At 62.7% G+C, this 55,354-nt stretch carries 60 protein-coding genes; 35 read left to right on the forward strand and 25 right to left on the reverse strand.

Annotated features, from left to right (window positions below; all coding sequences use genetic code 11):
- The 7 genes from ACTJK4_RS12605 to ACTJK4_RS12635 all read left to right on the forward strand — a co-directional run.
- The coding region (locus tag ACTJK4_RS12605) for a hypothetical protein (RefSeq protein ID WP_440818048.1) at positions 1–460 on the forward strand (460 nt) is incomplete at its 5' end.
- 929 nt (positions 461–1,389) lie between these two features.
- Entirely contained in the window at positions 1,390–1,731 is a 342-nt protein-coding gene (locus ACTJK4_RS12610; RefSeq protein ID WP_440818049.1) for a hypothetical protein, read from the forward strand.
- A 192-nt stretch (positions 1,732–1,923) separates the two neighbouring features.
- Positions 1,924–2,472 (forward strand): hypothetical protein, encoded by a 549-nt coding sequence (locus tag ACTJK4_RS12615; protein WP_440818050.1) that lies wholly within the window; start codon positions 1,924–1,926, stop codon positions 2,470–2,472.
- Between the two features lie 124 nt (positions 2,473–2,596).
- Positions 2,597–3,250, forward strand: a complete 654-nt coding sequence (locus tag ACTJK4_RS12620; protein WP_440818051.1) for a hypothetical protein — start codon at positions 2,597–2,599, stop codon at positions 3,248–3,250.
- A 104-nt stretch (positions 3,251–3,354) separates the two neighbouring features.
- Positions 3,355–3,978, forward strand: coding sequence for a hypothetical protein (locus tag ACTJK4_RS12625; protein ID WP_440818052.1), 624 nt, complete (start codon positions 3,355–3,357; stop codon positions 3,976–3,978).
- Between the two features lie 125 nt (positions 3,979–4,103).
- Positions 4,104–4,490 (forward strand): hypothetical protein, encoded by a 387-nt coding sequence (locus ACTJK4_RS12630; RefSeq protein WP_440818053.1) that lies wholly within the window; start codon positions 4,104–4,106, stop codon positions 4,488–4,490.
- A 273-nt stretch (positions 4,491–4,763) separates the two neighbouring features.
- On the forward strand, positions 4,764–5,381 hold the full coding sequence (locus ACTJK4_RS12635; RefSeq protein ID WP_440818054.1) for a hypothetical protein: 618 nt from the start codon (positions 4,764–4,766) through the stop codon (positions 5,379–5,381).
- 109 nt (positions 5,382–5,490) lie between these two features.
- Here the strand turns inward: ACTJK4_RS12635 and ACTJK4_RS12640 are convergent, their stop codons facing one another.
- Entirely contained in the window at positions 5,491–6,057 is a 567-nt protein-coding gene (locus ACTJK4_RS12640) for a BRO-N domain-containing protein (protein WP_440818055.1), read from the reverse strand.
- Positions 6,058–7,110: 1,053 nt separating this feature from the next.
- Between ACTJK4_RS12640 and ACTJK4_RS12645 the strand changes: the two genes are divergently transcribed.
- The 6 genes from ACTJK4_RS12645 (at position 7,111) to ACTJK4_RS12670 (ending at position 10,520) form a co-directional block, all read left to right on the forward strand.
- Complete coding sequence (locus ACTJK4_RS12645; RefSeq protein ID WP_440818056.1) at positions 7,111–7,599, forward strand: hypothetical protein; 489 nt, start codon at positions 7,111–7,113, stop codon at positions 7,597–7,599.
- A 32-nt stretch (positions 7,600–7,631) separates the two neighbouring features.
- The gene (locus ACTJK4_RS12650; RefSeq protein WP_440818057.1) at positions 7,632–8,072 is read left to right on the forward strand and encodes a DUF4279 domain-containing protein; all 441 of its coding nucleotides are present in this window, start codon (positions 7,632–7,634) and stop codon (positions 8,070–8,072) included.
- A 109-nt stretch (positions 8,073–8,181) separates the two neighbouring features.
- On the forward strand, positions 8,182–8,631 hold the full coding sequence (locus tag ACTJK4_RS12655) for a T6SS immunity protein Tdi1 domain-containing protein (protein WP_440818058.1): 450 nt from the start codon (positions 8,182–8,184) through the stop codon (positions 8,629–8,631).
- 507 nt (positions 8,632–9,138) lie between these two features.
- A complete protein-coding gene (locus ACTJK4_RS12660) occupies positions 9,139–9,453 on the forward strand; it encodes a hypothetical protein (protein WP_440818059.1) in 315 nt (104 codons plus the stop codon).
- 154 nt (positions 9,454–9,607) lie between these two features.
- Positions 9,608–9,904 carry a hypothetical protein gene (locus ACTJK4_RS12665; RefSeq protein ID WP_440818060.1) on the forward strand — a complete coding sequence of 99 codons (297 nt, stop codon included), beginning with the start codon at positions 9,608–9,610 and terminating at the stop codon, positions 9,902–9,904.
- Positions 9,905–9,995: 91 nt separating this feature from the next.
- Positions 9,996–10,520 (forward strand): DUF2199 domain-containing protein, encoded by a 525-nt coding sequence (locus ACTJK4_RS12670; RefSeq protein WP_440818061.1) that lies wholly within the window; start codon positions 9,996–9,998, stop codon positions 10,518–10,520.
- Between the two features lie 530 nt (positions 10,521–11,050).
- Here ACTJK4_RS12670 and ACTJK4_RS12675 read toward each other — a convergent pair.
- A complete protein-coding gene (locus tag ACTJK4_RS12675; protein WP_440818062.1) occupies positions 11,051–11,452 on the reverse strand; it encodes a type II toxin-antitoxin system HicB family antitoxin in 402 nt (133 codons plus the stop codon).
- 167 nt (positions 11,453–11,619) lie between these two features.
- Here ACTJK4_RS12675 and ACTJK4_RS12680 point away from each other — a divergent pair, with 167 nt between their 5' ends.
- The gene (locus ACTJK4_RS12680; RefSeq protein ID WP_440818063.1) at positions 11,620–11,925 is read left to right on the forward strand and encodes a hypothetical protein; all 306 of its coding nucleotides are present in this window, start codon (positions 11,620–11,622) and stop codon (positions 11,923–11,925) included.
- A gap of 52 nt (positions 11,926–11,977) precedes the next feature.
- On the opposite strand, the gene ACTJK4_RS12685 is transcribed toward ACTJK4_RS12680, so the two are convergent.
- The 6 genes from ACTJK4_RS12685 to ACTJK4_RS12710 form a co-directional block, all read right to left on the reverse strand.
- Positions 11,978–12,442 (reverse strand): OmpA family protein, encoded by a 465-nt coding sequence (locus ACTJK4_RS12685; RefSeq protein ID WP_440818064.1) that lies wholly within the window; start codon positions 12,440–12,442, stop codon positions 11,978–11,980.
- A 45-nt stretch (positions 12,443–12,487) separates the two neighbouring features.
- Complete coding sequence (locus ACTJK4_RS12690) at positions 12,488–13,300, reverse strand: hypothetical protein (protein ID WP_440818065.1); 813 nt, start codon at positions 13,298–13,300, stop codon at positions 12,488–12,490.
- A 57-nt stretch (positions 13,301–13,357) separates the two neighbouring features.
- The gene (locus ACTJK4_RS12695; protein ID WP_440818066.1) at positions 13,358–14,293 is read right to left on the reverse strand and encodes an SOS response-associated peptidase family protein; all 936 of its coding nucleotides are present in this window, start codon (positions 14,291–14,293) and stop codon (positions 13,358–13,360) included.
- A 123-nt stretch (positions 14,294–14,416) separates the two neighbouring features.
- Entirely contained in the window at positions 14,417–14,662 is a 246-nt protein-coding gene (locus tag ACTJK4_RS12700; RefSeq protein ID WP_440818067.1) for a hypothetical protein, read from the reverse strand.
- A 232-nt stretch (positions 14,663–14,894) separates the two neighbouring features.
- The gene (locus ACTJK4_RS12705; RefSeq protein WP_440818068.1) at positions 14,895–15,188 is read right to left on the reverse strand and encodes a hypothetical protein; all 294 of its coding nucleotides are present in this window, start codon (positions 15,186–15,188) and stop codon (positions 14,895–14,897) included.
- A 10-nt stretch (positions 15,189–15,198) separates the two neighbouring features.
- Positions 15,199–15,537, reverse strand: coding sequence for a hypothetical protein (locus ACTJK4_RS12710; protein WP_440818069.1), 339 nt, complete (start codon positions 15,535–15,537; stop codon positions 15,199–15,201).
- A 301-nt stretch (positions 15,538–15,838) separates the two neighbouring features.
- Here ACTJK4_RS12710 and ACTJK4_RS12715 point away from each other — a divergent pair, with 301 nt between their 5' ends.
- Positions 15,839–16,375, forward strand: a complete 537-nt coding sequence (locus ACTJK4_RS12715) for a PadR family transcriptional regulator (protein WP_440818070.1) — start codon at positions 15,839–15,841, stop codon at positions 16,373–16,375.
- Between the two features lie 3 nt (positions 16,376–16,378).
- Here ACTJK4_RS12715 and ACTJK4_RS12720 read toward each other — a convergent pair whose 3' ends face one another.
- The 7 genes from ACTJK4_RS12720 to ACTJK4_RS12750 form a co-directional block, all read right to left on the reverse strand.
- Positions 16,379–17,383: an NAD(P)H-dependent flavin oxidoreductase gene (locus tag ACTJK4_RS12720; RefSeq protein WP_045205821.1), complete on the reverse strand. Its 1,005-nt coding sequence runs from the start codon at positions 17,381–17,383 to the stop codon at positions 16,379–16,381.
- A gap of 52 nt (positions 17,384–17,435) precedes the next feature.
- On the reverse strand, positions 17,436–17,879 hold the full coding sequence (locus ACTJK4_RS12725; RefSeq protein ID WP_232039005.1) for a nuclear transport factor 2 family protein: 444 nt from the start codon (positions 17,877–17,879) through the stop codon (positions 17,436–17,438).
- 115 nt (positions 17,880–17,994) lie between these two features.
- Positions 17,995–18,462 carry a universal stress protein gene (locus ACTJK4_RS12730; RefSeq protein WP_012430774.1) on the reverse strand — a complete coding sequence of 156 codons (468 nt, stop codon included), beginning with the start codon at positions 18,460–18,462 and terminating at the stop codon, positions 17,995–17,997.
- Between the two features lie 91 nt (positions 18,463–18,553).
- On the reverse strand, positions 18,554–19,453 hold the full coding sequence (locus ACTJK4_RS12735) for a LysR family transcriptional regulator (RefSeq protein WP_260803329.1): 900 nt from the start codon (positions 19,451–19,453) through the stop codon (positions 18,554–18,556).
- A 26-nt stretch (positions 19,454–19,479) separates the two neighbouring features.
- Positions 19,480–19,800 (reverse strand): AtuA-related protein, encoded by a 321-nt coding sequence (locus ACTJK4_RS12740; RefSeq protein ID WP_092971024.1) that lies wholly within the window; start codon positions 19,798–19,800, stop codon positions 19,480–19,482.
- Position 19,801: 1 nt separating this feature from the next.
- The gene (locus ACTJK4_RS12745; RefSeq protein ID WP_440818071.1) at positions 19,802–21,157 is read right to left on the reverse strand and encodes an acyclic terpene utilization AtuA family protein; all 1,356 of its coding nucleotides are present in this window, start codon (positions 21,155–21,157) and stop codon (positions 19,802–19,804) included.
- Between the two features lie 4 nt (positions 21,158–21,161).
- Positions 21,162–22,460 (reverse strand): CitMHS family transporter, encoded by a 1,299-nt coding sequence (locus ACTJK4_RS12750; protein ID WP_260803326.1) that lies wholly within the window; start codon positions 22,458–22,460, stop codon positions 21,162–21,164.
- A gap of 199 nt (positions 22,461–22,659) precedes the next feature.
- Between ACTJK4_RS12750 and ACTJK4_RS12755 the strand changes: the two genes are divergently transcribed.
- Both ACTJK4_RS12755 and ACTJK4_RS12760 read left to right on the forward strand, forming a co-directional pair.
- Positions 22,660–23,208 (forward strand): RBBP9/YdeN family alpha/beta hydrolase, encoded by a 549-nt coding sequence (locus tag ACTJK4_RS12755; RefSeq protein WP_316871901.1) that lies wholly within the window; start codon positions 22,660–22,662, stop codon positions 23,206–23,208.
- A gap of 56 nt (positions 23,209–23,264) precedes the next feature.
- Entirely contained in the window at positions 23,265–25,631 is a 2,367-nt protein-coding gene (locus ACTJK4_RS12760) for a heavy metal translocating P-type ATPase (protein ID WP_440818072.1), read from the forward strand.
- A 30-nt stretch (positions 25,632–25,661) separates the two neighbouring features.
- Here ACTJK4_RS12760 and ACTJK4_RS12765 read toward each other — a convergent pair whose 3' ends face one another.
- The 4 genes from ACTJK4_RS12765 to leuA form a co-directional block, all read right to left on the reverse strand.
- Entirely contained in the window at positions 25,662–27,287 is a 1,626-nt protein-coding gene (locus ACTJK4_RS12765) for a mucoidy inhibitor MuiA family protein (protein WP_440818073.1), read from the reverse strand.
- Positions 27,288–27,374: 87 nt separating this feature from the next.
- Positions 27,375–27,851: a Cd(II)/Pb(II)-responsive transcriptional regulator gene (gene cadR / locus ACTJK4_RS12770; protein ID WP_232039013.1), complete on the reverse strand. Its 477-nt coding sequence runs from the start codon at positions 27,849–27,851 to the stop codon at positions 27,375–27,377.
- Between the two features lie 17 nt (positions 27,852–27,868).
- A complete protein-coding gene (locus ACTJK4_RS12775; RefSeq protein ID WP_232039014.1) occupies positions 27,869–28,255 on the reverse strand; it encodes a four-helix bundle copper-binding protein in 387 nt (128 codons plus the stop codon).
- Positions 28,256–28,382: 127 nt separating this feature from the next.
- Entirely contained in the window at positions 28,383–30,095 is a 1,713-nt protein-coding gene (leuA, locus tag ACTJK4_RS12780; protein WP_440818074.1) for a 2-isopropylmalate synthase, read from the reverse strand.
- 627 nt (positions 30,096–30,722) lie between these two features.
- On the opposite strand from leuA, the gene ACTJK4_RS12785 reads away from it, so the two are divergent.
- From ACTJK4_RS12785 to ACTJK4_RS12805, 5 genes are all read left to right on the forward strand, one after another.
- The gene (locus tag ACTJK4_RS12785) at positions 30,723–31,181 is read left to right on the forward strand and encodes a (2Fe-2S)-binding protein (RefSeq protein ID WP_004631388.1); all 459 of its coding nucleotides are present in this window, start codon (positions 30,723–30,725) and stop codon (positions 31,179–31,181) included.
- A gap of 20 nt (positions 31,182–31,201) precedes the next feature.
- Entirely contained in the window at positions 31,202–33,445 is a 2,244-nt protein-coding gene (locus ACTJK4_RS12790) for a molybdopterin cofactor-binding domain-containing protein (RefSeq protein WP_440818075.1), read from the forward strand.
- 142 nt (positions 33,446–33,587) lie between these two features.
- Complete coding sequence (locus ACTJK4_RS12795; protein ID WP_009240025.1) at positions 33,588–34,022, forward strand: organic hydroperoxide resistance protein; 435 nt, start codon at positions 33,588–33,590, stop codon at positions 34,020–34,022.
- Positions 34,022–34,618, forward strand: a complete 597-nt coding sequence (locus tag ACTJK4_RS12800; protein WP_440818076.1) for a nucleotidyltransferase family protein — start codon at positions 34,022–34,024, stop codon at positions 34,616–34,618. Before ACTJK4_RS12795 ends, ACTJK4_RS12800 begins: the two co-directional genes overlap by 1 nt.
- Positions 34,619–35,662: 1,044 nt before the next feature.
- Complete coding sequence (locus ACTJK4_RS12805) at positions 35,663–35,866, forward strand: hypothetical protein (protein WP_009277078.1); 204 nt, start codon at positions 35,663–35,665, stop codon at positions 35,864–35,866.
- 66 nt (positions 35,867–35,932) lie between these two features.
- On the opposite strand, the gene ACTJK4_RS12810 is transcribed toward ACTJK4_RS12805, so the two are convergent.
- Together ACTJK4_RS12810 and ACTJK4_RS12815 are read right to left on the reverse strand one after the other, a co-directional pair.
- Positions 35,933–38,602 carry an EAL domain-containing protein gene (locus tag ACTJK4_RS12810; RefSeq protein ID WP_440818077.1) on the reverse strand — a complete coding sequence of 890 codons (2,670 nt, stop codon included), beginning with the start codon at positions 38,600–38,602 and terminating at the stop codon, positions 35,933–35,935.
- 138 nt (positions 38,603–38,740) lie between these two features.
- Positions 38,741–39,100 carry a hypothetical protein gene (locus tag ACTJK4_RS12815; protein WP_440818078.1) on the reverse strand — a complete coding sequence of 120 codons (360 nt, stop codon included), beginning with the start codon at positions 39,098–39,100 and terminating at the stop codon, positions 38,741–38,743.
- A 467-nt stretch (positions 39,101–39,567) separates the two neighbouring features.
- On the opposite strand from ACTJK4_RS12815, the gene ACTJK4_RS12820 reads away from it, so the two are divergent.
- The 3 genes from ACTJK4_RS12820 to ACTJK4_RS12830 all read left to right on the forward strand — a co-directional run bounded on the left by ACTJK4_RS12820 (position 39,568) and on the right by ACTJK4_RS12830 (position 42,019).
- Positions 39,568–39,858, forward strand: a complete 291-nt coding sequence (locus ACTJK4_RS12820) for an H-NS histone family protein (RefSeq protein WP_009240021.1) — start codon at positions 39,568–39,570, stop codon at positions 39,856–39,858.
- 110 nt (positions 39,859–39,968) lie between these two features.
- Positions 39,969–40,697 carry a GntR family transcriptional regulator gene (locus tag ACTJK4_RS12825; protein ID WP_433868281.1) on the forward strand — a complete coding sequence of 243 codons (729 nt, stop codon included), beginning with the start codon at positions 39,969–39,971 and terminating at the stop codon, positions 40,695–40,697.
- Positions 40,698–40,957: 260 nt separating this feature from the next.
- Positions 40,958–42,019 carry a porin gene (locus tag ACTJK4_RS12830; RefSeq protein WP_045203518.1) on the forward strand — a complete coding sequence of 354 codons (1,062 nt, stop codon included), beginning with the start codon at positions 40,958–40,960 and terminating at the stop codon, positions 42,017–42,019.
- A 124-nt stretch (positions 42,020–42,143) separates the two neighbouring features.
- On the opposite strand, the gene ACTJK4_RS12835 is transcribed toward ACTJK4_RS12830, so the two are convergent.
- From ACTJK4_RS12835 to flgA, 4 genes are all read right to left on the reverse strand, one after another.
- Positions 42,144–42,860 (reverse strand): LuxR C-terminal-related transcriptional regulator, encoded by a 717-nt coding sequence (locus tag ACTJK4_RS12835; protein WP_082076022.1) that lies wholly within the window; start codon positions 42,858–42,860, stop codon positions 42,144–42,146.
- Between the two features lie 457 nt (positions 42,861–43,317).
- Positions 43,318–43,779: a flagella synthesis protein FlgN gene (locus ACTJK4_RS12840; protein WP_004631399.1), complete on the reverse strand. Its 462-nt coding sequence runs from the start codon at positions 43,777–43,779 to the stop codon at positions 43,318–43,320.
- Between the two features lie 139 nt (positions 43,780–43,918).
- Entirely contained in the window at positions 43,919–44,239 is a 321-nt protein-coding gene (flgM, locus tag ACTJK4_RS12845; protein WP_092971051.1) for a flagellar biosynthesis anti-sigma factor FlgM, read from the reverse strand.
- Positions 44,240–44,361: 122 nt separating this feature from the next.
- On the reverse strand, positions 44,362–45,219 hold the full coding sequence (gene flgA / locus ACTJK4_RS12850) for a flagellar basal body P-ring formation chaperone FlgA (RefSeq protein WP_232039024.1): 858 nt from the start codon (positions 45,217–45,219) through the stop codon (positions 44,362–44,364).
- Positions 45,220–45,641: 422 nt separating this feature from the next.
- Between flgA and flgB the strand changes: the two genes are divergently transcribed.
- The 10 genes from flgB to flgK all read left to right on the forward strand — a co-directional run bounded on the left by flgB (position 45,642) and on the right by flgK (position 55,328).
- Positions 45,642–46,097 carry a flagellar basal body rod protein FlgB gene (gene flgB, locus ACTJK4_RS12855; protein ID WP_045203514.1) on the forward strand — a complete coding sequence of 152 codons (456 nt, stop codon included), beginning with the start codon at positions 45,642–45,644 and terminating at the stop codon, positions 46,095–46,097.
- A 209-nt stretch (positions 46,098–46,306) separates the two neighbouring features.
- On the forward strand, positions 46,307–46,714 hold the full coding sequence (gene flgC / locus ACTJK4_RS12860; RefSeq protein ID WP_024977566.1) for a flagellar basal body rod protein FlgC: 408 nt from the start codon (positions 46,307–46,309) through the stop codon (positions 46,712–46,714).
- A gap of 27 nt (positions 46,715–46,741) precedes the next feature.
- Positions 46,742–47,398 carry a flagellar hook assembly protein FlgD gene (locus ACTJK4_RS12865; RefSeq protein ID WP_440818079.1) on the forward strand — a complete coding sequence of 219 codons (657 nt, stop codon included), beginning with the start codon at positions 46,742–46,744 and terminating at the stop codon, positions 47,396–47,398.
- A 37-nt stretch (positions 47,399–47,435) separates the two neighbouring features.
- A complete protein-coding gene (gene flgE / locus ACTJK4_RS12870; protein WP_440077864.1) occupies positions 47,436–48,644 on the forward strand; it encodes a flagellar hook protein FlgE in 1,209 nt (402 codons plus the stop codon).
- Between the two features lie 45 nt (positions 48,645–48,689).
- Entirely contained in the window at positions 48,690–49,427 is a 738-nt protein-coding gene (flgF, locus tag ACTJK4_RS12875; RefSeq protein WP_232039027.1) for a flagellar basal-body rod protein FlgF, read from the forward strand.
- A gap of 40 nt (positions 49,428–49,467) precedes the next feature.
- Positions 49,468–50,250 carry a flagellar basal-body rod protein FlgG gene (flgG, locus tag ACTJK4_RS12880; protein WP_009240010.1) on the forward strand — a complete coding sequence of 261 codons (783 nt, stop codon included), beginning with the start codon at positions 49,468–49,470 and terminating at the stop codon, positions 50,248–50,250.
- Positions 50,251–50,282: 32 nt separating this feature from the next.
- Positions 50,283–51,035, forward strand: a complete 753-nt coding sequence (locus ACTJK4_RS12885; RefSeq protein WP_232039028.1) for a flagellar basal body L-ring protein FlgH — start codon at positions 50,283–50,285, stop codon at positions 51,033–51,035.
- A gap of 10 nt (positions 51,036–51,045) precedes the next feature.
- Positions 51,046–52,164 carry a flagellar basal body P-ring protein FlgI gene (locus tag ACTJK4_RS12890; protein ID WP_440818080.1) on the forward strand — a complete coding sequence of 373 codons (1,119 nt, stop codon included), beginning with the start codon at positions 51,046–51,048 and terminating at the stop codon, positions 52,162–52,164.
- Positions 52,165–52,180: 16 nt separating this feature from the next.
- Positions 52,181–53,275 carry a flagellar assembly peptidoglycan hydrolase FlgJ gene (gene flgJ, locus ACTJK4_RS12895; protein WP_414562778.1) on the forward strand — a complete coding sequence of 365 codons (1,095 nt, stop codon included), beginning with the start codon at positions 52,181–52,183 and terminating at the stop codon, positions 53,273–53,275.
- Positions 53,276–53,390: 115 nt separating this feature from the next.
- Complete coding sequence (gene flgK, locus ACTJK4_RS12900; RefSeq protein WP_260803309.1) at positions 53,391–55,328, forward strand: flagellar hook-associated protein FlgK; 1,938 nt, start codon at positions 53,391–53,393, stop codon at positions 55,326–55,328.
- Positions 55,329–55,354 lie beyond the last annotated feature (26 nt).

Raw genomic sequence — 55,354 nt, forward strand, 5'->3', positions numbered from 1 at the left:
ATTGCGCGAGACCTCTATCGTGAATTTTCCGCCTGTACTGAATTTGTCAAAGGTCGGCGAATATCCTGCCGGGGCCAAGGCCGGCGGTGGATTCGTTTGGGACGCCGTCCTTGAATATCGGGTGTGGTGTCATCCGGAACGTGGTGCGCCAGACGAGGCGGATGGGTCGGATTACTACTACGCTTTCGGTAGTTATGAAGACGCGGAAGCGTTTTTTCGCACAAGCGTCGGCGCGGAAGAGCCGCTGGCCCTCGTTCTGCAACGAGAATATATCGACGAGCCCGAACCTGGAAAGTACGTACATGTTCGTGAGGAGCGCATCACCGAGTGGCCGGTCGCCTTTCTACGGAGACCGAAGCGTGACCCACACACTATTCCTGCTTTCCTTGCGGAGGATGCCCCTGCGAACCGCCTCGATATCATTCGCGGCCTTGCCCCGAGAAGCGGCCGTACTGGATAGCCTCTGGGTGCTGGAGCTGTAACCATCCGCGCTAGTCGAACTGCCTCATAGTCGGCGCGAATGGTTGTTTCGTAGAAGTTTGACTGGCCACTACCGGCCACAACCGGCCATTGATGATTGGTCGCGATAGCGGACGTCCCAGGCGATTTCCCGGCGTCCATCTAATAACTGTTAGCACTCAGTTTCCATTAGAAAAATGGCTCGCTTGCTATTCAAATTGAATTGCGGCACGATGCCCGCCAGATAGAAATTTCCCCACTTCAAAATTCTTCTGCGCCCCAAAGTGATGCCATCGAATCCGAGCGCTTGTCCTCATTGCGGTGAATCTATTCATTACTTTCGCCGCCTCCTCATGCCTGCTCGCATTTGCTGCCCCGCATGCGGCGGCCTATGTTTCGTGAAAATTCCGAGAAGATTTTTAATTGGCGTCACGACACTTTTGATTGCTATTGTTATATTGCTCGCATGGGCCGCGCGCTACAATCATATGGTTTTATTTTCAGCGCTATTTGTTTTATTTTTTTCTGTATGCTTTATTAGTCAGTCCACCGGGAAGCTAATCCCTCGGAAAGCCGTAACTATTTCCACAACGACTCAGGGATTTCGCGGCGCGTGGAGCCTGGGCTTCAAAATAGCCGTAACAATTTTAGTCATCCTCACTGGATTGCTTATCTTCAGTGCAAGATAATGCGCAAAATAGCTCGACGGCAAAATCTGCCCAACAATCCACTTAGGCGAACCTGCCGAACACCCACCTCAGCTTCCTCCGCCGCTTGGGTGTGGCAGTCCACTTACCTAGTTTCTGACTGTCCGCTTTCCATTGCGGCTAGTGCCGCTGCGAGTCGACAGCAACCGGTGGATAGCGAAACCTCCATCGTCCGTTTCCGGCCAGTAGCGGACGCTCGGCGCCCCGATATGAGTCATGGGAGGTGAACGTGACCAACCCAAAAAGGCGCCAGGTAGCGAAGCGCCAGGCCCACAACCACGGCAATGGAATAGCCGAGCGCACCTGCCTGAAGATGTACTGCGACAAGAACGCAGCCAAGCATCGAGAAGAAAATCTGCCAAAGCCGTGGGAATCGAAACAACTTTGGCTCAATTTCTGGCGCGCCGATTGCACCCAGAAAGAATCCGGCGGAGCCGAGAAAGAGCACGTTTCGAAGGGCGTATCCGTACACCAGCCCCCCAAACAGAATGAAGATATTTGCGAACCCAAACGTCAACAACGAGACGAGTATCGCGAAGTGCTTCCAGCCTGCCATATCACCTAAGGCTCCATGTTTGAGTACTGCACCCCACTTCGCAAGTGTGGCATCCGCCACGGTCCGATGCTACGGTGAAGCCGATCGCGCGCGTCTCGGCCGCACTCTCCCACACAGCGCTGCATTGAGGCTTCAGGAGGAGGTCTAGTGTCAACTCACGTTTTGGCTTCCGCCATCAAGTGGCTCGTTTGGGTCGTGGGCATGGCTTTGGTGATGGGCTGGGTATCTCGCAGCCGCTCCCGTGCGCGCCCGCCATATCAAGCAGGCGTTCTCGTTCAACCAACTTCAATCCTTATTATCGGGGTTGTGTCTGCCGTCTTCTTTTTTGGCCTTGCGGTCGTCTCCATTACAGTAGGAAAGAACAGCACAAGCACTCTCGGAACGACGCTGCTCTTTTGCGCATTTGCCATCGCTTCGATGCCCTTGATTTTGGGCTTCTACTTGAGCCGCCACCGTGTTTCCCACTCCGGCATGGACTACGGGGAAATGTTCGGGGCGCGCCGCACCTTTGCTTGGTCTGAAGTGAGGACCGTGCGCTACTCGCGAGACATGGGGTGGTTCAAACTTGAGCTCGGCTCCGGATATGTCGCGCGCATTTCGACCATGTTGATGGGCCTGCCCGAGTTTGCCCGCCTGGTGCTCGTACACGTCCCGCGCGAAAGGTGCTCAGATGAAGCATATGCGCTTCTTCAAGGCGCGCGTGGCGGCAAGCTCCCGAACCTAATCGGCGGCGGGGGGCGGCGTGCTTAGGCTTAAGCGGTCAATCGAAACGGACACCTTAGCTTCCAGCGGACCCGCGGAGCACTCACCTTGATTTCCCTCCTCAAACTCTTACGCGCAGCAATCCACTGAGCTAGCGTGTTAGGACTCTCAAGTGCAGCCACTCGCGACCAATTTCATTATCTGGCAGCTTCTGCGACCAAAGATTTCTTGTGCGCTGAGCGTGCTCCCAATCGGCCTCATGTTTTCAGCATTCATCCCGCTTCTTCTATTGGTCGAACCACTGGAGCGGGCCATGGGGATACCGCACGGTGCTCCCATAAAGGAACAGGCTAATGGTTGGCTTTGGGTAACGCTGTTCCTGGCGACGATGGTGGTACTCATGTTGGCTGGAGCCACGCTTGGCTGGTTAGCAAATGCACTTATCGCACGAGTCGTCTTTCGCTGGCCCGCGAAGATGGTACGCGACGCGTTTCTTCATTCTCAGGTTCCCAACACATGGTATCGGGAAGCCGAGGCAAAGGCGGAGGCGAACGCCGTTACATCGAGACGAATGGACGCATGGGCCACTACAAGACAGAAAGGGAAGTGGCACTTCGTAGTGGTTCGCGGCTTATTGGGCTGGGGCTCACCAATGTTCTTCGGAATGTCAGTTGTTCCGGTGTTTCTCCATCGGGTGCAACCGTCGCTTGGCTACTTCGTATCGCAGCTTCTAATTTGGGCGACAGGGGGTGCCTTGTTCGGTTTTGTCATTTGGCATTTCTCCGAACGGCAGTTTCAAAAGCACCACCGTGAAACAGAGGCCTAATGTCCGGCTGTTTTAACAGTGGCAACCTCGGTTCAAAGGTCGAGCGGTCAACGCCCGCTTTCGGCCAGAAGCGGACGTCCCGGAATCCCACATGGCATGGAGGTATGTTGAACAAAATCATACGCGTCGCAAGCACGTTGGTTCTAACCGTCGTGTTAGCGGCATGCGATAACGCCAGCTCACCATTGAGATGGATAGAAGATGTACGCCTGCCCGACGGTCGGATTGTCACGTTGACCCGCTATCAGGAATTCAAGGGGCCGCACGAGTGGGGCAATACCCCGACCGTGAGCGACTACTGGTTCGAGTTCAAGCATCCAGACACGGGGCAGGTTGTCCGCTGGCAAAGCGACCGGGATTTAGATCCGCTGGCTTTGTTCATGGATGCAAAGGTACCCATGCTTTTGGTTAGGCCAAATTTTGACGGTGTGGAGCGCCGACATTGCCCTAACCCTCCCTATCTATTGTTTCGTTTTGTTGGTGTCTGGGAGCAGGTCCCATTGGAACGAATCCCTGTTAGGCGCTTGCGAGCTAATTTGACGTTTGGGCTCAGTGGTGAAAGAAAACTTATCGAGTCATCTAATTTTCACCTTACTGCCGAGCAGACCAGCAATACAACATTCCAAAATGTTCCCTTCATCATCAACTTTTCATTGATGAAAGAACAGACTTTCGGAATTCAGAATTGCGGACGGAATCCCGACCGGCTGTTGGAACAGCACCGATGAGGGCGGCTCCGATCGGCCGACGGGAGCCAATCGTCCGCTCCCGGCCAAAAGCCGCCATTCCCCGATGCTTTGTAATCTGTCTTCCTATGCACCCTGTTATCTCTGCTGCCTTGGATGCAATCTGCTTGGAGCGCGACGACCAAAAGTATTCGGCCTCCTTCGATGCCGTGGCCGCCGTAGTCAGAGAGTTTGGTGAGCGGGATTTAGCCAATATCCTCTTCTCCGAAATTCCGAGAACAGTGCCGTTCGAGCTTGTTGCCGAACTGTTCAACCTGCTTGCATGGAGCACAAACGACAATGGTGCCGGCGTGACCAGGACTATTGAGGCTTGGCTGCGCGAGGGCCTGGACAATAGAAAGTTGCTAATTGCACTCCACCTTGAGGTCTTCCCCTTCATTGACGACGAAGAGATGGACCGGGTACTTTCCCATCTCGCGGAGAAAAACGTCCGCGTGGCAGCCCGTTGCAAAGAACTTATACGGTCTCGTCGGCGCCCCTTTGAATCACAGTGATCAATGATTGAAAGTAAATCACGCTCCGGAAGCGTGGCAGTTGGCGTGCTGAAGGCGCTTCACGTTCTGAACGCTGAAGGTAAACCGGCAACGCTCGACGCCAGTCTGTAACTGGCTCGCGACATCTGAAGATTTCTACTACGACGACTGGCTGATCGTCGGCGGACGTACCGCGACGGAATACATCGCTGACATTCTCGAAGATCTGCACGAGCTTGGCGTCGTTTGGGCGGTCGAGCGCAGTACGGGGGCTGATTCGCAGACGAGCCTGGGGTGGAGTCCACGTCTTCCTCCATCAGCCTAAGCAACGCCGCAAAGATCGCTAAGCTTCTGTCATCTATGCACAAACTATCCGTACAAGAAGGCAACGATTGGGTCGAGCACTCGCACCCGGCCGTTTTTTGTCGGCAATCGATTGAAGGTAACGTTGTGCGGCTGGCTGTAGGCGTGCCCGCAGGAGACAGCGAGGTCTTGCGGCGATTGCTGGCCTGCATGAAGCCGCCCTTGTACCTGCTCTATGTTTTGCATACCCCCAGAGGTGAGGGGGATCCCGGCAGATATCAAAGCCCGGCCTTGGGCGAGCACGAGGTATTGAGCTTCTTGGCGGAGTTCGCCGGCCTGCTCGGGTCAGACGCCCGCCACGATGTCTGGGTCCATTCTCCGGAAGGGAGCGCGACGTTAGTCTGGGAACGGCACAATGTCATTTACGCGTACGGACCAATTGGAAGCTTTGAATCTGCCTTGATCCAACTTGGTTTTGGGACAGGAAAAATCGGCGTCGATTTTCCCCATCAACATCACTACCGAGCAGAGTATGACGAGGCGGCGAGGGCTGTGCTAACACGCTTCAATTGGTCGTATTCCGCCCTTCGGCCAGAGGACGAACAATAAATAGCAAGTGGCCGGATGCTCCTGCGTCCAATATCGGCCAGTCGCGGCCGGCCCCCACGACCGACATCGCCGCCCACGCGCCCAGCGTTGCGAGCCCCAAGCTCAATCCCTAAACCCCCGCCTCAATCAAATCCGAAATCTGCACCGACGCCCGCGCAAAGTCAGTCAGCGCGCGGGCGCGCTTGTGCCGATAGCTGCCGGCGGAGATGACGACGGGCTCTTTGGTTTCGTCATCCTGCAGGACGATGAGCATGCCGGTGTAGCGGTCTGCCTGGTAGATGTGTTTGTTAAGCAGTTGCAGCGCGCGCTCGACGTCGGCGGGGTAGAGGCTGGCGAGGTCGGCGGGTGTGCGGGCGGCGGCGGGCGCGTCGTCGATGCACGGTTGTGCCGTGAACTGGCCGGTCTTGCGGATGGCCGACAGGACGATGGACGTGACCCACTTGCGGAAGCGGTGCGGGACGGTGCCGGGCTTCACTGCGTCGCGGCAACGCAGGACTAAAGTGTACATGCCGGATTCGCTGATGACGTTGGCCTGATCGTTTCCCCGGGATAAGCCCTGAATTGAAGTTAGGGCTTTCTCGTCGGCATCGAGAGAAAGAAGCGCCTTGGTCGGATTCGTGAGGTGCAAGGCGCGGCACACGTCGGCTGCGACAAACCACGGCTCGTCGTCACGCATGACAACGCGGACCGCATGGGATTCGAAATTGAAGGTGTTGGGGGTAGGGGCGAGCGCGGACGCGCCAACAGACGTACCAGTCATGGCATGACTCCGAAGTAGCGGTGTGCGAACCGCCAACCCGACGCCAATCGGGTGGGCGGAACTGTGCAGGTTGGCGTACCGGTACTTCGGAACCGGCAGGGCCGAAGCCCTCCCGCACAGCCCGCCCGAGGGAGAACCATGCTGCGCAAACAAAAAGCCGCGACCAATGTGCAGGCGCGGCTCGTATGCGCCGAAGTATACCGGGACGCCAATCCCGTGTGCCGGTGTTTCCGGCGACCGGCCGAGTATACGGCGGGCGGGGGGAGGGTGCAATGCTGTGTGACAGTGGTACGCAAATGCGGCTGCCTGCGGCCATGGCTCCCCATGCATCGCCGAAATTCCGCGACCGGATAGAGAAAACGGCTCAATGGCGTTGGAGGTTGCCCGGGCTATGTTCAACAACGTAGACGCCGGGGTGCCAGATGAACAGCGAGCAAACGATATGGATTCCGCGGCGGCTCTCCGCGATATGCGTTGTGGCTGCCGCCATGCTCACGTCTTCGTGCATGGAGCCTTGGTATCAGGCGCGGTCCGACCAATGCAGAAAGTTCTGCCTTGACAGGGGGATGTTCGGCACCCTGAAGCAAAGACCGGGGCCAATGTCATCGAAGCCGAGTGCGGTTCAATACGACTGCTTCTGCTATTAACGGAGGCGCCAGATGAGCCCCAAGCAGGAACACTACGTGGCGATGGCCGCTTTACTCCTGGCAATGGGGGCGTGTGGTCTTCTCGGCTACGTTACGCAGTCTCGATTTTTATACTGCCCGCGCTCGCCGCTGCATTGGTCTATGCACTTTGGAACCTCGCATTCTCTTGCCGGAAATGCGGTACTCCGTATCTCTACGTGGTCAAGGGGCTGGTCATCGTCCCGGCGGGCTTTCCCAAACAATGCAGGAAATGCGGGTGGCCCACTAATCAAAGGTATGGCAATAAGGATTAGCTCTCCGGCTTGATGTGGAGGTCCGTTCTATGCGATCGCTCTCGATGGTGCTTCTTGTCACATTGGCGTCTGGATTCGCCTTCGCGGCCGGCCCCTCGGTGACGACTGCGGAAGCCCTCCTTGTGCGCATCGGAAATGAGGGCGGCCATGCGGTGCTCAGGGATTTATGGGAGCACGAGCCGGATTTTGAGCGTGTGTTGGCTGGTGTCGAGTCTGGCGACGCCACTTGGTTAGGGGTGGCATCCGCACTTCGGCCATTTTCGGATGCTGGTGGCTCGTTGTCGCTGGACTACGCGGTGGCCCGTGCGCTCCCACGTGCACCGGAGCGGGTCTTAGGTTTGGTCGGGCGCGGATTCGCTTTGCAACGCATCTGCACGTCGCCCTTTATTGAGCCGGCGCCAGGGGTCGCTGAAGCCTATGAGCAGAAGACATTACTCGCGCTTTCTAAGGTCAAATCGCCGGCGCTCGCCCCAATAGCGGCCCAGTGTGCTGAACGGGTATATTTGCCAGTTCAGTAACGGCCCATCGACCCGCCTCGCGACCGATCACCATGGCACATTTGTCCCGCTCTAGAGTCACCCTACGCATCGTCGGGGACGACCTTGACCCGGAAGAGATCAGCCGCCAGCTTGGCTGTAAGCCCACAACTGCTCAGCGCAAAGGCGAGGCAATTGTCCATCGCGAAACTGGCCACACGCGTATCGCTTTGTTTGGTCAGTGGCGCCTCGAGGCAGCGCCGCGGGAGCCCGAAGACATTGACGGGCAGATCTCGGAAATTCTCGGGCAGCTCTCCTATGACCCGGAGATCTGGCGCAGTATTGGTCAGCGCTACAAGGTCGACTTGTTCTGTGGCTTGTTCATGAAGACCGGTAACGAGGGGTTGTCGCTGTCACCTAGCTCTCTGCATGCCCTAGGGGTGCGGCAAATCGAAATTGGATTCGACGTTTACGGTCCAGACGGCGAGGTGCCGCGTAGCGACGCGGATGTGTAGCGCATAACGATGATTGCGATCGGTCAGCATCGGCCATTCGACGAAGGTTGACGGCATCCACGTCAGCAGGCTGACATCGAACGGATTCATTGCGGCGGGAGGCCGGCAGATGCAAATTCTCGAAGCAGTCCAGAGCGCCTGGGGTTGGACCGGCATCGAGCCAGTGGAACTGGTAGATGAGAACGACTTCGGCAATCTCATAATCAAGGACGTGCACGAGCAGTACTGGCGACTCTGCCCGGAAGACTGCTATTGCGAGGTCGTCGCGGCAGATCAACCAGCGTTTGAGGCGCTGGCGGCCGATAGTGAGTTTTCGGTGGACTGGCAGATGAGTGTTTTGGTGGATCAAGCAACGCAACGGCTTGGTGCACTTTCAGCAGGGCGGAAGTTCTGTCTCAAGATCCCCGGAGTGCTCGGCGGCGAGTATGGCGGCGATAACCTCGGAACAATCTCGATGGAGGAGTTGATACGCTTCTCTGGCGACATAGCTCGGCAGATTGCGGACCTCCCTGAGGGGACGCCGATTAAGCTTTCGGTTGCTGACGGATTGCGCTCGTAGGCGTTATTGCAAACCACCGCCGTGTCAGGCACGCCAATAGCCCAGCGGCATCGCAGTATCCGACGAAATCCTGGTAAGACACCATGTGGCAACCAATTGAAGAAGCAGGGCTGTGGACTCGGCTTCAGGCTGACATTCTGAGGCTGTCGCCAGCCGCGCGATCGCTGGTCCCAATGTTGTCTCGGCCTCTGGCTGCTTTGTATTGCGAGAGAACGAAGGGAAACGCCGAGCGCCTATTCGTGATCGTTCGGGTAAATGAGAAGGCCCTGGTATATGACGACGTGGAAGAGGAATATGCAATCGCACATGTTCCTGAAGGTGGGCTTCTGCGCAATTGGGAACTTCACGGTTCTCTCGAGGCGGCGCTCCTTGCGCTCTTTGCTAAACCGTAAGTGTTGCCGTCAACACCTACGCCTGTCTTCACAGTGATGGTCGAGGTCGAGAATGATCGAGAACAGGACAAGGCCACTGAATCGGGCACTGCTACTGCAAGAACTAGACTTCGTGATGGCCAAGCTGGCTGCGGCTGGGGTCGCCGAGGTTCAGCTTAGCTTCGGATGGGATTGCAATCTTGACATCGACGACATGTGGCAAGAGCAGTCCGTAAGGGTGGATGCGCTTCTTGAGAGCGTCATCCAAGCAGAACAGTCCGGAATTGTCGAAGTCGGGCGGGGCGACATCTTCGTCAAATCTCACGACTTTGAACTTACGTTGTGCCATGAAGCAGACGCCCATGTTGGAGGCACGAGCGACCTAGTGCGTGAAACGATTGTCCGATGGCGCCAGCTGGGCTACGAGCCCTATGAGGTCGCCGAGGGCTGATCCATTACACGGTGGGTGGGGAGGCGAATGACCCTCAGTTGAGCTGAGGGTCATTCGCATTTGCGATAGGGAGTTCCGTGGCTTTGTTGTTGTGGCTATGAATGGTGTCGCGGCGGGGTGGTCGCCAAACGACAGCGAAAAGGAGTGACGCGTCATGGAGCAGAATGCTGCCGCCCTCGAGCTAGAGCTATACAGAAGAGTAGATGAGGTTCTGTACTATGTTTGGGACCCAATTGGAGTCTCATGGTGTCCCGCCGCCCGTGATGAATACCAGAGGTATCTGCCAAAGGTGTTTGCCCTGTTGCAGGAGGACGTAGGGGCGCCGCCCGTCGCTGCATACCTGGACGAGGTGGCGACGACGAGAATGGGCCTGGAAGCGAGGCCAGAGCATTCCATGCGTGTCGCCCAATTGCTGCTCGAATGGAAGACTGAGATCTACAGCGGACAATAGTAATGCCGTGGCGGACCGCTCGTGCAGCCAGCGGAAGGCCATCGGTTACGCTTGGGTAAGAACATCTTGGAAACTATCCACCTCCATCCCTATGACCTTCGCCTTTGAATGCGCCACGTGCGGAAACACTCACGAAGGCATGCCCAGTTTTGTCGCGGCTGCTCCGGTGAGTTACTACGAAATTCCAGCAGCCGAGAGAGAAGCGCGTTGCGACATGGGGAGCGACGACTGCGTGATCGATGGAGAGTATTTCTTCATTCGCGGCTGCATCGAGATCCCGGTTCATGGTCACCCCGAGCCGTTCTCGTGGGGCGTTTGGGTGTCGCTCAGCCGAACCAGCTTCATTGAGTGGCTGAAGTACTTTGAGGAGCCGTCCCGCTCGCATGTTGGGCCGTTCTTTGGCTGGCTCAATGCAGCCTTGAAGCCATATGCCGACACCATAAACCTGAAGACGCGGGTTCACTTGCGCGACGATGGTATTCGGCCTTACATCGAGCTCGAGCCAACCGACCATCCGTTGGCCGTTGAGCAAAGAACCGGCATTTCCGTTGAACGGGTGGCAGAGATCTATGCCCTTATGGTTCACGGTGTGCTGTCAGGAACAAGCAAACAATGAAACGCTTGCGGTGGCTCTTCATCTACGCCCTTGGGAGTGTGGCCTCCACCAGCGCGCACGGCCTGACACCAGCTGCTGCGCTTTCGCACGTTTCGGACGTGGGTGCCAACCAGGCCGTATTGGACTACTACGAAACCCCGCAGTGGGACCACGTTGTTCGAGGTATCGCCTCGGGTGACAGCGATTGGCTGAATGTATATACGGCTTTGCGGCAGGCGGCAGATGCGGGAGCCGGCGAGGACCTTGGGGACGCGATCTACGCGGCAGTTCCCAAACGGCCCTTCAATGTTTTGCCTCTGCTAGCGGAAAGCACTGGTAGAACCGCAAGGCAGCTTTGCACCTTCACTTTCGAGTCCAAGCTGCCTGAAGGCGGGATCGGTGCATACCTTGACCGCCTCGATCGCGCCCTCGCTCAAGCGTCGACCGGAGAGCAGCGAAGAATGGCGGCAGCCTGCCGCGAGGGAATTAAGGCCACTAGGCGGCAGTTTGAGGGGCGGTAGGCTGCCGACGCGACCAACCGGCCGCCCGTCCTACCCATGCGCCATCAGCTCCATGGCCGCGCGAGCCAAAAGCCCGCTGCGTGTTTCATGCCGTTTCTCGGCAAACCGATCCAGCTTTCTGAGCACGAAGCGGGGGAGTGAGACGTTGATGCGTTCCGGGGTGCGGTCAAGCTCCTCGTCGTCGATTTCAACGATCGCCCAGATGGCACCCGCGTACTCGTCTTGCTTGGTCAGGTCTTCAATTGTCGAGCAGGTTACGTCTACGTCTTCGCCGAGCTCTGCCAGTGTCTGCAGATGACCCGCGATGGCCGCCCGCGTGTTGCGGATGGCTTCATCGACGGTATCGCCCCACGAGTGCACGCCGGGAATATCCGGCACGGTGACGCCATAGACGCTCCCCTCGTCTTTGTGAATCGCGATGGGGAATTGCATGGCCTTCCTTCCTAGGTTGTTACGCGACCGGTTTTGCACCTCTGCGAAAAACCGCCGGCCTCAGGGCCCGACTAGTCCGCTTAATATCTGTTAGAGCGCAGGTGGCAGCTTCGCTGCGCTAGGCTCCGAGTATGCCGAGCCCGAATCGATCCCGAGGAGAAGTTCCAATGAGTCCAGCTACACAGGTTGAGGGCGAGATCATCGCCAAGCAAGTCGCGCAGCGGGTAGAAGCAGAGGCGACCTTGGCCAAGTTTCGGGCACCTATCGCGAAATGGCAGTACTTCCTTTGGCTGGTCGTGGGCTTCGTTTGGGGTGGGTCCACTGCTGCGTGGGCAACACACGGCGCTTTGTTCATCGGTGCGGTCGCTGGCGCAGCGTTTTTTCTTGCTGCTGCTGCTTTCCGAGAGTGCATTGATCTGAGGCGTCGGCTGGACGCCACACTTATTCTGCTGCGTAGCCGCGATGCGCTCTAACTCCTTCATCAAGCGGACGTCCTACCGCCAGTAGTGGCGAAGGAATAGCGGTTCAGCGCCGAGCGCGCACGTGGAACCCGTACTCGTTTTCCGGACTGGGACACGGCATTTGGTAACTGCCTCCCACCGCTTCAACTTCCACGATGCCTGTCCAAGGCAGCGGTCTTGAGACGTACTTGTCGGACACGGAGTAGATGATCTCCGGCGGCACCCCGAACGCCTTCAGCCCGCTGACAACCTCGTCGGCACGCCTCTTGGCGAGTGCTACTCGCGCCGGTGCGGTGGCCGCTTCCGATTCATCGATATGGGCTGACACGCCTACGCCCTCGAGCGGGCACCACTTTTCTTTGATCATCTCGAGCAGGCGGACAAGCTTGACCCGCTCGGCCATCGCCAGTTGTGCAGAGCCGGGCGCGAAAGATAGATCGACCCCGTTGGTGGGCTTTTCGTATGCCGATGACGCTGTCGGCATGCAAAGGGCCGCAATGAGAATCAGCGATGCGATGGGTAATTTCATTGTGAGGGCCGTCGGGCGAGGGAGTCGTTGTTAAGAGGAGCTAGCCTACGTGGCGCCGTTCCCAGCCGCAATGATGGCGGCGGTTGCATCCTGAAACGCAGTCAACGACTCCTCTCGCATTTCCGCCCGCTCAGCGGAGTTCGCGGGCAGTCCTAGGTCGGAGCGGAGATCTGAAAGCGCCGCATCCTGCAGCGTGAATAGCTGCTGCACCTGAGCGGAAAAGGTTTGGAGTGCCTCTGCGATTGCGGCCTTATAGACGGCGCCTGCCGCATCGCGTTTCTTGGAAAATTCAGCTAGCAGTTCCTCGTGTATCTCCCATTGCTGACGTATCGGATCCCATTGTTCCGCATTGGCGCGGTTTAGGTTCGCGTTTTTCATAAGCTCAGCGATGGCCTTTCCGGCGGTTATTTGCTGATTAACAAGATCAGAAGCGGACATATATGCGGCGTGCTTTTCCTGAAGTTGCATTCGAAGGACACTGTTTTTCCCAGTAATTTCGCCGACTTTGTGGGAGAGCTTTGTAATGCTCTTAGTTGATTTGCTGCCAGCGACCGCTGCCGCCGCAGCAAATTCTTTGCCTATTTCCGCGAGGCCAGCCATACATTCTTGATCCGCGATTGCCGGGTTCAACTGGTTCCCGAGGACTAGCGGAATTTGGCTTGCGGCTTTGATCGCAGGGATATAGATGTCCAGCCGCATCTTGAGCTGTCTTTCGACGTTGGCTTGTTTCTCGTCATGGGACTGCTTCAGTTCGAGCATTCGCTCTGCGTGCTTGTTGTTGCGACGGCTAGTCTGGTCGGCCACAACCCACGCACCAATAGCGGAGAGAACCCCCGTCACTATTTCTTTGGGGATCATTCCAATCGCATCTGCAATTTCTTTTATCGCCATAAAGCCCCCTCGCGACACGAATTATTAATTGCTTGATTTGTAAGTGTAGCGCGGGCGCATGCTGTCTTCGAGCAGCAAGTCAATGGCGTCCATGTTCGTCGGATCGGGCGCAAGCCACGCATCAATGTTTTCCGGCTTGATCGGAACCGGGCAGCGGTCGTGCCCGGCCTCGGCAATCTCCGGCGGCGGATCGTCGGTGATGATCGCGAACGACAGCAGATCCTTTTCGCCGGGCTTGGTCGCGCGCCAGTGTGACCACACGCAGGCGACGAGCAGCGTCTGCGGCGGGTCGGGGCGGAATTCGAGGATGACGTTTTTGCCATCTGGCCCGGTCACGTTCTCATAGAACGCGTCGACCAAGACCAGGCCGTGCGTGTGGCCGTATTGGCCTTTCCAGAAGCCGCGCAGGTTGTCGCGGCGGGCGTTGTAGGTGCCGGGGTACTGTTCGTCGTAGAAGGCCGGCTTGCCGGCGGGGCGGCACTGGTAGCGCATCGGCTTGACGACGCGCCGGCCGTTCTCCATCACCATCACGGGCGCATACCAGCCGGGGTAGATGCGCGAGTCGCGCGGCTTGAGTTCGGTGCTCTTGAGTTCTTCGAGTTTGCCCTTGGCCGCCGCGATCTTGTTGGTGGCGATGCGGACGTCTTCAGCGGCTTTCTTGGTGGCCTTCGCGGCGAGGGATTGCTGGGCTTTCTCCAGCCGTTCGGTCTGCTTGGCCAGCTCCTGCAGCAGCGCGATCTCGTCTGCGGCCATGCGCGCGCGGATGACCTCGGCGATCTTCTTCTCTTCGTCGGTCTCGGGCGATTCGAGGAAGTGCGCGGTCATCGCCCTGGGCACGCGCATCTTCGGGTTGGCGAAGTACTCCATCACCATCCGCGTGAAATCGTCGAGCGACATGATGGCGCCGTACTCGTGTACGAACCGTCGATAATCGGCTTCGATTTGGGCGGAGTAGCACATGGAGGCACACCCAGGCGGTGGGGTGTCTGATCATACTGTGCGCGCCGGTGCGTCAGCGCGGCGGTTTACCCGCATCGATACCTACCAATCGGAAGTCATTGCGCGATGACGTGGACCCCAACGTCAGCGCTGCGTGTGCTCCGGCGATAGTGGTGTCGCGAAACTTTCGGCGATCTGTTTGCCGAGCAATATCGCCGCGCCCAAAGCCATGCCCTCGCTGACAAAGCCTTCGGCCGGATATGCCGGCATCCAATCGGTGGGCGGTCCGTCATTGGGGAGATATCGAAACTCGCTCTGCCACCGTTGGTCGTCTCTGCGCATTGCCTGGATTTCGACGCGCCCGTGTATTGCATTGACTGTTGTGTGCATTTTTCTTCTCGATAACATCCCCCGGATGAGATGGGCGCCGCTCGATGGTGGTGTATCCCTCGAATAGGTACCGTACTGATGGGGGAAAGGACTGTCTAGCGCTCCCGGCCCGACATGGGTCAAGACCGGTTGCAGGCTTAGTTCTTGAACATGTGCTCCAGCGGCGGGGCACGCGGCATGCGAAGCCAGCAGCTCTGCTGTCCGGTAGCAGTCACTCAACATGGAGCGTGGCTCACCTTCGGCCGCCTGGTGGCCGCCCACCTCTGGTCTTGTCGATCATCTCTGACAGCCAGCCCTCTCGCTGCAGCACCGCCCGCAGGGCCAAAAGCGCGGCGCCGAGCGGGTTGTCGGGGTAGACAAAATACTCTTCCGTTTCTACGCGCCAGGCGTGGTAGCCGACGTTGTGGAGCGCGCGGATCTCCCAGAGGAGCCGCATGACGGTTTCGTTGTCGCGGTGCTCTTCGGCCAGCTTGTGCAGCTCGCCCAGAGTGAGCGCGGGAAAGCGCTCGCGGATGTATTTCGCCATGGGTACACCGTCACCATTTGCGAGCGTTGCGCATGGCCCGGCGGTCATGGGGCGCGGGCTCGGCGGGGAGGGACGTGCGGTATGCCTCATTGCGCGCAACGTCCTCGTGGAACCATGTCTCTGCCGCGAGCTCTTCGTGCAGAGCTGCGACGGCAATACCGAACGCGTCTGTTCGTCCGCCGGGGCCGGCGGACTGAGCGACCTGGTGCACGCGGAAGACGAGGTTGCGCAGCGCCTGCACTTCCATGACCAGCCGCCGCACGACGGGGTCGTGGCCATAGCGGTCGCCGATGGCTGTCAGTTGCTCGGTGCTGAGCGCGGGGTATTGGATGCGGAGGGGGTAGGGCATGGCGCAAATACTGTATAGATATACAGTATCGTGGGCCGGATGCTACGCGTCAATGTAGACAATGCAGACGTGGAGGGAAGGCCACTGCGTGGCGAATGCGCCCTTGATCACCTAGCGCTCTGCTTGCAACCGGTGGTGAAGGTGGCTACCGGCGCGAGCCGAAGGGGGAAATTACTGTTCAAAACCCCCTGGCAAGTCATTGATTTTATTACCAAGGAAAACCTTGATCTGGTGGGAAAAAATCCTCCACTTGAGGAGCGCTCTGCATTTAGAATCAACGGCTTACAAAAAAAATTCCACCATGTCCATCCAACACGCACTGCTGACATCCCTGCTGGAAAAGCCCTCGTCGGGCTACGAGCTTGCCCGACGCTTTGACAAGTCGATGGGCTATTTCTGGAGCGCCACGCATCAGCAGATCTACCGCGAGCTCGGCCGTATGGCCGAAGCAGGCTGGGTGAGCGTGGAAGAAGAGGAAGACAGCCGCAAGAAGACGTACACCGTACTGCCGCCGGGCCGGGACGAACTCGCCCGCTGGGTGCTGGAGCCGACCGTGTCGTCGGACAATCGAGAAGAAGTGCTGGTGAAGCTGCGTGCCGAGGCCGTGATCGGCCCGCTCGGTTTTGCCGACGAGATGCAGCGCCTGATCGAGCAGCACCGCACGCGCCTGAACACCTTCCGCGAGATCGAGCAGCGCGATTTTTCGCGGGCTGATCTCACACGTGCGCAGCGGTTGCAGCACGCGGTGCTTCAGCGCGGCATCGTTTACGAAGAAGGCTGGCTCGCATGGGCAGACGATGTGCTGCCGTTGCTGGAGCCAGCCTCAGTCACCGCTTAAAACTCAAGCCGTCGCCTTGCTACCGGCCGGAGCGCGCAGCGCTTCGATGTTGTTCAGGCGACGGCGCGCCACTTCGAACTCCTCGGCAAAGCGCTTGACGAGTTCCGCTGCCGGCACGACGCGCTTGACCGCGCCCACGCCCTGGCCGGCGCCCCAGATGTCTTTCCATGCCTTGGCCTTGGCGCCGCCGCCCGAGCCGAAGTTCATCTTGCTCGGGTCCGATTCCGGAAGCGCGTCTGGGTCCAGGCCGGCGCCTTCGATGCTCTTGCGCAGGTAGTTGCCGTGCACGCCGGTGAACAGGTTCGTGTAGACGATATCGCTGGCGGTGCTTTCCACGATCGCTTGCTTGTAGCCCTCGATCGCGTTGGCTTCTTCGGTGGCGATGAATGCGGATCCGACGTAGGCCAGGTCCGCGCCCGCTGCCAACGCCGCCAGGATCGCATTGCCGTTGGCGATGGCGCCCGACAGCAGCAGCGGGCCGTCAAACCATTCGCGAATTTCGTGGATCAGCGCAAACGGCGAGGTCGTGCCCGCGTGGCCGCCCGCGCCCGCCGCCACCGCGATCAGGCCATCCGCGCCTTTCTCGATCGCCTTCTTGGCAAATTTGTTGTTGATGACATCGTGCAGCACGATGCCACCGTAGCTGTGCACCGCCTGGTTCACGTCTTCACGCGCGCCCAGCGAGGTGATGACGATGGGCACCTTGTACTTCACGCACAGCTCCAGGTCGTGCTCCAGGCGGTCGTTCGACTTGTGCACGATCTGGTTGACGGCAAACGGCGCCGACGGCTTGTCGGGGTGCTGCGCGTCGTACTCGGCCAGCTCCGTGGTAATGCGCTGCAGCCAGGTCTCCAGCAGCTCGGCGGGTCGCGCATTGAGCGCCGGGAACGAGCCGACCACGCCCGCCTTGCACTGCGCGATCACGAGATCGGGGTTGGAAATGATGAACAGCGGCGAGCCCACCACGGGCACGGACAGGCGGTTTTGCAGGATCGGGGGCAGCGACATGGCAGTCTCCGTTGGAATCGTTATGGAATGAGGGAAAGGGGGCGAGCGGGTCTCAGGCTTCAGCCTTGAGCAGTGCGAGCTTGGCGCCCAGCTTGGCGCCCATGGCTGCGCCGAGTGCCTGCAAGCCGGTGGCCGGACGGACCATGACTTCAAATTCGACGATCTTGCCTTCAGCGTTGAAGCGCACCATGTCGATGCCCTTGAGGGCCTTGCCGCTCACGTTGGCGCTGAATTCCAGCACCACACTGGCGCCATCGTCGGTGGCGAAGCTGCGGTGGTATTTGAAGTCTTCAAAGACGGTGTTGACGGTGCGCAGGACCAGCGTGGTTGCAGTGCGGCCCGGGTAAGGCGTGTGCGCCACGGGCGAGCGGAAAACCACTTCGTCGGCGAACAGCCGGTCGAGATCGTCCATGTTGCCGCTGTCGAGCATGGCGTGCCACGCCTCGAGCGTGGCTTGCGCGGGGGCGTTCAATGTCTGGGGAATCGGCTGCGGCATGCTGGCTCCTGGGCAGAAAGTGCAACGGATTGCATCAATGTGGGACGCAACATAGCACAGCCAACTTTCTCTATGCAACAAGTTGCATAGTGGGGCCCTTCGACTTCAGTCGTTGTCAGCCGGCAGCGTTCTGGGGGTGCGGTGCACGTACCACGATGACGGTGCGGTGCGACAGGCGCGCCGTGCGCTCGGCCACACTGCCCAGCAGAAGGCGCGCGAGCCCGTGCTTGCCGTGCGAGCCCACCACGATGGTGTCGGCCTGCCACCGCTCGGCCTCGTGCTCGAGCGCGAGGCCGATGTCGTCGTCGGTGGAGTCAAGCATCAGCACGCCAGTTTCAGCAGCGGTGCCGTCAGCGTCGAACAGGCGCTGCAATTCGACCAGCGATGCGCTGGCCGTGCGGTGCGCCTCGTCGCGCAACTTGTCGACGCTGTAGATTTCGCGCGACTCCGGCATGGCCGGCGAGCCGATCGCCCAGACGACCCGGACTCGGCCGTTGAATGCGCGAGCAAGGGCGGCGGCTTCCTCCACCGCCAGGTGGGATTCATGGGTGCCGTCGAAGGCAGCAAGAATGCGTTGATGCATTGGGGCGCTCCGCAGAATCGGAATGGGAATGCCTCACTGTAGCAGCGCAGGTGGGCGATGCTGCACCCGGATGTGCCCGGGTTGCGCCGCATCAAACAGACGCCGTCGTGTGCGCTGGGTGCGCCAGCAGCAAGTCGAGCAGCCCTTGCGCCGCCACCGACAGGCTGCGCCCGTCGCGTCGGATGACATACAGCGTACGCACGAGCCCAGGCAGCGGCAGCGGCCGCACCACCAACTCCGGCAGGCGGAACTGGAACAGCGCCAGCGCAGGAATGACGGTGATGCCCAGGTTGGCCGCCACAAGCGCCGCCGCCGTGGCCAGGTGCTCGACTTCCATGCCGCTGCGCAGCTTGGTCGGGTGCAGCGCCGCATCGAGGTATTGGCGGATGCTAGTGTTGCGCGCGAGGTGGATGAACGGCGTATCGACGAGGTCGCCCACGGCCAGCGCCGGCTTGCGCGCCAGCGGGTGATCCTGGTGGCAGACGAGGTGGAAGTCGTCGGTGCAGAACGGTTGCGCGGTCAGGCCCGCCATGTCGGCGCCCATGGCCGCAATGGCGAAGTCCGCTGACCCGCGCCGGACCATGTCGATGCACGGGTCCGACAGTTGATCGTGCAGCGCCAGTTGAATGCCCGGATGCTGTGCAGAGAATGCGGCCAGTACGCCCGGCAGAATGCCCGCCGCGATTGACGGCAAGGCGGCCACCGTTACGCGCCCCGTGCGGGCTGCGGCGCGATCGCGCAGCTCGGAAAACGTCGCCTCGAAATCGGCCAGCAGCCGCAGCGCAGATTCCGCAAAGGCTTCGCCCTCGGGCGTCAGTTCAACATGGCGCGTATTGCGGTCGAACAGGCGCACGCCGGCATCGGCCTCCAGGTTCTGGATCAGCGCGCTGAAGGCCGATTGCGACAAGTGGCACGTCTGTGCCGCCTGCGTGAAGTTCTTGTGCTCGCGTAGCGCGGCAAAGGCGCGGAGCTGCTTGACGGAAAGGTTCATGGCGATGGCGGGCGTGGTGCGCCAGCTTAGCCCGGAATCTCCAGCGTGAGCAGCGCGCTTGCGAGCGATTTGCCATGCGCATCCAGCGCCAGCGAGCGCGTCACGCCACCGGCCAACGCACCGTGCAGCACAAAGTTGAGCGCGCCGAGCTGGGGCAGCACGTAGCGCTCGACATCGCCGCGGACGAGTTCAGCGAAATGCGCGCGCACGCGCTCGGCCGTCACGTGTTGTTCGAGCATGGCGAAGTCTTCGGCGCATTCCGGACGAAGTGCGATGACGGAGATGCAGGAGATGTCGCCCTTGTCGCCGGCGCGTGTGTGGGCGAGGTCGCGGAGGGTGCGGGGCATATCAGCTCTCCAGAATGTCTACGGCGTGCGGGGCGAGTTCAGCGGGAATCAAAGTCGAGGCGACCGCGATGATCTCGCGCGCACTCTTCGTTGCGCCGCCGCCGCCGGACGGGCCGCACGTCAGCAGGGTTTCGACTTCGTTGCCGATGCGCACGGCTTCGGCCATCGACTCGGTGCGCGCGGCCACGCGCACGCGCACTTCGTACGGTTCGGCACCGGTGCGAGAGAGGGCTGCACCGTGCAGCGCATCCACTCCGATCAGCTCGAAGCGCGTTTCCGTCATCTGCACGCCGGTCAGCGCCAACCGCTCGCGCACGATGTCGAGCGCCAGCTTGCCGCGGGCCACCGCGTTGGGGCCGGCATAGCTGATTTGGCCTTCGCCGATATAGCTGTCGAGATAGCCGATCGAAACCTTCAACTGGCCCGTGCGCGGTGTGCCGGTGGCGCCTTCAATGACGACGCGGTTTTTGCCGCCGCTGTGCATGCGCACGTTGGAGAAGTCCGCGACCACGTCAGGCGTGAGGTACCGCGCAGGGTCATGGATCTCGTACAGCAACTGCTCCTTGCACGTGGCTTCGGTGACGAGGCCGCCGGCCGAGGCGACCTTGGTGATCAGCACCGAGCCGTCTTCGCCCACTTCGCCAATGGGAAAGCCCAGTCGTGCGAGGTCGGGTACGTCCTTGATGCCGGGGTCGGCAAAGTAGCCGCCGGTGATTTGCCCCGCGCATTCGAGCAAATGCCCGGCAAGCGTGCCGCAGCCCAGGCGGTGCCAATCGTCCATGCGCCATCCAAAGGCGTGGATGAGCGGCCCGAGCGCGAGCGCCGGATCGGCCACGCGCCCGGTGATGACGACGTCCGCGCCTTGCGCCAGCGCATCGACAATGCCTTGCGCACCGAGATACGCATTGGCTGACACCATGCGCGCGTGCAGCGATGTGACCGGTGCGCCGCCATCCATCAACGTGAAGTCCTGGCCGCGGGTTTGCAGCAGGTCGAACACGTCGTCGCCGGTCACGGCCGCCACGCGCAGCTTCAGGCCCAGCTCGCGGGCGATGTCGCGCGTGCGCTCCGCCGCCGCCTGCGGGTTGGCCGCGCCCATGTTGGTGACGATGCGGATACCGCGTGCCGCGCATGCCGGCAGCACGGCGCGCATGCGCGCTTCGAGCAGCGGGTCGTAGCCGTGCGATGGGTCTTTGCGGCGCACCTGCTGCGCCAGCGCGATGGTGCGCTCGGCCAGGCACTCGAACATCAGCACGTCGATGTCGCCGTACTCTGCGAGTTCCAGCGCCGGTTCGATGCGGTCGCCGGAATAACCGGCGCCGCCGCCGATGCGGAATGTTTTCAACGCGGTCTGCATGCCATCACCACGGAAGCACGCCCAGCACCACGGCCACTGCGGTCATCAGCAGCGAGGCACCGAACAGGAAGGGGATCGAGAATTTTTGGTGGTCGGCCAGCTCGATGCCGCACAGGCCCACCACGAGGAAGGTCGCCGGCGTGAGCGGGCTGACCGGGAAGCCGGTAGTCATCTGGCCAAGCACGGCGGCCTGCGCCACATGCACCGGTGCAACCCCCAGCATCTTCGAGGCTTCTGCCACAACCGGCAGCACACCGAAGTAGAACGAATCCGGATCGAACAACAGCGACAGCGGCATCGACAGCACGCCCAGCACCACCGGAATGTGGTGTGCCATGCCGGGCGGAATGAAGTCGACCGCCGTCTTCGCCATCGCCGTGAGCATGCCGGACTTGCTCATGATGCCGGTGAACACGCCTGCCGCCAGCAGAATGCTCGCCATCATCAACGCGGCCTTGGCGTGGGCGTCCACGCGCTGGCGTTGCTGATCGACATTCGGGTAGTTGAGGAGCAGCGCGGCCACCACGCCCAGCATGAACATCACCACCGGGTCGACCTTGCCGCTCACCATCACGCCCATCACGACGACGGTGAGGATGATGTTGATCCAGAAATTGCGGGGGCGGCGCAGCGCTTGTTCCGCATCTGACAGCGGGCGGGCGACGACTTGCGCGCCACCAGCGTGGTTGGTGAGGCCCAGGCGTTTTTCTTCACGCTTGCCCAGCAGCCATGCGCACGCGAACACGAAGATGAGCCCCGCAATCTGCACCGGGATCAGCGGGTTGAAGATGTCCGTGACGGGCATGTGCAGGGATGCGGATGCGCGAATCATTGGCCCGGTCCACGGAAGGAAGTTCACGCCGCAGGCCATTGACGTCACGCACGCCAGGATGCGGCGGTCCATGCCGAGCCGGTCATACAGCGGCAGCATTGCCGGAATGGTGATCAGAAACGCCACCGCGCCCGAGCCGTCCAGGTGAATCAGCAGGGCCAGCAACGCCGAGCCCACCACGATGCGCGGCGGGCGGCTGCCCACAGTGCGCAGGATGCGGTCGATGATCGGGTCCAGCATGCCGGCGTCAGTGACGATGCCGAAGTACAGGATGGCGAAGATGAACATCCCCGCCACGGGCGCGACGTCCTTGATGCCGCCGATGATGAACTTGCTGGTGTTGAGCCCGAAGCCGCCCACAATCGCGGCGATGACGGGAATGGCAATGAGCGCGACCAGCGGCGACATGCGCTTCGTCAGGATGACGACAAACAGCGCCACGATGGTCAGCAGCCCGAGCAGTGCGAGCATGGTCTCCTCCGAGTTTTTTGGATTCGGAACCCCTGTTGGCGGGATTTAGGAGCGACTGTAGAAGTTGGCGATCTGCCTGTGAAACAGAATATTTGGATCGATTGTGCGGACTTGCCGATGAGTGGTGCCTACGCCGCCTGCCAAATCGCGGCAGAATGTCTCGCATTCCCCATCTGCCTATCCAACGCCGGAGCCCCCCGTGAGCGCTACCCCCACCGTCCTGATCCTCCCCGGCTGGCAGAACTCCGGCCCCGAGCATTGGCAATCGCGCTGGGAACGCCTGCATGGTGACCGCCGTGTTCAACAGCGCGACTGGTTTGCCCCGAAGCGTGCGGATTGGGTGGCCGCGCTGGAAGCCGAAGTCAGCGCGGCGCCTGGCGATGTCGTATTGGTGGCGCACAGCCTCGGCTGCGTGCTGACGGCACATTGGGCGGCCACTTCAGCTCGTGCGGTGCGCGTGCGCGGCGCCTTGCTGGTCGCACCGCCGCAGATTGATCGCGCCGACATGCCGCCGGAGCTGGCCGACTTCCGGCCCATTCCGCAACAGCGTTTGCCATTTCCCGCTGTGCTCGTCTTCAGCACCGATGACCCGTTCAGTGACGCAGCCTGGAGCGATGGCCAGGCCGAAGTGTGGGGAGCCGAGCCCGTCAACCTCGGCGCGCGCGGCCATATCAATGCCGAATCGGGGCTGGGCGATTGGCCGGAAGCCCGTGCCATCGTCACCAAGTGGATGAAAGACCTCATCTGACGCCACGGGAACATGGGGCTTGACCCTGAAGCTTCTTCAGGGTTTTGAATGGAGGCATGAAACCCGATCTCGCCTCCACCCTGCCTGTCCACGACCACGCCAAGCCGGAAGCCTCCGGCTGTGGCGGTTGCTGCGGTCATGCGCAACCGGTCGCAAGGGACACCGCTCAACATGCGCATGATCATGAGCACGACCACCACGATCATGACCACGGCCACGCGCCCGAAGCCGCTGCCCCCGTCGATGCCGAAGCGCGCGCAGCCGCCACCGGCCGCACCGTCCTGCGCATCGAGCAGATGGATTGCCCAACCGAAGAGCGCATGATCCGCGCCAAGCTGGGCAATGCGGAGGGCGTTGTCGCGCTGGATTTCAATTTGCTGGAGCGTCATCTCACCATCCACCACACCATTGACGATGTCGCGCCCTTCCTGGGAGCGCTGCGCGCCATCGGCATGGACGGCGAGGTGCTTGAGCAGCGCGATCGCCTGGCTGCAACACCTGTTGAGCCGACGCGCATCTCGCGCCGCACCTGGCTGCTCGGCATCGGTGGCGTGACCGCATTCGGCGCCGAGGCCATCGCCTGGTCGCTCGGTGATCACGCATGGCCGGTACTGGCGCTGGCGCTTGCTTCTATTGCACTGGCCGGCGGCCCGACGCTGCGCAAGGGCTGGATCGCCGTGCGCGCACTCACGTTCAACATCAACTTCCTGATGGCGGTGGCCGTCATCGGCGCGCTGCTGATCGGCAAGTGGGCCGAAGCGGCCATGGTGATCTTCCTGTTTGCCGTGGCAGAAGCCATCGAAGCGCGCGCGCTGGTGCGTGCCCGCGATGCCGTGCGCGCGCTGACGGCCATCGCGCCGGACACCGCCGAGTTAGCCGATGGGGCGGGCGGCTGGCGCGATGTGGCGGTCGACAGCGTTGCCGTTGGCGCGCGCCTGCGTGTGCGCACCGGCAGCCGCGTGCCTGTCGACGCGCGCATCGTGAGCGGCCGCGCCGCGCTGGACGAATCGCCCGTCACGGGCGAAAGCCTGCCGGTGGAAAAAGCCGTTGGCGACTCCATCCTCGCCGGCACCATCGTCACCGACGGCGTTGTCGAGGCGCAAGCCACGGCGGTGGCTGCGGACAGCACGCTGGCGCGTATCGCCGGGGCTATCCAGCAAGCGCAATCGCAGCGCGCGCCCACGCAGCGCTTTGTCGACAAGTTCTCTTCCATCTACACGCCCGCGATGATGTTGCTGGCGCTCGCGGTGGCCGTCATCGGCCCGCTGGTCACGGCCGACGGTTGGCTGGCGTGGACGTATCGCGCGCTGGTGCTGCTGGTGATCGCGTGCCCGTGCGCGCTGGTGATCTCCACGCCCGTCACGGTCGTCAGCGGCCTGGCCGCCGCCGCGCGCCGCGGCATCGTCGTGAAGGGCGGTGTGTATCTGGAAAGCGGCCGGCGCCTGCGCGCGTTGGCGCTGGACAAGACCGGTACGCTCACTGCCGGCCGCCCGGTGCTGGATACGGTGATGCTGCCCGACGGCGCACGCCGCGCCGTCGCGGATTTGAACGCCGCAACCGATGCGACGCAGTTGCAAGCATTGGCAGTGGCCGCGGCGCTCGATGCCAACACCACGCACCCGATTGCCGTGGCCATCGTGCAGGCCGCTGCGGCGCATGGCGCGGTCGATGCGAATTCGGTGGAAGACCTGTCGGTCCTGCCGGGCCGTGGTGTGGCGGGCACGCTCAATGGCGTGCGTTGGCATCTGGGCAACGCGGCGCTTGTTGCAGAGCGTGGCTTCGACACGTCCGACTGGCGCGCCGCTGCCGAGTCGCTGCAAGCGGAGGGCATGTCTGCCGTCACGCTGTGCGATGCGAACGGCGCAGTTGCGCTCTTTGGCGTGCGAGATCGCGAGCGCCCCGAAAGCGCCGAAGCCATCGCTGCTTTGCGCGCACTGGACGTGACGCCCGTCATGCTCACCGGCGACGACCGCCGCGCTGCGCAGGCCATCGCCAAGACGGTCGGCATCGACAACGTGCACGCAGAACAGCTACCCGCCGATAAGCAACGCGTGGTGGGCGAGCTGGCCGCACAGCATGGCTTTGTCGGCATGGTCGGCGACGGCATCAACGACGCCCCGGCGCTGGCGCGCGCCGACATCGGTTTCGCGATGGGCGCGGCCGGTACGGCCACCGCGCTGGAAGCCGCCGACGTGGCCATCATGGACGACGACCCGCGCAAGCTCGCCAGCTTCATCCGCATCAGCCGTCGCACGGTGGCCGTGCTGCGTCAGAACATCGCGCTGGCGCTGGGCATCAAGGCAGTGTTTCTCGCATTGGCCGTGATGGGCGACGCCACGTTGTGGATGGCGATCTTTGCCGACGTGGGCGCGAGCCTGCTGGTGGTGTTCAACGGGCTGCGGGTGATGCGCACGCGCGCCTGATCTGTCGGCGCGCGTGCGGGGCCGACGCGATCAGCGCAGGCCTGTGATGCGCGCGTCCTTCGGATAGGTGATGAGGTAGTCAGCCGAGAAGCGCGCGCTCTCGCCGGCTGGAATCGTCTGCTCCCACGCGATCACGCCGGCGCGGCGTTCCCAGTTGCGCTTGGCAGGTTCCGGCGAGAAGGTCGAGCGCACCTTGATATCGTCAGACTGGCTGACCGGCGAGGCTTCCAAAATCTGCACGTCGATGGCGTCCCGGTGGCGGTTGCGTACGGTGTAGAGCGCCGCCAACTGGCGCTCGTTGCGGTTGTCCAACAGGCCCACGCTGCGCTGGAACGTCTTCGGCGTTTCCACCACCACGCTGACGAGATCATCGCGGCCAAAGGGCAGCGTGACCTTCTGATCTTCGCCGGCCGGATTCCACTGCGTGCTGCCAACCACTGCGCCATCACGGCGCAACTGCATGTTGCCGGCGGGCCAAATGCCTTGGGGGCGGTCCACCGTGGCGACCAGGTAGGCGTTGGCGTCCATGCGCGGCGTACTGCGCGCAGCAAGTTTTGCGGGCAGCGTTTCGCTCGCCAACGTAAGGGTGACCTTCTGCGCGTCGGAGGGCAGTTCGGTTGCGCCTTGCACGTCGAACTCGGTGGCAAACGCAGTCTGGACGGCGTTCACTTCGAACAGCGGTTCGCTGTCGGCCGTTTCGCGCAACCCCCAACGCTGAGCCTTGGGCGCTGGCGCCATCGCCGCTGCGGGTGCGGCGGGATAGGGCATTGCCTGCGGTGGCGGCTGAATATCCAGTTGCCACGCATACGGTTCCGGCCCGCGCGGCGTGTTGCGCGGCTGGCCGGTCGATAGGCGCAGATGCACGCCCCGCCAGTCCTCGCCGGTGGATTGCGCAAGCGTGGCTTGCCGTTCCACAACGACATTCGAACGCACTGAATCGACACTCGCCTGATAGGCCGGCCGCCAGCCCGCACGCGATGTCTGATAGCTCACGCGCAACTCACCGCCGCGCGGTGCCGCCACGGCAATGCGCACGGAGCGCAGCGTGCTGGACGCCGAGCCGTGCGTGCGTTGCAGCGCGTCGAGTTGCGCCTTCAATTCAGCGTCGCGCTTCTTCAGTTGTTCCTGGCGGGTAAAGACGTCTTGCGCGTTACGTGCCAGCGCGTCGGTCGCGCGGCCCAGCGTTGAAAAATCGGTGGCCGGTGCGCGGCCATCGCCGCCCGTGCGCTCGCTCACGGCCTTCAGGTAGCTGGCCGACAGCGCATTCGCCTGGATCTGCACGCCAAGTGCGGCGCGCTGGTCTTCCAGCGTGCGGATCTGTGTGTCCAGCGCTGTTCTGGCGCAGCCGCTGCCTTCGCTGGGAACGCTTTCCACACGCACATCGCCCACGCGGATGCTGCTGTCGCCTTCCACGCGCAGGCTATCTGCGTCGAACGTCATTGGCAGGCAGGTCAGTTCTACGCTGCGGGCGCCTGCGGCCACCGTGGCCGTGCGCACGACGGTGGCGCTATCCGGATACAACGTGACATCGGTGATGCGCGAAGGCGTCGCTGCCTGCGCCGTGACAGCCGCGGCAGACGCGATGGCGCCAAGCGCTGCGCATGCCACGCGTTGTTGATGCTGGAATCGTGCTGCCGTAGCCGGTTTCGTCTTCATCCGCCTCACCCACGTGTCGTGAAATGCGGCGAGTATCGCACGTCAAGGCGCACGTCAAAGTGACGTGCCAGGCAGGGGAAAGACAGCTCAGCGATGCACGCCGCGAATATGCCGATGCGCGTGTTCGCCCTCGCCATGTTCATGGCTGTGGCCGTGATGATTGGCGGCGACGGGCTCTTCGTGCAGCGATTGCAGCACGCCGCACTCAGCCACCGAAGCGGCCGTCGTGCAGCGCTGCCCGATCGCCTCGATCTGGCCTTTGAGGTCGGTCAGCTCGGCAATGCGCGCTTCAACGTGACGCAGGTGTTCGTCCAGCAGGTTGTTGATCTCTTCGCACGACGCCTGCGGGTTGGCCTGCAGTTCGAGCAGGCGGCGGATTTCCGTATGCGCCATGTCGAGCGACCGGCACTTCGCAATGAAGGCCAACTGCTCGACATGCTCGGGTGTGTAGACGCGGTAGTTGTTGGCGGCGCGCGCAGCCGGAGGCAGCAGGCCCTGCGCTTCATAGAAGCGGATGGTCTCGATGCTGATGCCCGTACGCTGGGCGAGTTCGCCAATTTTCATACGCGTTGAAAAAAGAATCAGAAAACAGTCGGCTCCGCGGTGACCGCTTCGACGCCAGCGACTTTCAGGCAGGCGTCCATGCAGGCGCGGCAGGCCGTTGCGCAGGCGCTGCAATGGCCTTGGCCGTGATGATCGCATTCTTCCGCGCATTGGGAGCAGATCTCGGCGCAGTCTTCGAGAAGCAGGTCTGCGAATTCGCTGTTGCGCTCCAGGAATTTGCGCGTGAGGGCACAGTATTCCGCGCAATCCGTGCACACGCTGATGCAGCGGGCCATGGCTTCGGCGTGGCCATTCTTGCCGCATTCCGTCGCGCAATGAGTGCAAGCGGCCTCGCATGCCTGCAGCGCCTGGATCACACTGGCAAAACGCTTGGCATTCTCTTTCGCGGTCGGACGAGTGGTCATGTCGGTTCTCCTGTGGCAGTGGATGTGCACGCGGGCGCGCTTGGAAAGGGATGAGCCCGGGCGCGGCCCGAGACTCATCTTTCCAATTTAGCAACTCGCGCTCCACTGTGTGAGCCCGACTTGTGCGTTACACCGCGTGCGCCTCGCTTTTGCCGCTGCGCAGCATGCCGCTACCGGCGCGTGCGATCAGGCGATTGACCCCGCCCACCACGGCGCGAATCGACGCGGTTGTCAGGTTGGCATCCACGCCCACGCCGAATACGCTGCCCGCCACGTCCGGTGCAGCCATTTCTGCAAATGCGATGGCATCGGCATTGGCGCCCTGGCCCAGCGCACGTTCTTCGTAATGATGGATCGACACGGGGGACGCCAGCACGTGCGACAGCGCATGCACCAGCGCATCCAGCGGCCCGTTGCCGGTACCTTCGCAGATGTGCTCGCGGTCGGCGATGTTGACCACCAGGCGGATGTGCTGGCTGCCGTCATCGCGCTCGGTCAGCCGGTGCGATACGTAGCCGATCGCGCCGTCGCCACGCAGATAGGTCTGCTGGAACAGTGCCCAGATGTCGGCACCCGTGGCTTCGCGGCCGCTCTCATCGGTCAACTGCTGCACGGTGCTGCTGAATTCCACCTGCAGGCGGCGCGGCATGGCCACGCCGTAGCCGGATTCCAGCAGATAGGCGATGCCGCCCTTGCCCGACTGGCTGTTCACGCGAATGATCGAGTCATACGTGCGGCCCACGTCGGCCGGGTCGATCGGCAGGTAGGGCATTTCCCACAGCGCATCGGGCTTCTGCACCGCAAAGCCCTTCTTGATCGCATCCTGGTGCGAGCCCGAGAACGCCGTGAACACCAGGTCGCCCACGTACGGGTGACGCGGATGCACCGGCAGTTGCGTGCAGTCTTCGCAGGTCCGTGCCACGTCATTGATGTGCGAGAAATCCAGCTCCGGATCCACGCCCTGCGAATACAGGTTCAGCGCCAGCGTGACGAGATCCACGTTGCCCGTGCGCTCGCCATTGCCGAACAGGCAGCCTTCCACGCGGTCGGCGCCGGCCATCACGGCCAGTTCAGCGGCTGCCACGGCCGTGCCGCGGTCATTGTGCGGATGCACGGAGAGGATGATCGAATCGCGGCGCGCCAGGTTGCGATGCATCCATTCGATCTGGTCTGCGTAGATGTTTGGCGTGGCCATCTCCACCGTGGCCGGCAGGTTGAAGATGATCTTGTGCTCGGGCGTCGGCTCCCAGACCTCGGTCACCGCGTTGCACACCTCCAGCGCGAAATCCAGTTCGGTGCCGCTGAAGACTTCGGGGCTGTATTGGTACGTCCACTGCGTCTCGGGCATCGTCTGAGCAATCTCGCGGATCAGCTTGGCGCTTTGCACGGCAATGCGCTTGACGCCCTCGCGGTCGGTGTTGAACACCGTGCGGCGGAACACCGGCGCGGTTGCGTTGTAGACGTGGATGATGGCGCGTTTGGCACCGCGCAGCGATTCCATCGTGCGGCGGATGAGGTCTTCGCGCGCCTGCGTGAGCACTTCGATGGCCACGCCGTCGGGGATGTGTCCACCCTCGATCAGCTCGCGCACAAAATCAAAATCGGTTTGAGAGGCGGCGGGGAAAGCGGCTTCGATTTCCTTGAAGCCGATCTGCACGAGCATCTTGAACATGCGCATCTTGCGCTCGGCGTTCATGGGCTCGAACAAGGCCTGATTGCCATCGCGCAGGTCCGTGCTCATCCAGATCGGGGCACGGGTGATCGTCTTGTTGGGCCAAGTGCGATCGGCGAGGGCGATAGCGGGGAAGGGGCGGTACTTGGTGGAGGGGTTCTTCAACATGGTGAGTGCGTCTTGTGAGATCGAGATCGGTTTCGTACAACGGGGTCGGCCGCGCGGGCGGCGTCCGGGGTGGCCGGAATCGGGTTCGGCATGTGGCGGCCAGACAGCCACGGGCGCGTGGTCTGGCAACCGGTCGGTAGTCGTAGCGAAAGCGGGATCGAGGCGGGCATGAGAGGCTCCAACGATTCGGCGCACGGACTGCGCCACACACAAGGCCCGTCGCCGCTTAGGGCACGGACCGGTCAAACACCGGAACGAGGGGGAAAGAGAGGTCTACGCGCTTACACGCGTAGTAGAGAAGCGGATAGCAGACCGCGCACGCACAAGAGGGTGCGGGCAGGAGCGGTTTGGAGGGTGGTCTGCTGAGAATGCATTTGGCGATAGTGATGGGGAAGGCCGGGGGCTGTCAAGTTGCTTTGGCGGATAGAGGTCGGTTTTTTGGGGCAGATGAAACACCAGATCCAAAGCCAACGAAAACGTGTGCTACCCGCCAGAAGCCATGTGACGTGGGCGCCAGCAGAACCCATCCGAACCTGCTTTAATACACCCCGTCCATGCCGCCAGCCCGCTATGTCAAGGGCTTTATAACGGCAAGACCCCCTCACGCCCCACAAGGAGAATCCCCCAATGGTCACGTTGAACATCAACGGCAAACCGGTGGAAGTTGATGCTGATCCGTCGACGCCGCTGCTCTGGGCGCTGCGCGACAACCTCGGTCTGACTGGCACGAAATTCGGTTGCGGTGTTGCATCGTGCGGCGCCTGCACGGTGCACCTGAACGGCCAGCCCACGCGCAGCTGCGTGCTGCCGATCTCTGCGGTGGCCGGCCAGCAGATCACCACGTCTGAACACATCGCCGATGACAAGGTCGGCAAGGCCGTGCTCGACGCCTGGGTCAAGCACGACGTGGCGCAATGCGGCTACTGCCAGAGCGGCCAGATGATGAGCGCGGTGGGTTTGCTGCGCACCAAGAAGAAGCCGACCGACGCCGATATCGACAGCGCGATGGCCGGCAACCTGTGCCGTTGCGCAACGTACCAACGCATTCGCGCGGCCATTCACGACGCAGCGAAATCGCTGGCCTGAACCCCACCGGAGAATTCACGATGCGTATTCGAAATCTTGAAGCGCTGGCCGGTGGCGGCGCGCAACATCAACCGGCGTCTGCGGATACCGGGTCGGCCACGTTTGATCGCCGCAGCTTTCTGAAACTCACGACGCTGGCGGGCGGCGGTCTGGCGCTGGGTGTGGCGCCGATGCTGGCCGGAGCGCAGGACGCCAAGGCCAAGCCGCCCTCGCCGCCGCAGGCGTTCATCATCATTGCGCCGGACAACACTGTCACCGTGGCGGTCAACCGGCTCGAGTTCGGTCAGGGCGTGCACACGGCATTGCCGATGGCGCTGGCCGAAGAACTCGACGTGGATTGGCGCAACGTGCGTGGCATGCTCGCGCCCGCGGGCGACCCGTACAAGGACCCGGGCTTCGGTATCCAGATGACGGGCGGCTCGACCGCGCTGAACCACTCGTTCCAGCAATACCGCGAGCTGGGCGGTCGCGCGCGTGCCATGTTGATCTCGGCGGCGGCCGAGCGCTGGAAGGTCGATCCGTCCACATGCCGCACGGCCAACGGCGTGGTTACGTCGGGCAGCCACCGCGCTACGTACGGCGAGCTTGCACAATCCGCGATGGCGCTGCCGGTGCCGGCCCAGGTCACGCTGAAGAACCCGTCGCAGTTCCGCATTGTCGGCAAGCCGACGCCGCGCCTGGATGCGCGCGCAAAGCTCGACAGCTCGCTCAAGTTTGGCCTCGACACGCGCCTGCCCAACATGAAGGTCGCCGTGCTGGCGCGCCCGCCGCGCTTTGGCGGCAAGGTGGCCAAGTACGACGCGGCTGCGGCCAAGGCGGTGAAGGGCGTGGTCGATGTGCTGCAGATCCCGACCGACCGTGGCGGCACGGGCGTGGCCGTCATCGCCGACGGATACTGGCCGGCCAAGCAGGGCCGCGACGCGCTGCAGGTCACGTGGGAAGACGCCGGCTCGACGGTGTCCACGCCGGCGTTGATGGCGGAGTACAAGAAGCTCGCCGGCCAGCCCGGCACGGTGGCCAAGGCCGCCGACATGGGCGCCATCCAATCCGCCGCAACGCGCATCCAGGCCGACTACGAATTTCCGTACCTCGCGCACGCTCCAATGGAGCCGCTGAACTGCACGATCGATCTGCAGAAAGACGGTGGCAAGACCACGGGCGCGAAGGTGTGGGTCGGCTCGCAATTCCAGACCATCGACCAGGGAGCCATCGCCAAGGTACTCGGCGTATCGCCCGAGAAGATCGAGCTGAACACGATGATGGCGGGCGGCGGCTTTGGCCGGCGCGCGATCACCACGTCGGACTACGTAGTGGAAGCCGCCAACGTGGCGAAGGCCTATGCGGCGGCCGGGCATAACGGCCCCGTCAAGGTGATCTGGAGCCGCGAAGACGACATCCGCGGCGGCTACTACCGCCCGATGCATCTGCATCGCGTCAACGTGGGCGTGGACAACAGCGGCAAGGTCGTCGGCTGGGACCACGTGATCGTCGGTCAGTCGATCCTCAAGGGCACGCCGTTCGAAGCCTTCATGGTCAAGAACGGTGTGGACGAGACCATGGTCGAGGGCGTGGTCGAAAACGACTACGGCTTCCCGATGCAGCTGACGGTGCACCATCCGGACGTGAACGTGCCGGTGCTGTGGTGGCGTTCCGTGGGCCACACGCATACGGCGTACGTGATGGAAACGATGGTCGACGAGGTTGCGCATGCAGCCAAGCAGGACCCGGTCGCTTTCCGTCTCGCGCGCTTTACCGGCAAGGAACATGAGCGCCATCGCGCCGCACTGCAACTCGCCGTCGACAAGTCCGGCTACGGCAAGCGCAAGCTGCCCAAGGGCCAGGCCTGGGGCGTAGCGGTGCATGCGTCGTTCGAGTCGGTGGTGGCGTATGTGGTGGAGGTGTCGGTCGACCAGGGCAAGCCGCGCGTGCATCGTGTCACCGCAGGCGTGCATGCCAACCGCGTGGTCAACCCGATGGGTGCGGAAGCGCAGATCCAGGGCGCTTGCGTGTTCGGCCTGGCGATGATCCAGCCCGGCTTTGCCATCGACATCGAAAACGGTGCCACCAAGAACAGCAACTTCACCGACTTCCCGCCCGTGCGCATGCCGGACGCGCCGCCGGTGAACGTGTTCTTCGTGTCGTCGGAAGACAACCCGACCGGACTGGGCGAGCCTGGCACGCCGCCGATTGCACCGGCGGTGGCCAACGCGCTGTTCACCCTGACCGGCAAGCGTCAGCGCAAGCTGCCGTTCGATACGGTGTGATTGTCATCATCGCGTGATGAGATAGAAGCCGGCATGCAGTGATGTGTGCCGGCTTTCTTGTTCTTGCAGCCTCGTATCCCCCAGTATTGCGGACCGATTCTTGCGTCCGCGGTTGCGTTGTTCACCCCCGGAGGAGCATGTCATGGCATTGAATATTCTGTACACCGCCCACGCCAAGGCCACAGGCGGCCGCAACGGCCACACGCAAACCGAAGACGGCCAGGTCTCGCACGACCTGTCGGTGCCCAAGGCCATGGGCGGCCCCGGCAAGCCCAACACCACCACGCCCGAAGACCTCTTTGCCGCCGGCTATGCCGCTTGCTTTGGCTCGGCGTGCGACTTTGTCGCCAAGAGCATGCTCAAACTCAATCCGAGCAACATCGAGATCCACTGCGACGTGGGTATCGGCACGCGTGAGGAGGGCGGTTTCGGCCTGAAGGTGGGGCTGACCGCGCGGATCAGCGGCCTGTCGCAAGCCGATGCCGAGAAGCTGGTGGCCCAGGCGCATCAGGTCTGCCCCTATTCGAACGCCACGCGTAACAACGTGGAAGTCACGCTCAAGACCGAGGTGGTCTGATGCCGCAGCGGCCTGTTGTTGGTGTGTTGCTGGCCGCAGGCCGCGGCAGCCGGTTTGATGCGGCGGGCGTGGCCAACAAGCTGCTTGCCCTGCTGCCCGATGGCACCCCCGTGGCAGTCCAAGCCGCGCGCCATCTGAAGCAGGCATTGGGCGACGTGGTGGCAGTGGTGCCCGCCGCTGCCACGCATGGCGCGCAGGTCGAGCAATTGGTAGCGCTCTTGCGCGAAGCAGGCTGTGAAGTCCTGCGGTATGCCGAGGCCGCACGTGGCATGGGTGCCAGCCTGGCTGCCGGTGTGGCCGCGCGCCCGCAAGCCGGCGGGTGGGTCATCGCGCTGGCCGATATGCCGTGGATTGCACCCGAGACCATCACTCAAGTTGCCAACGCACTCGACTCGCACTCTTGCGTTGCGCCCTTTCACGCCGGGCAGCGGGGCCACCCCATCGGCTTCGGCGCCGACTTCTTCGCAGGGCTGACATCGCTCGACGGCGACGAGGGCGCGCGGCGACTGATCGATCCCCACAAGCTCATCCGCATCGAGACCGATGACGCCGGCATCTTGCGCGATGTCGATACGCCGGCCGATCTGACCCCGTGATCTAACGGGATTGACTCACAACGAGGCGCCGCCGCAGATCACGATCTGCTGACCGGTGAGATCGTCATGATCGGATTGGCCCGAAATGCTCCGGAACCCGATCACGCTGGGCGTATGTCCGTCCGATGCAGGCGGCGATCGGCCATCGGCCAAGCAGATCCAGCGCTACGCGCCCCGCCGGTTGACTGCCGCTTGCCCAGCGCCGCTGTGTTGGGTGCGTGTGCCGATCTCAAACATTCGATTGCGATAGTCCGACACCGGCCCGTCACCGTTAAACAGTGGTGCACGGCCCTCAGGGGCCCGGACTCGGCCCAAAAACATCCGACCCATTGGACCTCCGAGAGCCGAGCTTCGCCATCAAAGACTCGACGTCGACTCGTTCAGGCTGAAGCGCCACTGTCCGAGGGTGGGAGCCGGTTGTCAGAGGTCGAAAATTTCGAGCTCAAACATCCGAATGCGACTGTTTGAGGGTCGTCTTCCGCTCGCAGAGGTTCGACGCCGACAGTCGAGCGCGCGTGTTCGAGCGTCGAACGCTCGTGGACGGGTGTTTTAGGCCGACGCCCGCCCGTGGGCGTGCGGTTCCTGCGGCGGTCGGCAAACCGGCCCGGCGCTTCCGGCCGGCACAACTTGTCCACAGTAGCGCGCACACTGCTTGCAGAACCCATCGCAAGCGCTTGACGCACAAGGGTTTGTTGCACGATGTAACGGCCCCTGCCGATGTGGATAACTTGCGCTGCACGCACACGTTTTACGTGATCTGCACGTTTGCACAAACCCGTCAAGCCCTTTTGTGACTTGGGTCTTCGCCGTTTGGGCAGGTTATGCACAGAACATGTGGATAAGTCTGTGGGAAACATCATCCGACCCGCGTGGTGACGGGTTTTGATCGGCGCTGCTCGCGAATGTGGCAAGCGCTTGTCGGAAGACGCCGGTCTGCACATTGCAACGATTGATTACAACTTGAAACAGCATATCGGGCGCCCGTTGGCCAGACTTCCGATACGCGATGGCTTGATCGCGACCGACGCATTCAAGGAGAAGAACATGGTTCGGGTACTGACGATTCTGCTGGCCGGTGCCACGCTGCTAACTGCAACCGGCTGTGCCGACATGACGGCACGTCAACGCAATACCGCCATTGGCGCGGGTGTGGGCGGGTTGGCCGGCGCTGCGCTGATTGGCGGCCCCGGTGCTACGCTGGGCGGCGCCGCGCTGGGCGGCCTGGTGGGCAACGTATCGACGCGTTGATTTCGTTTCGACCTTGGCGTCGACCTGAAAAGAAACGGACCCGAGGCTGAACCTCGGGTCCGTTTTTTATGCCTGCGCGCGGCTTCGGGTGCGCAGCAACTCTTCCAGTGCAGACACTTCAAGGGGCCGCCCAAACAGGAAGCCCTGCACCTCGTCGCATGCATGCGCAGACAAAAAGGCCGATTGCTCGGGGGTTTCCACACCTTCGGCCGTGACCGTCATGTTCAGCGCGCGGGCCATTGCGATGATGGTCTTGGTGAGTGCCACGCAGTCGGCCACCCCAGGTACGCCGCTGATGAACGATCGATCGATCTTGATGTTGTGGATCGGCAAGCTGCGCAGATACGACAGGGACGAGAACCCGATGCCGAAATCATCGAGCGAGATGCGCACGCCCCGCGCGGCCAGGCTCATCAGCAGACGCTGTGTCGATTGCCTGTCGGCCAGCAGCACGCTTTCGGTCAATTCAAGCTCCAGCCGGCCCGGCGCCATGCCCGAGGCCTTGAGTGCCTCGTCGACGTCGCGCTCGATCACGCCGGCATCGCACTGCCGTGCGGACACGTTGACCGCCATGCGACCCGTGAAGCCGAACTTTCGCGCCCATGCCTCGCCTTGCGCGCAGGCCTGCATGAGCGCCCAGCGGCCGAGTTCGAGGATGTAGCCCGACTCCTCCGCCACGTCGATGAACTCGCTGGGTGACACCGCGCCCAACTCGGGGTCCGACCACCGCATCAGCGCCTCAACCGCCACCAGTTCACCCGAGTCGAGTGCGTACTTGGGTTGATACACCAGCCGCACCTGACCACGCCCCAGCGCACGCCGCATGCGCTCGTTGAGCGTGAAGCGGCGCAGCATCTGGGTTTCCAGCGTGCGCGAATACCGGGTGATGCGGTTACGGCCGTTTTCCTTGGCGCGGTACATGGCGGCTTCAGCGTGACTGACCAGCGTGGCCGCGTCACCGCCGTCTTCGGGGTAGGCCGCCACGCCAATGCTGGCGGACAGATGCACCTCGCGCTCGCCGCCGGTGAAGGGGCGGGCCAGCGCGTCGAGCACCTGTTGGGCGAGTGTGTCGGCGGCCTTCGGGTCATCGATGGCCACGCAGAACTGATCGCCCCCCAATCGTGCCAGCAACGCGCGTTGGCCCGCCTGACTGCGGATGCGCTGCGCCGCCATGTTGAGCACCTGGTTGCCCACGTGGTGCCCCATCGCCTCGTTCACGGTCTTGAAGTGGTCCAGCCCGATATACAGCAGTGCGGATTCCCCCGTGGACGGCAGGGCCAGCCGCGCATCGAGCCGCTCGATGAATGCCGCGCGATTGGGCAGACCGGTGAGCGAATCCTTGGTCTCCAGCAGGCGCAACTGCTCGTAGGCGGAACGCTCGGCGGTGATGTCGGTAAAGATGACCAGCACCGCGTGCGGTGACGCGCTGTCCGGCGAGAACATCGGCAGCACCGACTCACGCAGCCACACGATCTGCCCATTGCCGGCCGGCACTCCCACAACGACGTTGCTGATCGCGCGTCCCGTGCGGGCCGCCAGTGTAGACGGCCATGCCGCGCGGGGCAGGATGGCGCCGTCTTCGCCCAGCATCATGTCGTTCAGTGCCACACGCGGGCGGCCTTTCCATGACGCGCCCGACATGCGAAGGATCTCGGCCGCGCTGCGGTTGTACGACAGCACGCGGCCATCGGTGGACAGCGTCAGCACGCCCTCGCTCAGATGGTTGACGACCAGCCGGTACTGATCGCGCAACTCGCGGGACTGGCGATATTCATTCTCCAGGCGCAGCAGCTTGACCAACGCGGCGATGTAGCGGCCGCACACTGCGCGCAACGTTGCGTCGTCGGTCGGGTTGGCCGTGGGGAAGAAGAGGCAGAGCAGATCATCGGCGACGGCCATGCCGCCATGCTGGGCCGGGATGCGGCATAGCCATGTCGGCTGCGCGGTCTCCAGCACGCGCACGAGCGCTTCGCGCACAGCCGTGGGCGCATTGGTTTCGCGAATCAGCTCGATGGGCGCCAGCTCATTGAGCAGCGGCGCGATGCGGGCGAGTTCGATATCGAATTCACCGTGCGCTGTGGGAGGCTGGTGCGCTGCACGATCGTCGCGCAACGCCAGCTTCGCACGCGCGCGCTGCGTGCCATAGAGCCGTGCGCGCCCGGAGACGACACGCACCACTACGCACAGCGTCGAGGGCAACGCTGCCTCCAGCGCCCGCAACGCAGCATGCAGCCGCTCGCCCAGCGACGCGGAGGACGGCAGCGTGGAAAGCAGATGATCGAGATGCTCGTGCGGCAGCGCTGCGCCAATCGCTTCGGCGCTGAGCACGCGTTCGCCGGCCTTGCCGGGCAGTTGCGCATCGAGCGGCAGCGGCAATCCGTGCACCACCACCTGCTGTGCCGGCAGCCCGTCAAAGCGGGTTGGCGTGACCGTCAGTCGAACGCTGACCACCTCGATGGAGTCGCCTGCGCAAAGGGCGGAGACAAGTTGCGCTGCCGACGTGGCCCCAGCATCGGGCGGGCTTGCATCGGTGTCGCCGCCGGCATGGGTCTCGAGCCACGCAGGCACGTCCTGGAAGAAGCGCGAAAAGGGCTCGCCGAGCAGTTGGTCGGACGAAAGCGCCCGCACCATGCAAACGCCGGCTGCATTGGCAAAGACGATGCGGCCTTCGAGCACCACATAGAGCGGAACCGGAAGGCTTTGCGCCGACAACGGGTAGGAAATTTCGTCTGGCATCCCACGCTCCAACCTGAGGTATTGCCCAATATCTCACTCAGCATGGACCTCGGGCGACGCTGGCCACGAGAACGCCGGCTACTGGAAGCCGGGGGCAATGCTCTTCATCATGCGCAAAAGTCGTGCGCGGCGCAAAGTCTAGTTTGTGGTCGATACAACACATTCCGAGCGCGCTTTGTCGACCTCGCTGTGGCTCTTTTGGGTTACGGGTTTCAAAACGGTTTGCTGCGGCTCGGTCGGGGGGGCCGGTTCTATTTCGGTATCCGCGCCATTCCCACGTTCTGGCGCGGCGAAATGCTGATCGATCCAGCGATGCGTCAGTGCTCCCCCGATTGCACACATCAAAACGCATGTTCCCATTGTCAGGATGAAGTAGGCGCTGATTCGTTCGGCTGAACGTTCGGGAAAGAAAAACGTCGCGGCAACAAACAGGGAGCCGACCAGCGCGCCAAAGACCAAAAGCAGATAGTAAAAACGACGTGGCAAGAGCGAATTCATCGTTGTCTCATCCAACTGCAACCTGGAAGGTGGTGCTTTGAATCGTTTTACGGCCACGCCAAATGGGCATGCCTTGGCGAGCGCCATCGCGGTGCAATGGCACACCTGGCCGGCGACTTGCATATGAATTGATATTGCGTTTGCTGTACTGCTGCGATGCTGCGGATTGCCGCTTGCGGCAAAAGCCGGAATTGCGGGACCCGGCGGCGCTTGCTATGGTGGTGGCACTGAAATGCAGCGCGATACCAGTTTGTGGCCTTGCATGATCGCGTACGCTAATCCGATACGTCAATCCGACTTTCCGGTTGAAACTGAGCATCCGGTGTGTCACGAGTTGATTCCCGGCTTAGTGGCGCGGTTTGAAGGGGCAGGATCAAAAACGTTGAAATTTGATTTCAGTTATGAATACAATTGATCTAATATCTGATCCACACCAGACTTCACACCAGAATTTATTGGGAGCGCATATGGCGACATACAAGGAATTGATTGCACAAAAGGCCAAACTGGAAGAGCAGATCGAAACTGCGCGTGCCAAGGAGCTGGAAGCGGTGATCCAGCAAGTGCGCCAGACGGTTGCCGAATATGGCCTGACGGCTGAAGACCTGGGCCTGGCTCAGCGACGCGGCCGCCGTGCCGGTGCGAAAGCGCCGGTGCCGGCCAAGTACCGTGACCCGAAGACGGGCGCAACGTGGTCCGGTCGCGGCCGTGCTCCGGCCTGGATCGGCAAGAACCGCGATAAATTCCTGATCGCCTGATCTGCCAGGCTCCGCCTGACGCGTACGCAAGCGCGCAATGCAAATGGCCCACCTGTCCGGTGGGCCATTTGCATTGCTGCGCCCGATGGTCGTTCCTGTATAACGACGGCATGACGCCCCGCCTGCCCAAATACCTCGAACTGGCCGACCGCATTCGGCTCGACATCCTGCACGGAACGCTGCCGGCGGGCAGCATCGCGCCCAGCGAGAACGAAGTCGCCCAGCGCTATGGCGTCTCGCGCTTGACGGCGCGCCGCACGCTGAATGAGCTGGCGGCCCGCGGGTTGCTCAAGCGCTCGCGGGGGCAGCGCAGCGTGGTGCTCGATCGCGTGGGGCCGCATCGGCCGGTGCTGTATGCGCCGGGCCAGTCAGATGCGGCGCTCGAATACGTGCCCGGCGCGGTCTATACGGTCAGTGCTTTTCGACTGGAGGCGGCCGACGAGACCGTGGCCGCCGCGCTCGACCTGGCGGCGGGCGCGCAGGTGGCGTTTGTCGAGCGGCGCGCCCAGGTGGAGGGGCAGCCGATCATGCTGCTGCGCACGTGGCTGACGACGCGGCTGGCGGCGATGCTGGAGGCGCGCGACTTTGAAGATCGCCTGTTCGTGCAGGTCTTCCAGCGCGCCAACCTGACCATCGCGCGCTCACGCGAGGCGCCGCTTGCCTGTGTGGCCGATGCACACCAGGCCGCCCAGCTCGGCGTGCAAGCGGGTGTGCCGCTCGTGCGCGTGCGCCGCATTGGCTACAGCGTGGCCGACGTGCCGATCTCCCTCACGTACTGCGATTTTTCCCCCGAGCGCTACACACGCGAAGTCGACATCCGCGTGCTCCAAAACGACTGAAAGCGCACTGCGCCAGACCGGTGCAGAAACGGCGCCACACACCCCGCGATGGGGACTTGTCCGCCTAAAGTATTCAAGCTAGTCTGCGCCCCTTCCCCAGAAAACGTATTTATTTGTGAAGCGACGCTTTGCCGACAACGTATTGGCACGGCAGTTGCATTCACGGCCCCATCTCAGCGGCGGCGGGTTGAGCCACCCGCCGCCTCAACGCTGATTCAGTCGATTCAACACACCGGAACCACAAGAGGGAGAAATCAACAATGCAACTCAAGCGACGTTTTTCGCTGGCCGCACTGGCTGCCGCGGCGGCCCTGACTGCAGGCGCGGCGCAGGCCCAATCGTCTGTGACGCTGTATGGCCAGGTGGATGCCTGGGCGGGCGCCACCAAGAACCTGGGCCAGGACCGCGCCTGGGGTGTCAACTCGGGCGGCATGTCGACGTCGTACTGGGGCATGAAGGGCAGCGAAGACCTGGGCAACGGCCTGAAGGCCATCTTCACGCTGGAAGCGTTCTTCCGCCCCGACACGGGCAAGTCTGGCCGCTTTGATGGCGACCACTTCTTCGCACGTAATTCGTTTGTCGGTCTGCAGTCGAACAGCTGGGGCTCGATCAAGCTCGGCCGTAACACCCCGCCGTACTTCGTTTCGACGATCCTGTTTAACCCGTTCATCGATTCGTACACGTTCTCGCCGATGGTGTTCCACACCTACCTCGGCAACGGCCGTACGGGCGCCGCGGGCATCTCGGGCCTGGTGGGCGATTCGGGCTGGGACAACTCGATCATGTACTCCACGCCGGACATGGGCGGCCTGACGGCCAACCTGATCTACGGCGCGGGCGAGCAAGCCGGCCACAACGGTCAGAACAAGTGGGGCGGCAGCCTGCTGTATTTCCGTGGCAACTTTGCGGCCACGGCGGCGTTCCAGCAGGTGCGCTACGACGGCGCGCCTGGCGACCTGAACAGCCTGGTGGCTGGCTTTGCGCGCCAGACGGCGGGGCAGTTGGGTGCCACGTACGACTTTGGCGTGGTCAAGCTGTACGGCCAATACCAGTACATCAAGAACACGATCAGCACCGGCGACGCCAAGAGCAACGGCGGTCAGCTGGGCGTGTCGATTCCGGTGGGCCCGGGCGCCGTGCTGGCATCGTATGCCTATACGAAGACCTCGGGTGCGGCTGACGTGAAGCGCAACACGTGGGCGGTGGGCTACGACTATTCGCTGTCCAAGCGCACCGATGTGTATGCGGCTTACTTCCGCGACAAGGTGTCGGATCTCTCGACGGCTGACACCTTCGGTGTAGGCATCCGCGCAAAGTTCTAAGCCTTCGCGTTCTGCTTTTCCTTGTCACCGCCCGCGTCTCGACAGCGTGGGCGGATATTTGCAACGGCGTCCGGATTCCGGGCGCCGTTTTTTGTTATGCGGAAAAGCCGAAAGGGCGGCGGTGTCAGCCGGTGCGCGCCAGGCGCAACGGCGGCGATAGCGGCGCCGGGGCCTCGGCTCCAATGTTCGGCTGATTCAGCAGCATGGCGCCGCGCTGCGTGGCCACGAACACAGCCTCGGTACGGCTGCGCACTTCCAGCCGGCGATACAGCGCGTTGATATGCGCCTTGGTTGTCGCCTCGGAAATACTCAGCATGCGGCTGATGGTTTTGACCGGATGCCCGCGCGAGAGCAAGACGAGAATTTCATATTGACGCTGCGTCAGGCCGAGTAACGCGCCATCGTCATTACCGTTGGCCGAACCTGCCGCAATCGCTTCAGGCCGTGTCAGCACGATCGATGCCGGCACATAACGGCCGCCCGCCAGCACCAATTCCAATGCCGCTGCAATCAATTTGCCGGAATAGCTTTTCAGCAGATAGGCCGACACATTCAATTGCATCAGCGTGCGCACGTGCGCAGCGGAATCGGTTTCGCCCAGTACGGCGACATGTCGGGGATGCGGCTGTTGCAGCAGCCGGGAGAGCGCTGGCAGATCGTCGATGCCAGGCAAGGGCAGGCCGATCAGGGCCAGTTCGGCGTCCGCATGCGCCGCGAGGTTTTCAAAGAGAGCTTCGTCCGGCTCGACGCTGACCACTTCGGTGATGGCCGGCAAGGATTGCAACACATGGGTCGCGCCGGCACGCACCAAAGGGTGTGCCTCCACTACGATTGATTTCACTGCGCCGCCTGTCTGGTTATGGTTTGTTTGCCCATTTCCGGAATCAGCTCGTTGCCGCGTCTATTTGGACCAGCCGGTCGAAAATCAACACGGGCGTGCGTGTGGAAATGCTTCTGACGTGCGGTCTCGGTATATTTCCCCGTTCAACCGGCAGTCACCGCAGTGCGGTGCCACCGGGCCGAAACCTTGGCACGCCATTCAGGCGCAAATCCTTCCGGTTTTTCTTGTTTATGTCGCCAGGCGCGGAGGATTAACCCCGCCAAAATCGCAGAATAAATCCCCAGCATGCTTGTTGCACCCATCAATGGGATGTAAACCTTTTTGTTTACCCCGATCGGTGGTGTGCTAGACCCCTCTATACATAGCAGGATCAGGCAGCAGCAGCTAGCCCCACTTCACGCCCATTGACGTAAGCGTAAAGCGGGGCTTTTGTACCCAAAAAACGTGTTGTGGTGGCTTATTGCGCGACGACCGAGAAGCGTGGCATCGACAGCGGTTGTTTGCCATCGCGGCCGTAGGGTGTACCGCCGCCGTTGTTGGCAGCATGCAGGACAGACAGCGCGTTCTGCGTGGCACGCAGCCGCAGGTCGATCAGGGTGCCGTTGTCGATGTTGCGCTGGCGCAGCAGGCGGGCCAGGGCCAGGTTCTCGTCGAACAGGCGGCTGGCAGTCTCATCGGTGCGCAGGTATTTGACCAGCCCGTACGGATCGGCGCCGCCGTGCTGGGCCCACCAAAGGCGGCGGTCCCGGTCGGCTTCGCCCAGCGCGGCGAGCTGTTTCTGCTTGGTCTGGGTGATGCGCTCGAGTTCGACCATGTCGCCATCGCGCAACGCCTGCGCTTCGGCATCCAGGGTGAGGGTGGCTGCGCGCAGCAGTTCCTGCTCGTCGGCAAGGGTGCGGATCAGCAGTGTGTTGTCCATGGTGACTACCTCAGGCTCAGGCTTGGAAGCTTGGGCAGCCGCCGGCTGGCACACCGCCCCGCCGCGATCGGTCGAGAGTCGGAAACTCTCGGACCGGCGGCGTCAGAAAATACAGGGGACGGACGACGGGAAACCCCCGTCAGACCTTCTTGGAGCGCGTGGAGAGCAGCGATTGCGCGTCGGAAAGCGCCGCATCGGCGATCTTGCCGGCGTCCATCTTGAGCGTGCCGTTCTGGATGGCACTGCGGATCTGCTCGACCCGTGCGGCGTCGAAGTCGCCGCTGCCCACTTGGCGCGAGACTTGTTGGACCGACAGCGACGGTGCATCGCCGGTGTGGCGCGTGGTGCCCGAAGCCGTCGTAGCGGCCGGGGACGAACCGGTCGCGCGCGTCGACCCGGACGCAGCGTCCTTGGTCGGCGCAACGGCCGGCGTGTTGTTCACGATATGGTTGATTTTCACGGGTGTCTCCGAAGAGCGCGTTCATCCTATCACCCATATCGGCCAACCCCGGCCCAAACTTTAGCGGCAGGTATCGATCAAGCATCACAGTCGAAAAGTGATCTGCCGTTATCAATCTGATCTTAGAACTGGATTGCCACGACGCCGGCAGACTGCGCGATGCCCGAGACGACATTGCCGTTGGCGGTGCGCACCTGCGCCACCTGCCCCACGGCGGCCTGGTTCAAGGCCCGGCCGTCGCTGCTGACCTGGAAGCCGCCGCCCTCGGCGATGAGCTTGACGGTCTGGCCGGCTTGCACGGCAATTGGCAGGCGCAGGCTTTCGGCGCGCAGCGGCTGATTGGCGGCCACGCTCGTGAGCAGTACACGCCCCACCACATCGGCCGGCTGTTGCACGACCGAGGCCGGGAGCATCGACAGGTCGCCCGTGCGGGCTTCCAGATCGCCCATATCGAGCGTCTTGCCCGGCGAGAGCTGGTGCGAAGCGACGTAATACGTCCCCGTAATCTGAATCGTGGCCGGTACCCAAGCCGCCCAGGCGTGCGGCGAGCGGCAGCGCACGCCCACTTGTATACGGCCGCGCAGGCGGTTGGCCGCCGGCAGCATCAAGTCGATCTGGTCGCAGGGCTGGTTGGCCACGCGGGCATCTACCGGGCCGACCTCCACCGACGCACGTGGCGCTCCCGTCTCATTTGTGCCGCCCAGGATGTCCAGTTGCGACTGCAGTTGCTGCTGAATCTGCATCTGAATGGCGTTCGGCCCCTGGATGGTGGTGGGCTGCATGGGTTGCTGTACGGCTTGGGCGGGCGGATACCCGACGCGCACCATGCCCTGTGCGTGCGCCAGGATCGGGTGCACGGCGCTGGCCAGCAGGCCCAGCGCCAGCATCAACAACAGCTTGCGCTGGCGCCCAGCCAGCGGCGTGGCCGTGGCGGCAGGTTGGGTCGGGTGGTGCGCGCTGCGTGCAAACCGCGTGGACATGGAGAGCCCCTTCATCAAAAGTCCGGTGAAGTTTAGCCACGCGTGCGCGAGCGCCAAATGCGGAAATGTCGGCCAATCCCCCCCTTATTCGGACGAATGGTCTTGCACACCCGCCCCTAGACTTTGCAACGTGGTGAAGTCCCTGGCGTTGTGCGGTTCCTGGCCGTACAGCCTGCCCCGGGGGAGGGTTTCCCGGCCAATCTCTGGATTCGCAGACAGGTCTTTTCCACTGAGGTTGCATGACGGCAACTCAGCATGACAAGCGGTTCAGCGGTTTTGGAGACGGCATCGGCGGTTTTGAAGGGGCCGCTGATGCCGAGTTCTCCAGCCGAAGGGAACGCGCAACACACAAACGCAATACAGAACGCAACCCCGGCGGGTGGCAGCAATCACCAGGACGCCACACGCAAGGAATGACAGACATGGTCGACAAGCTGGATCAGTTGTTCGGTTTTCAGGAGCAGGCGCTGCACTTGCGCTCGCAGCGTCACCAGATCCTGGCCTCGAACATCGCCAACGCCGATACGCCCAACTACAAGGCGCGCGACTTCGATTTTCAGTCGGCGCTGCAGAAGGCGGTCGGCCAGCAAAGCGGAAACAGCCTGCCGATGACGGCAACGGCTGCGGGGCACCTGACAGTGGATGGCGCACCGGCTGGCGATGTGTCGCTGATGCAGGCGTCGCTGTCGCAGCAAACCAAGGCGCTGCAGGGTGAAGTGCAGTACCGCACGTCGCAGCAGCCGTCCATCGACGGCAACACGGTCGACATGGATGGCGAGCGCATGCGCTTTGCCGATAACACCGTGCGCTACGAGGCCGATCTGAGCATCGTGACGCAGAAGATCAAGTCGATGCTGGCGGCCATTCAGAACAGCTAGCGCGCGATGTAGCAACAGCAGCAAGAGCATCAAGAGCAGCAGACAGGCATTAAGACGACCGCGCAGCAGTCACGCGCGGCGAAAGAGGGGCGGGAACTGTGTGGCGCTCCGGGCCGGGAAAAATTGGTCCGGAGCAAGCCGCCATACAGAACAACCGGATCGGTCCGGCAGCCATGCCGGCAACAGTATTTGAAGACATCGGAATCAACATGTCGCTATTCAAGGTGATGGATGTAGCTGGCAGCGCGCTCACCGCGCAGTCCAAGCGCATGAACGTGGTCGCCTCCAACCTGGCCAACGCCGAAAGCGTGACGGGCCCGGACGGCAAGGCGTACCGCGCCAAGCAGGTGGTGTTCTCGCCCGTGCAGGAGTCTGACGACTACGCCACGGGCGTGTCGGTCGACCGCGTGGTCGAAGACACCGTCACCCCCATGAAGCGCATGCACCAGCCGGGCAACCCGCTGGCCGATGCCGACGGCTACGTGACCATGCCGAACGTCGATGTGGTGGACGAAATGGTCAACATGATTTCTGCGTCGCGCTCGTACCAGGCCAACGTGGAAGTCGCCAACACCACCAAGACGATGGCCTCCAAGGCTCTGACCCTGGGCCAGTAAGCGGCACATTCCTAGCGAGACACGAACATGACCGTCAGCTCAACCAGCAACACCACCGGCACCTCGAGCACGACCTCCGGCAACCAGCTTGCCATCACCAGCGGCACCGATCTGCAGAACACGTTCATGCAGTTGCTGGTCGCGCAGTTGCAGAACCAGGATCCGCTCAACCCGATGGACAACTCGCAGATGACCTCGCAGCTTGCGCAGATCAACACTGTGAACGGTATCCAGCAACTGAACACCACCATGTCGAGCATGGCGACGCAGAGCGCGGCCACGCAGGCTTCGTCACTGATCGGCCGTACCGTGCAGGTGCCGTCGTCCAACCTGACGCTGGCCTCCGGCACGGCCAACTTCGGCATCTCGGTACCCAACGGCGCCGACGATGTGGTCGTGACCATCAAGGATGCCAACGGCAACACCGTGCGTTCGGTCGATCTGGGCCAGATGTCCGCCGGCAGCGGCAACTACACCTGGAACGGCAAGAACGACAGCGGCACCACGGTGGCCGACGGCTCTTACTCCATCTCGGTTTCCGCCACGCTTGGCGGCAAGATCACAACGGCCAACGCCACCGGCGCCGACAAGGTAACGGGCGTGACCATCACCAACGGAACGACGCAGCTGCAACTGGCCTCGGGCAACACGGCCAAGCTGTCGGACGTCACCACCATTCAGTAACGGGTCGAACCCGCTTTTTTATCTACGGGAGAACATTATGGGATTCCAGCAAGGCCTCAGCGGTCTCGACGCCGCCTCTGCAAACCTCGACGTGATCGGCAGCAACGTGGCAAACGCCAACACTGTCGGCTACAAGAAATCGACCGCCGAGTTTGGCGACGTGTACGCACGCTCGCTGGTGGGTGCGTCCGACAACCAGATCGGCCAGGGCGTGAGCGTGACCAAGGTGTCGCAGTCGTTCACGCAGGGCAACGTGACCAACACCGGCAACCCGCTGGACATCGCCATCAACGGCACGGGCTTCTACCGCATGGTCGACCCGTCCAGCGGCCAGGTGTCGTACACGCGTAACGGCCAGTTCCAGACCGACAAGAACGGCTTCATCATCTCGGCCACCGGCCAGAACCTGACCGGCTACGGCGTGGATTCCACCGGCAAGGTCAACACCGCCGTGCTGACCAACCTGAAGATTCCCGTCAACGACCTGGCGCCGCTGGCCACCACCAACACGGCGTTCGGCGTGAACCTGGACGCCGCCGCCACGGTGCCGACCACCACGCCGTTCTCGCCCACCAACTCGGCAACGTTCAACCACTCCGTTTCGGAACAGGTGTACGACGGCACGGGCACGGCCCACATGCTGACCAATTACTACGTGCGCACCGCTTCGGGCTGGGATGTGTACTCGCAAGTTGACGGCAACAACCCGACCGGCGGCAACCCGGTGACGTCGCTCACGTTCAACAGCAGCGGCCAGCTCACCTCGACGCCAAGCAAGATCGCCACGGCCTTCCCCGGGATGAGCATCGCGAGCATGGATTTCACGGGCACCACGCAGTACGGCGGCGGCTACAACGACACCGCTCCGGGCGTGACCCAAGACGGTTACGCCACCGGCCGCCTGGCCAGCTACTCGGTCGGTACCGATGGCACTGTCACCGCGCGCTACTCCAACGGCCGCACGGCAACGCTGGGCCAAGTCGCCATGGCCAATTTCAAGGCACCGGAAGGCCTGCAGAACATCGGTGGCAACCAGTGGGTGGAAACGTCCAACTCGGGCGCCCCCAACCTGGGTACGCCGGGCATGGGTTCGTTCGGCCTGCTGCAGTCGTCGGCGGTGGAGCAATCCAACGTGGACCTGTCTGCCGAGCTGGTCAACATGATCATTGCCCAGCGCTCGTATCAGGCCAACGCGCAGACCATCAAGACGCAGGACACCATCCTGCAGACCCTGGTGACGATGTAATCGTCGTTGCCCGAAGCTGACTGACCGCACACCAAGGACACTCGCATGGACCGCTCGATCTACGTGTCGATGACTGGCGTAAAGCACCTGTTCGACCAACAGGCTGCCAGCGCCAACAACCTCGCCAACGCCAGCACCACCGGCTTCAAGGCGCAGATCGATGCGTTCCATACGGTGGGTGTGCAAGGCGATGGCTCGCCCACGCGCAGCTACGTGATGGCCTCGGCCATCGGGACGGACCTCGCGCCCGGCCCGATCGAGACCACCGGCCGCAGCCTGGACGTGGCCATCGACGGGCAAGGCTTCTTTGCCGTGCAGACGCCCGATGGCAGCGAGGCTTACACCCGCGCCGGTACGTTCCAGCTCGGCCCTGACGGCACGATCCAGACGCTCTCCGGCCAGCCCGTGCTGGGTGATGGCGGCCCGATCACGCTGCCGCCCGACACTACGGTGCAGTTTGCCAAGGACGGTACGGTCAACGCGATCAGCGCCGACAGCCGTACGCCGCCCGTGTCGCTGGGCCGCCTGAAGCTGGTGAGCATCGACCCGTCGAACATCGACCGCGGCGCAGACGGCCTGTTCCGCCAGCGCGACGGCCAGGACGCCGACGTGGATGAAAAAGTTCGTGTGACCGGCGGGGCGCTGGAAGGCAGCAACGTCAACCTGACCGACTCGCTGGTCAACATGATCGAAATCTCGCGCCAACTGGAAATGCAGATGAAGTCGCTGCACACGAGCGACACGAACGCCCAGTCGGCCAATGAACTGCTGCGCCACGCCTGAACGGCCGGCGCATTGAATTGAATCAACCAAGGACTCGAACATGATTCGCTCCCTGTGGATTTCCAAGACCGGGATGGACGCCCAGCAATCGCAGCTGGATGTCATCTCGAACAACCTGGCGAACGTCAACACGACGGGCTTCAAGCGCTCGCGCGCCGTGTTCGAAGACTTGCTGTACCAGAACGTGCGCGAGCCGGGTGCGCAGTCGTCGCAACAGACCACGCTGCCTTCGGGCATGCAGATCGGTACCGGTACGCGCATCGTCGCCACCGAGCGTCTGCACACGCAGGGCAACCTGCAGCAGACCGGCAACTCGACCGACGTGGCCATCAACGGCAACGGCTTCTTCCAGGTGCAGATGCCCGACGGCACGCTGGCCTACACGCGTGACGGCAGCTTCCAGATCAACGCGCAGGGCCAGCTTGTGACCTCGAGCGGTTACCCGGTCCAGCCGGCCGTGACGGTGCCGCAGAACGCCACCAGCCTGACCATCGGCAAGGACGGCGTTGTGACGGTCACCACGCCGGGCACGGTCAACAACACGCAGGTGGGCACGTTCCAACTGGCCAACTTCATCAACCCGGCCGGCCTGCGCAGCATGGGCGAAAACCTGTACGCCGAAACCGAAGCGTCGGGCACGGCCAACCTGGCCAACCCGGGCTCGAACGGCGTGGGCGCGCTCAATCAGAACTACGTTGAAACGTCCAACGTGAACGTGGTGGAAGAAATGGTCAACATGATCCAGACGCAGCGTGCGTACGAGATCAACAGCAAGTCGGTCCAGACGTCGGACCAGATGCTGGAGAAGCTGTCTCAGCTTTGAGCTGACGGCGCAGTTTTTGAGGATGTAGTGCGATGCATACCCCCCCGGTTTACTCGCTCCAGAATGGCAAGCACAGCGGCCGCGCTGTGCCGGCTGTTCGAGTCGTTCGATTGGCCGTGCTTGGCACGGCCGCCTTGCTCGCTACGGCGTGCGGCATGCTGCCGCCGCCGGCCCCGATCGTGCAGGGTCCGACAACCGCGCGCCCACCGATGCCGGTGATGGCGCCGCGCCAGAACGGGGCGATCTACCAGGAAGTGGCATCGGGCAGCGGTGGTTTCCGCGGCATGTTCGAAGACCGCCGCGCACACATGGTGGGCGACACGATCACGATCGTGATCACCGAGAACACGGCGGCCAGCAAGCAGACCTCCGGCAGCGTCAACCGCACGGGCAGCATGAGCGCTTCGGTGCCGACCTTCGCCGGCATGAACGCGGGCGTGCTCTCTCTGCTGGGTGTGTCGGCCAGCGACGCCAACAAATTCGACAGCAAGGGCGCCAACGGTGCACAGAACAACTTCACGGCCACGATTACGGTGACGGTGGTGGAAGTGCTGGGCAACGGCAACCTGGTGGTGAGCGGCGAGAAGCAGATGGCCGTGGGCCAGGGCACCGAGTCGATCAAGTTCTCTGGCGTGGTCAACCCGACCACCGTCAACAATCAAAACACCGTGTTGTCTACCCAGGTGGCGGACGCACGCATGGAATACCGCGGCACGGGCTACGTTGCCGAGTCGCAGCAGATGGGCTGGCTGTCGCGGTTCTTCCTGACCGTGTCACCGTTCTGAGGGATCTGCCATGACTTTGCATCGCATCATCGGCGCGGCCCTGGTGGCACTGAGCGCAATTTCGGCGGTTGTTCCGAGCACGGCACACGCTGACCGCATCAAGGATCTGACCACCGTTGCCGGCGTGCGCGACAACGCGCTGATCGGCTACGGCCTGGTCGTGGGCCTTGACGGTAGCGGCGACCAGACCACGCAAACCCCGTTCACGGTCCAGAGCTTCAACAACATGCTCACGCAGTTCGGCATCAATGTGCCGGCCGGCGCGAGCATCCAGCTGAAAAACACCGCCGCCGTGGTGGTGACGGCCACGCTGCCCGCCTTTGTGCGGCCGGGCCAGACCATCGACGTGACGGTGTCGTCCATCGGTAACGCCAAGAGCCTGCGTGGCGGCACGCTGCTGCTCACGCCGCTCAAGGGCGTGGACGGCCAGCTCTACGCATTGGCACAGGGCAACGTGGTGATTGGCGGCGCAGGCGCATCGGCCAACGGCAGCAAGGTGCAGATCAACCAGCTTGGCGCCGGCCGCATCGCCAATGGCGCCACGGTGGAGCGCGCCGTGCAGGCCTCGGTGGGCGAGGCCGGCAGCATCCAGCTCGATACCGGCACGACGGATTTCGGCACCGTGCAGAACATCGTTACCGCCATCAACAAGCAGTTCGGCACGGATACGGCGCAAGCCGCGGACGGCCGCACGATCAACGTCCGGGCACCGGCCCTGGCGTCGGACCGCGTCGGCTTCCTGGCCAAGCTGCAGAACATTGACGTGACGCCGGCGCTGGCCGCCGCACGTGTGGTGATCAACGCCCGCACGGGCTCGGTGGTCATGAACCAGCTCGTCAAGCTAGAGCCCTGCGCGGTGGCGCATGGCAGCCTGTCGGTCACCATCAGCACGGACCCGGTGGTGAGCCAGCCGGCGCCGTTCTCGCAAGGGCAGACGGTGGCCGCAGCGCGTTCGAACATCGAGGTCAAGCAGCAAGGCGGTAGCCTCATCAACGTGAGGGGTGGCACCAACCTGGCGGACGTGGTCAAGGCCATCAACGCGATTGGCGCCAACCCGCAAGACCTGATCTCGATCCTGCAGGCGATGAAAGCGGCCAACGCGCTGCGCGCCGATCTGGAAATCATCTGACGCTGGGGAGGCCACGATGAACCAAACCGACCTCACCAGCCGCCTGGCGCTCGATTCCAAGGGTTTCGAGTCGCTCAAGCAAACGGCGCGTACCGATCCGACCGGCGCCGCCAAGACCGTCGCCAAGCAGTTCGACGCGATCTTCGTGAACATGATGCTCAAGCAGATGCGCGATGCATCGCCGCAGAACGGGCCGCTCGATTCGTCGTCGACCAAGATGTACACGTCGATGCTCGATCAGCAGCTTTCGCAGACCATGGCCTCGCGCGGCGTGGGCGTTGCAGACCAGCTTCTGAAGCAGATGCTGCGTCAGGCCACGCATGTGAACCCGGATGCAGGCGGCAAGGTGAACACCGCCCTGTCGAACACAACGGCCACCAATACCGCGCTGCCGGGTGCTGCTGGTGCCGCCGGTGCCACGAGCGATGCCGCCAAGGCCATCGCGCGTTCGTCGCTCAACAGCATGGCGGCCGCCGTGGCGCCGGGCACGGAAGACGACGGCTCGGGCATCAGCACCGTGCCGCGCCCCGGCTTGGAGGAGCGCGTGCAGCGTGCACTGGCCGCCCTGCGCAAGCAGGCAGATGCGCAGGCACAGACCCCGAGCGCACCGCCCGAGGTTGACCTGTCGACGGTGGCGTCCGAGCCGCGCGGCGAGCGCATGACCAGCTTCTATAACAAGCTGATCGGCCACGCATCGCAGGCCGCGCAGGAAACCGGCATTCCGGCCAACTTCATGATCGGGCATGCGGCGCTGGAGTCCGGCTGGGGCCGTCGCGAGATCAAGGCACGCGACGGCACGAATACGCACAACCTGTTCGGCATCAAGGCCGGCAGCTCGTGGGCCGGCAAGACTGCCACGGTGACCACCACCGAATACATCGGCGGCGTCGCCCACAAGGTGCAGGAGAAGTTCCGCGCGTACAGCTCGTACGCCGAGGCCTTCAAGGACTACGCCAACCTGCTGGCCAACAACCCGCGCTACAGCAACGTCGTGGCAGCCGGCAACGGCAACGATGCGGCGTCGTTCGCCAAGGGGCTGCAGCGCGCCGGCTACGCCACCGACCCGAACTACGCCCACAAGATCATGGCGGTGCTCAAGCAGATCGTTTGAGTGATTTAAAAAGCATATTTTGGCGACGACGGTCGGCTCAAGTTTCCGCTTGTCCGGCCGATGTTGTTTCTAGAGCTTATTTCGGCGGCTTCGTGCCGCCCGCACCGAGACAACTATGAGCAGCTCCCTTCTGAATATTGGCGCGTCCGGCCTGCGGGTTGCCGATATCAACCTGCAAGTGACCGGCAACAACATTGCCAACGCCAGCACGCCGGGCTATTCACGCCAGGAAGCCGTGCAGACGGAAAACATTCCGCTGTACGCCGGCGTGGGCTATCTCGGCCAGGGCGCAAACGTCACGACCGTCAAGCGCATCTATGATCAGTTCCTGACGGCGCAGGTGCAGAGCGGCCAGGCGTCGACCAGCGCGGCCGACCAGCTCAACAGCCTGGTCTCGGGCCTGAGCAAGTACATGTCGGACAGCAACAGCGGCCTGACTTCGTCGCTCACCAGCTTCTTCAACGCCGCCGATGGCCTGGCCTCCAAGCCGTCGGACACCACCGCGCGCCAGGTCTTCCTGAACGCTGCGGCCGGCCTGCAGAGCCGTTTCAATTCGATTGCCGGGCAGCTGAGTTCGCTCAACAACCAGGTCAATACGCAGGTGCAGACGCAGATCAGCTCCGTCAATGGCACCGCGCAGCAGATCGCCTCGTTGAATGACCAGATTTCCAAGGCGGAAGCGTCGACCGGGCAGCCGGCCAATGACCTGCGTGACCAGCGCGACCAGCTCGTGCAGACGCTCAACCAGTCGATCAAGGCGAGCGTGGTGCAGACCGGCGACGGCCAGTTCAACATCTATGTGGGAAACGGCCAGGCGCTGGTGCAAGGCAACCAGAGCTACCAGCTGACGGCAGTGCCGTCGCAGTACGACCCGACGCAACTGTCGGTGGGCTACAAGAGCCCCGGCGGTACGGTCAACATCGACGACAGCCAGCTCGGCGGCGGTGCGCTGGGCGGCCTGATGGACTTCCGCAACAACACGCTCATTCCGGCGCAGAACAGCCTGGGCCGCCTGGCCACGGCCGTGACGGCCGACGTGAATGCGCAGAACAAGCTCGGCATGGACGCCAACGGCAAGATGGGCACGGACCTCTTCTCCGTGGCCAGCCCCAGCGTCGCGCCCAGCACGAACAACACCGGCAGCGGCACGCTCACGGCCAGCATCACCAACGCCAATGCGGGGCAGGGCTACGACTACCAGGTCAAGTATCAGGGCGGCGCCTACACCGTTTCGCACTATCCGGACGGCTCCGGCTCCGTGACGGTGTCGAGCTGGCCGACCACGATCGACGGCGTCACGCTGAACCTGTCGGGCACGATGAACAGCGGTGACTCCTTCCTGGTGCGCCCGACCGCCAACGCGGCCGCCACCATGCAGACGCTCACCACCGACTACCACAACGTGGCGGCGGCCTCGCCCGTGGTGCTCAACCAGGGCAGCAACAACACGGGCAGCGCCGCGGTGTCGTCGTTGGGCGTGGACAGCACGTATGCCGGCTCGCCGCTCACGTCGCCGATCAACCTGACGTACAGCTCGGCCGTCGGCGGCTCGCTGTCGGGGTTCCCGGGCAGTGTCACTGTCACGGTGGGTGGTACGTCGACCACGTACACGGGCGGTACGGCGCCGTACACGCAGGGCGCGACGTACGCTTTCAACGGCGTGCAGATGACGCTTTCGGGCTCGCCCGGCAACGGCGACACGTTCACCATTTCGGCCAACACCGCCAACAGCACCGACAATGGCAACGCCAGCGCGCTGGCCAAGCTGCGCAACAGCAACCTGCTGGACGGCGGCACGACCTCGATCGGCTCGGCGTGGAACAACCTCGTCACCCAGGTGGGTGTGCAGGCCAACCGCGCCAGCACCAACCTGACCTCGCAGAAGGCGCTGCTGGCCAGCTCCACGCAACAGCAGCAGTCGGTGTCGGGGGTGAATCTCGATGACGAGGCGATGAACCTGATGAAGTACCAGCAGGCCTACCAGGCCTCCGCCAAGGTGATGCAGACGGCCAATTCGCTGTTCGACAGCCTGCTGTCGATTGCCGGCGGCTGATCGGGGCAGCTGAAGAAATCGCCCCG

The sequence above is a fragment of the Ralstonia sp. 22111 genome, from assembly GCF_052045895.1.
In the GTDB taxonomy this organism is placed as follows: domain Bacteria; phylum Pseudomonadota; class Gammaproteobacteria; order Burkholderiales; family Burkholderiaceae; genus Ralstonia; species Ralstonia wenshanensis.

Bases quoted from the DNA above. Each gene is read 5' to 3' on its own strand.
- ACTJK4_RS12885 (WP_232039028.1), top strand. From the start codon at position 50,283: ATGCATACCCCCCCGGTTTACTCGCTCCAGAATGGCAAGCACAGCGGC.
- ACTJK4_RS12820 (WP_009240021.1), top strand. From the start codon at position 39,568: ATGGCGACATACAAGGAATTGATTGCACAAAAGGCCAAACTGGAAGAG.
- flgK (WP_260803309.1), top strand. From the start codon at position 53,391: ATGAGCAGCTCCCTTCTGAATATTGGCGCGTCCGGCCTGCGGGTTGCC.
- ACTJK4_RS12785 (WP_004631388.1), top strand. From the start codon at position 30,723: ATGGTCACGTTGAACATCAACGGCAAACCGGTGGAAGTTGATGCTGAT.
- ACTJK4_RS12825 (WP_433868281.1), top strand. From the start codon at position 39,969: ATGACGCCCCGCCTGCCCAAATACCTCGAACTGGCCGACCGCATTCGG.
- ACTJK4_RS12715 (WP_440818070.1), top strand. From the start codon at position 15,839: ATGTCCATCCAACACGCACTGCTGACATCCCTGCTGGAAAAGCCCTCG.
- ACTJK4_RS12680 (WP_440818063.1), top strand. From the start codon at position 11,620: ATGAGTCCAGCTACACAGGTTGAGGGCGAGATCATCGCCAAGCAAGTC.
- leuA (WP_440818074.1), bottom strand. From the start codon at position 30,095: ATGTTGAAGAACCCCTCCACCAAGTACCGCCCCTTCCCCGCTATCGCC.
- ACTJK4_RS12810 (WP_440818077.1), bottom strand. From the start codon at position 38,602: ATGCCAGACGAAATTTCCTACCCGTTGTCGGCGCAAAGCCTTCCGGTT.
- ACTJK4_RS12830 (WP_045203518.1), top strand. From the start codon at position 40,958: ATGCAACTCAAGCGACGTTTTTCGCTGGCCGCACTGGCTGCCGCGGCG.
- ACTJK4_RS12685 (WP_440818064.1), bottom strand. From the start codon at position 12,442: ATGAAATTACCCATCGCATCGCTGATTCTCATTGCGGCCCTTTGCATG.
- ACTJK4_RS12665 (WP_440818060.1), top strand. From the start codon at position 9,608: ATGGAGCAGAATGCTGCCGCCCTCGAGCTAGAGCTATACAGAAGAGTA.
- ACTJK4_RS12615 (WP_440818050.1), top strand. From the start codon at position 1,924: ATGGCTTTGGTGATGGGCTGGGTATCTCGCAGCCGCTCCCGTGCGCGC.
- flgB (WP_045203514.1), top strand. From the start codon at position 45,642: ATGGTCGACAAGCTGGATCAGTTGTTCGGTTTTCAGGAGCAGGCGCTG.
- ACTJK4_RS12645 (WP_440818056.1), top strand. From the start codon at position 7,111: ATGCGATCGCTCTCGATGGTGCTTCTTGTCACATTGGCGTCTGGATTC.
- flgG (WP_009240010.1), top strand. From the start codon at position 49,468: ATGATTCGCTCCCTGTGGATTTCCAAGACCGGGATGGACGCCCAGCAA.
- flgA (WP_232039024.1), bottom strand. From the start codon at position 45,219: ATGTCCACGCGGTTTGCACGCAGCGCGCACCACCCGACCCAACCTGCC.
- ACTJK4_RS12670 (WP_440818061.1), top strand. From the start codon at position 9,996: ATGACCTTCGCCTTTGAATGCGCCACGTGCGGAAACACTCACGAAGGC.
- ACTJK4_RS12815 (WP_440818078.1), bottom strand. From the start codon at position 39,100: ATGAATTCGCTCTTGCCACGTCGTTTTTACTATCTGCTTTTGGTCTTT.
- flgE (WP_440077864.1), top strand. From the start codon at position 47,436: ATGGGATTCCAGCAAGGCCTCAGCGGTCTCGACGCCGCCTCTGCAAAC.
- ACTJK4_RS12625 (WP_440818052.1), top strand. From the start codon at position 3,355: ATGTTGAACAAAATCATACGCGTCGCAAGCACGTTGGTTCTAACCGTC.
- ACTJK4_RS12805 (WP_009277078.1), top strand. From the start codon at position 35,663: ATGGTTCGGGTACTGACGATTCTGCTGGCCGGTGCCACGCTGCTAACT.
- ACTJK4_RS12705 (WP_440818068.1), bottom strand. From the start codon at position 15,188: ATGGCGAAATACATCCGCGAGCGCTTTCCCGCGCTCACTCTGGGCGAG.
- flgC (WP_024977566.1), top strand. From the start codon at position 46,307: ATGTCGCTATTCAAGGTGATGGATGTAGCTGGCAGCGCGCTCACCGCG.
- ACTJK4_RS12675 (WP_440818062.1), bottom strand. From the start codon at position 11,452: ATGCAATTCCCCATCGCGATTCACAAAGACGAGGGGAGCGTCTATGGC.
- cadR (WP_232039013.1), bottom strand. From the start codon at position 27,851: ATGAAAATTGGCGAACTCGCCCAGCGTACGGGCATCAGCATCGAGACC.
- ACTJK4_RS12725 (WP_232039005.1), bottom strand. From the start codon at position 17,879: ATGCCGCAGCCGATTCCCCAGACATTGAACGCCCCCGCGCAAGCCACG.
- ACTJK4_RS12740 (WP_092971024.1), bottom strand. From the start codon at position 19,800: ATGCCCCGCACCCTCCGCGACCTCGCCCACACACGCGCCGGCGACAAG.
- ACTJK4_RS12765 (WP_440818073.1), bottom strand. From the start codon at position 27,287: ATGAAGACGAAACCGGCTACGGCAGCACGATTCCAGCATCAACAACGC.
- ACTJK4_RS12655 (WP_440818058.1), top strand. From the start codon at position 8,182: ATGCAAATTCTCGAAGCAGTCCAGAGCGCCTGGGGTTGGACCGGCATC.
- ACTJK4_RS12775 (WP_232039014.1), bottom strand. From the start codon at position 28,255: ATGACCACTCGTCCGACCGCGAAAGAGAATGCCAAGCGTTTTGCCAGT.
- ACTJK4_RS12720 (WP_045205821.1), bottom strand. From the start codon at position 17,383: ATGTCGCTGCCCCCGATCCTGCAAAACCGCCTGTCCGTGCCCGTGGTG.
- ACTJK4_RS12650 (WP_440818057.1), top strand. From the start codon at position 7,632: ATGGCACATTTGTCCCGCTCTAGAGTCACCCTACGCATCGTCGGGGAC.
- ACTJK4_RS12760 (WP_440818072.1), top strand. From the start codon at position 23,265: ATGAAACCCGATCTCGCCTCCACCCTGCCTGTCCACGACCACGCCAAG.
- flgJ (WP_414562778.1), top strand. From the start codon at position 52,181: ATGAACCAAACCGACCTCACCAGCCGCCTGGCGCTCGATTCCAAGGGT.
- ACTJK4_RS12700 (WP_440818067.1), bottom strand. From the start codon at position 14,662: ATGCACACAACAGTCAATGCAATACACGGGCGCGTCGAAATCCAGGCA.
- ACTJK4_RS12640 (WP_440818055.1), bottom strand. From the start codon at position 6,057: ATGCGTGACGACGAGCCGTGGTTTGTCGCAGCCGACGTGTGCCGCGCC.
- ACTJK4_RS12795 (WP_009240025.1), top strand. From the start codon at position 33,588: ATGGCATTGAATATTCTGTACACCGCCCACGCCAAGGCCACAGGCGGC.
- ACTJK4_RS12750 (WP_260803326.1), bottom strand. From the start codon at position 22,460: ATGCTCGCACTGCTCGGGCTGCTGACCATCGTGGCGCTGTTTGTCGTC.
- ACTJK4_RS12840 (WP_004631399.1), bottom strand. From the start codon at position 43,779: ATGGACAACACACTGCTGATCCGCACCCTTGCCGACGAGCAGGAACTG.
- ACTJK4_RS12890 (WP_440818080.1), top strand. From the start codon at position 51,046: ATGACTTTGCATCGCATCATCGGCGCGGCCCTGGTGGCACTGAGCGCA.
- ACTJK4_RS12710 (WP_440818069.1), bottom strand. From the start codon at position 15,537: ATGCCCTACCCCCTCCGCATCCAATACCCCGCGCTCAGCACCGAGCAA.
- ACTJK4_RS12800 (WP_440818076.1), top strand. From the start codon at position 34,022: ATGCCGCAGCGGCCTGTTGTTGGTGTGTTGCTGGCCGCAGGCCGCGGC.
- ACTJK4_RS12865 (WP_440818079.1), top strand. From the start codon at position 46,742: ATGACCGTCAGCTCAACCAGCAACACCACCGGCACCTCGAGCACGACC.
- ACTJK4_RS12660 (WP_440818059.1), top strand. From the start codon at position 9,139: ATGGCCAAGCTGGCTGCGGCTGGGGTCGCCGAGGTTCAGCTTAGCTTC.
- ACTJK4_RS12790 (WP_440818075.1), top strand. From the start codon at position 31,202: ATGCGTATTCGAAATCTTGAAGCGCTGGCCGGTGGCGGCGCGCAACAT.
- ACTJK4_RS12745 (WP_440818071.1), bottom strand. From the start codon at position 21,157: ATGCAGACCGCGTTGAAAACATTCCGCATCGGCGGCGGCGCCGGTTAT.
- ACTJK4_RS12735 (WP_260803329.1), bottom strand. From the start codon at position 19,453: ATGAACCTTTCCGTCAAGCAGCTCCGCGCCTTTGCCGCGCTACGCGAG.
- ACTJK4_RS12730 (WP_012430774.1), bottom strand. From the start codon at position 18,462: ATGCATCAACGCATTCTTGCTGCCTTCGACGGCACCCATGAATCCCAC.
- ACTJK4_RS12695 (WP_440818066.1), bottom strand. From the start codon at position 14,293: ATGTGCTACTCCGCCCAAATCGAAGCCGATTATCGACGGTTCGTACAC.
- ACTJK4_RS12690 (WP_440818065.1), bottom strand. From the start codon at position 13,300: ATGATCCCCAAAGAAATAGTGACGGGGGTTCTCTCCGCTATTGGTGCG.
- flgF (WP_232039027.1), top strand. From the start codon at position 48,690: ATGGACCGCTCGATCTACGTGTCGATGACTGGCGTAAAGCACCTGTTC.